The 46,511-nt window shown below is 56.4% G+C and carries 34 protein-coding genes and 2 tRNA genes; 22 read left to right on the top strand and 14 right to left on the bottom strand.

The genetic code is table 11. From position 1 onward, the window contains the following. Positions 1 to 178 precede the first annotated feature (178 nt). From RBB62_RS18610 to RBB62_RS18600, 3 genes are all read right to left on the bottom strand, one after another. Positions 179 to 1,411: a site-specific integrase gene (locus RBB62_RS18610; protein WP_309400756.1), complete on the bottom strand. Its 1,233-nt coding sequence runs from the start codon at positions 1,409 to 1,411 to the stop codon at positions 179 to 181. Positions 1,412 to 1,497: 86 nt separating this feature from the next. Next, positions 1,498 to 1,587, bottom strand: a tRNA-Ser gene (locus RBB62_RS18605). A gap of 44 nt (positions 1,588 to 1,631) precedes the next feature. Then, a complete protein-coding gene (locus tag RBB62_RS18600) occupies positions 1,632 to 2,126 on the bottom strand; it encodes a hypothetical protein (protein ID WP_309400755.1) in 495 nt (164 codons plus the stop codon). A gap of 123 nt (positions 2,127 to 2,249) precedes the next feature. Between RBB62_RS18600 and RBB62_RS18595 the strand changes: the two genes are divergently transcribed. Together RBB62_RS18595 and rpmG are read left to right on the top strand one after the other, a co-directional pair. After that, positions 2,250 to 2,594 carry a DUF3127 domain-containing protein gene (locus RBB62_RS18595; protein WP_309400754.1) on the top strand — a complete coding sequence of 115 codons (345 nt, stop codon included), beginning with the start codon at positions 2,250 to 2,252 and terminating at the stop codon, positions 2,592 to 2,594. 88 nt (positions 2,595 to 2,682) lie between these two features. After that, positions 2,683 to 2,853, top strand: coding sequence for a 50S ribosomal protein L33 (gene rpmG, locus RBB62_RS18590; RefSeq protein WP_309383960.1), 171 nt, complete (start codon positions 2,683 to 2,685; stop codon positions 2,851 to 2,853). A 48-nt stretch (positions 2,854 to 2,901) separates the two neighbouring features. Here the strand turns inward: rpmG and RBB62_RS18585 are convergent, their stop codons facing one another. The 3 genes from RBB62_RS18585 to RBB62_RS18575 all read right to left on the bottom strand — a co-directional run bounded on the left by RBB62_RS18585 (position 2,902) and on the right by RBB62_RS18575 (position 6,590). Next, positions 2,902 to 3,201 (bottom strand): hypothetical protein, encoded by a 300-nt coding sequence (locus RBB62_RS18585; RefSeq protein WP_309400753.1) that lies wholly within the window; start codon positions 3,199 to 3,201, stop codon positions 2,902 to 2,904. Positions 3,202 to 3,336: 135 nt separating this feature from the next. After that, on the bottom strand, positions 3,337 to 4,422 hold the full coding sequence (locus RBB62_RS18580) for an Mrp/NBP35 family ATP-binding protein (protein WP_309400752.1): 1,086 nt from the start codon (positions 4,420 to 4,422) through the stop codon (positions 3,337 to 3,339). A 191-nt stretch (positions 4,423 to 4,613) separates the two neighbouring features. After that, on the bottom strand, positions 4,614 to 6,590 hold the full coding sequence (locus tag RBB62_RS18575; protein WP_309400751.1) for a glycosyl hydrolase family 28-related protein: 1,977 nt from the start codon (positions 6,588 to 6,590) through the stop codon (positions 4,614 to 4,616). Between the two features lie 399 nt (positions 6,591 to 6,989). Here RBB62_RS18575 and RBB62_RS18570 point away from each other — a divergent pair, with 399 nt between their 5' ends. Further along, positions 6,990 to 8,027: a LacI family DNA-binding transcriptional regulator gene (locus RBB62_RS18570; RefSeq protein WP_309400750.1), complete on the top strand. Its 1,038-nt coding sequence runs from the start codon at positions 6,990 to 6,992 to the stop codon at positions 8,025 to 8,027. A 230-nt stretch (positions 8,028 to 8,257) separates the two neighbouring features. Here the strand turns inward: RBB62_RS18570 and RBB62_RS18565 are convergent, their stop codons facing one another. Further along, complete coding sequence (locus RBB62_RS18565; RefSeq protein WP_309400749.1) at positions 8,258 to 9,247, bottom strand: adenosine deaminase family protein; 990 nt, start codon at positions 9,245 to 9,247, stop codon at positions 8,258 to 8,260. Between the two features lie 78 nt (positions 9,248 to 9,325). After that, positions 9,326 to 12,373, bottom strand: coding sequence for an ATP-binding protein (locus RBB62_RS18560; protein WP_309400748.1), 3,048 nt, complete (start codon positions 12,371 to 12,373; stop codon positions 9,326 to 9,328). 153 nt (positions 12,374 to 12,526) lie between these two features. Here RBB62_RS18560 and RBB62_RS18555 point away from each other — a divergent pair, with 153 nt between their 5' ends. The 4 genes from RBB62_RS18555 (at position 12,527) to lgt (ending at position 17,415) form a co-directional block, all read left to right on the top strand. Then, the gene (locus RBB62_RS18555; protein ID WP_309400747.1) at positions 12,527 to 12,838 is read left to right on the top strand and encodes an FmdB family zinc ribbon protein; all 312 of its coding nucleotides are present in this window, start codon (positions 12,527 to 12,529) and stop codon (positions 12,836 to 12,838) included. Between the two features lie 33 nt (positions 12,839 to 12,871). Further along, on the top strand, positions 12,872 to 16,021 hold the full coding sequence (locus RBB62_RS18550) for an SUMF1/EgtB/PvdO family nonheme iron enzyme (RefSeq protein ID WP_309400746.1): 3,150 nt from the start codon (positions 12,872 to 12,874) through the stop codon (positions 16,019 to 16,021). Positions 16,022 to 16,131: 110 nt separating this feature from the next. Next, positions 16,132 to 16,368, top strand: coding sequence for a FitA-like ribbon-helix-helix domain-containing protein (locus tag RBB62_RS18545; protein ID WP_309400745.1), 237 nt, complete (start codon positions 16,132 to 16,134; stop codon positions 16,366 to 16,368). Between the two features lie 168 nt (positions 16,369 to 16,536). Then, positions 16,537 to 17,415, top strand: coding sequence for a prolipoprotein diacylglyceryl transferase (lgt, locus tag RBB62_RS18540; RefSeq protein WP_309400744.1), 879 nt, complete (start codon positions 16,537 to 16,539; stop codon positions 17,413 to 17,415). Between the two features lie 30 nt (positions 17,416 to 17,445). Here lgt and surE read toward each other — a convergent pair whose 3' ends face one another. Together surE and RBB62_RS18530 are read right to left on the bottom strand one after the other, a co-directional pair. Next, on the bottom strand, positions 17,446 to 18,228 hold the full coding sequence (surE, locus tag RBB62_RS18535; RefSeq protein ID WP_309400743.1) for a 5'/3'-nucleotidase SurE: 783 nt from the start codon (positions 18,226 to 18,228) through the stop codon (positions 17,446 to 17,448). A gap of 81 nt (positions 18,229 to 18,309) precedes the next feature. Then, on the bottom strand, positions 18,310 to 19,179 hold the full coding sequence (locus tag RBB62_RS18530) for an SMP-30/gluconolactonase/LRE family protein (protein WP_309400742.1): 870 nt from the start codon (positions 19,177 to 19,179) through the stop codon (positions 18,310 to 18,312). A 63-nt stretch (positions 19,180 to 19,242) separates the two neighbouring features. Here RBB62_RS18530 and RBB62_RS18525 point away from each other — a divergent pair, with 63 nt between their 5' ends. Then, a complete protein-coding gene (locus tag RBB62_RS18525) occupies positions 19,243 to 19,716 on the top strand; it encodes a hypothetical protein (protein ID WP_309400741.1) in 474 nt (157 codons plus the stop codon). Between the two features lie 135 nt (positions 19,717 to 19,851). On the opposite strand, the gene RBB62_RS18520 is transcribed toward RBB62_RS18525, so the two are convergent. Together RBB62_RS18520 and RBB62_RS18515 are read right to left on the bottom strand one after the other, a co-directional pair. Continuing rightward, on the bottom strand, positions 19,852 to 20,103 hold the full coding sequence (locus tag RBB62_RS18520) for a hypothetical protein (RefSeq protein ID WP_309400740.1): 252 nt from the start codon (positions 20,101 to 20,103) through the stop codon (positions 19,852 to 19,854). A 142-nt stretch (positions 20,104 to 20,245) separates the two neighbouring features. Continuing rightward, a complete protein-coding gene (locus RBB62_RS18515; RefSeq protein ID WP_309400739.1) occupies positions 20,246 to 22,216 on the bottom strand; it encodes a phospho-sugar mutase in 1,971 nt (656 codons plus the stop codon). A 123-nt stretch (positions 22,217 to 22,339) separates the two neighbouring features. On the opposite strand from RBB62_RS18515, the gene RBB62_RS18510 reads away from it, so the two are divergent. From RBB62_RS18510 to RBB62_RS18500, 3 genes are all read left to right on the top strand, one after another. Further along, positions 22,340 to 25,507, top strand: coding sequence for a PAS domain-containing hybrid sensor histidine kinase/response regulator (locus RBB62_RS18510; protein ID WP_309400738.1), 3,168 nt, complete (start codon positions 22,340 to 22,342; stop codon positions 25,505 to 25,507). Between the two features lie 284 nt (positions 25,508 to 25,791). Further along, the gene (locus tag RBB62_RS18505; RefSeq protein ID WP_309400737.1) at positions 25,792 to 28,923 is read left to right on the top strand and encodes a sulfatase; all 3,132 of its coding nucleotides are present in this window, start codon (positions 25,792 to 25,794) and stop codon (positions 28,921 to 28,923) included. Positions 28,924 to 29,123: 200 nt separating this feature from the next. Next, the gene (locus tag RBB62_RS18500) at positions 29,124 to 31,244 is read left to right on the top strand and encodes a S8 family serine peptidase (RefSeq protein ID WP_309400736.1); all 2,121 of its coding nucleotides are present in this window, start codon (positions 29,124 to 29,126) and stop codon (positions 31,242 to 31,244) included. 150 nt (positions 31,245 to 31,394) lie between these two features. On the opposite strand, the gene RBB62_RS18495 is transcribed toward RBB62_RS18500, so the two are convergent. Both RBB62_RS18495 and fbaA read right to left on the bottom strand, forming a co-directional pair. Then, complete coding sequence (locus RBB62_RS18495; RefSeq protein WP_309400735.1) at positions 31,395 to 31,901, bottom strand: hypothetical protein; 507 nt, start codon at positions 31,899 to 31,901, stop codon at positions 31,395 to 31,397. 250 nt (positions 31,902 to 32,151) lie between these two features. Beyond that, complete coding sequence (fbaA, locus tag RBB62_RS18490; RefSeq protein ID WP_309400734.1) at positions 32,152 to 33,183, bottom strand: class II fructose-bisphosphate aldolase; 1,032 nt, start codon at positions 33,181 to 33,183, stop codon at positions 32,152 to 32,154. Between the two features lie 261 nt (positions 33,184 to 33,444). Between fbaA and RBB62_RS18485 the strand changes: the two genes are divergently transcribed. From RBB62_RS18485 to RBB62_RS18435, 11 genes are all read left to right on the top strand, one after another. Further along, a complete protein-coding gene (locus RBB62_RS18485) occupies positions 33,445 to 34,512 on the top strand; it encodes a class I fructose-bisphosphate aldolase (protein ID WP_309400733.1) in 1,068 nt (355 codons plus the stop codon). A 1,279-nt stretch (positions 34,513 to 35,791) separates the two neighbouring features. Beyond that, positions 35,792 to 36,388 carry a PEP-CTERM sorting domain-containing protein gene (locus tag RBB62_RS18480; protein WP_309400732.1) on the top strand — a complete coding sequence of 199 codons (597 nt, stop codon included), beginning with the start codon at positions 35,792 to 35,794 and terminating at the stop codon, positions 36,386 to 36,388. A 593-nt stretch (positions 36,389 to 36,981) separates the two neighbouring features. After that, entirely contained in the window at positions 36,982 to 38,361 is a 1,380-nt protein-coding gene (locus RBB62_RS18475) for a vWA domain-containing protein (RefSeq protein ID WP_309400731.1), read from the top strand. 233 nt (positions 38,362 to 38,594) lie between these two features. Further along, positions 38,595 to 39,650, top strand: a complete 1,056-nt coding sequence (locus RBB62_RS18470; protein WP_309400730.1) for a potassium channel family protein — start codon at positions 38,595 to 38,597, stop codon at positions 39,648 to 39,650. Positions 39,651 to 39,671: 21 nt separating this feature from the next. Beyond that, positions 39,672 to 41,930: a sensor histidine kinase gene (locus RBB62_RS18465; protein ID WP_309400729.1), complete on the top strand. Its 2,259-nt coding sequence runs from the start codon at positions 39,672 to 39,674 to the stop codon at positions 41,928 to 41,930. Next, positions 41,923 to 42,633, top strand: a complete 711-nt coding sequence (locus RBB62_RS18460) for a response regulator transcription factor (RefSeq protein ID WP_309400728.1) — start codon at positions 41,923 to 41,925, stop codon at positions 42,631 to 42,633. Before RBB62_RS18465 ends, RBB62_RS18460 begins: the two co-directional genes overlap by 8 nt. A gap of 72 nt (positions 42,634 to 42,705) precedes the next feature. Further along, entirely contained in the window at positions 42,706 to 43,338 is a 633-nt protein-coding gene (locus RBB62_RS18455; protein WP_309400727.1) for a Maf family protein, read from the top strand. After that, positions 43,335 to 44,606: a hypothetical protein gene (locus RBB62_RS18450; RefSeq protein ID WP_309400726.1), complete on the top strand. Its 1,272-nt coding sequence runs from the start codon at positions 43,335 to 43,337 to the stop codon at positions 44,604 to 44,606. The genes RBB62_RS18455 and RBB62_RS18450 overlap by 4 nt, the downstream gene beginning before the upstream one ends. Continuing rightward, positions 44,603 to 45,508: an RluA family pseudouridine synthase gene (locus tag RBB62_RS18445; RefSeq protein WP_309400725.1), complete on the top strand. Its 906-nt coding sequence runs from the start codon at positions 44,603 to 44,605 to the stop codon at positions 45,506 to 45,508. Before RBB62_RS18450 ends, RBB62_RS18445 begins: the two co-directional genes overlap by 4 nt. A gap of 3 nt (positions 45,509 to 45,511) precedes the next feature. Next, positions 45,512 to 46,114 carry a riboflavin synthase gene (locus tag RBB62_RS18440; RefSeq protein ID WP_309400724.1) on the top strand — a complete coding sequence of 201 codons (603 nt, stop codon included), beginning with the start codon at positions 45,512 to 45,514 and terminating at the stop codon, positions 46,112 to 46,114. A gap of 78 nt (positions 46,115 to 46,192) precedes the next feature. After that, a tRNA-Ser gene (locus RBB62_RS18435) sits at positions 46,193 to 46,282 on the top strand. The last annotated feature ends 229 nt before the right edge of the window (positions 46,283 to 46,511 follow it).

Genomic DNA, 46,511 nt, shown 5'->3' with positions numbered 1-46,511 from the left:
AACTACAAACCCTTACCAATGAGAAACGACAATGCTTACCATTGGTAGTCAAGTGGGATGGAGCTCGGACGCTTACACACTAAACGTAAATCTGCGGATTCTAGTAGCCTAAAATTGCATACCGAAAGATGCTCAATTATCATTACATTTTTCAGGATATAGGCTAATAAATATAGCGTCAAGAATGCTCCGTCGGAAATATGCCAAAGTAAGCCTCTCCATCCTTCTTACGCGCCAAAGAGCGGTAGCTGTCAAATAACACCTGATCGTTGGCGCGATGGCCGAGGGCGGCGGAAGTCAGGGCTGAATTCTGGTGTAAAGCGTAATGATATGTTCCGAAGCTGTGGCGCATGGCGTTGGATTTGTCTTTCCGCCAATTTTCGAAGCCAGCCAGCTTGACCAGTTCCGCCATTTTGAGTTCCGCGTGATGGATGGCGATTTTGCCCTCCTTGACGGGACAGGCTTTTAGCCACGAAAGCGCATTGGGCGTTAGCTCTATGACCCGCAGCCGCCGTTTCTTGGCTATGGTGGCGTCAATTGTGACAAGCCCTTCTTCCAGATCGATATTGTCCCAAGACAATTGATAAAGTTCGTTGGTGCGAATGCCTGCGAACAAGCCAAGGACGACCAAAGGCAGTAAGGCCCCCTCTCGGAAGTCCTGCGCTGTCTTGAGAAGGCGCTTTGTTTCCTCGATTGTCAGGATTGGCGGCACCACCCAATCAATTTTCGGTGGCGTAATGCCCTCAACCGGATTATCACCCTTAGACCTATAGCCCTTGCTGATGGTGAAATTGAAGAAGGTTTTCAGCGTCACGATGTAGTTTTTCAGGGAGCGGGCAGAAAAACCGTCAACACTCTCGGCGGACAGGCCTTTGAGTTCATCCAGCCAGTGCTGTATCTGGTGAGGCTTAACCGTATGGACAGGCTCGTCTCCGAAACTTTCCACGAAAGGCCGTAGGCGGTTCCGCAAATCCCGAATAGAACGTGGACGCAGATTTTCCGCTGCTTTCTCAACCAGCAGTTTTTCTACAGCAGCCTCAACCGTGATCGCCTTATCCGCAGGCTTGTAATGGTCTTTGGTGAAATTCGCAGCCTCTAGGAGCGAAAGGCCCGTTTCTCGCAAGACGGCCAGCGCCTTTATCGCTTCGTCGTATTCGGTAGAGGTGAGTTCAAAGTGCGCCTGCCCATTGGCGACAAAGCCGTCATATTGCTCTTTGGCCCACTCTTCGGCGGCTCCCGTGTCCGCAAATTGCTTGAGGACACGCTTGCCTGCATATTTGTCCGGAATCGACACGCGATAGGATACGCCAAAGTCTTTTCCCTGATAACGGTTGATGACTTCGCGGATGCGGATTGCGCTTCCTGCCGGATATTCCCACCCCTTAAGTGGACTCTGGTCTTTGTTTGCCAACGCTTTCCGACTCTTGCCGTGTGCCGCGCGAACGCGAGCCCGTTTTGATAGGAATTTGGTAGGAATTCCGTAAGTCGTTGATATAGTGGCGGAGAGGGCGGGATTCGAACCCGCGGAAGGTTTTACCCTTCGCATCTTTAGCAAAGATGTGCTTTCGGCCACTCAGCCACCTCTCCATTACCAAAGAAGAATTGAAAAACATATAGAGCTGCTGGGGCTGTCAATGCTTTTCAGAAGAAGAATCTGCAGGTAGTTGCGGAGGCTGAGAACGCCGCGCCAAGCGGTTGATTTTAAAGCACAAACGTACCTGCCCCAAGAAGATCGCCTCGCCCCCGATTAAAGTTCCCCACTTGAGAATTGCCTGCGAGCGAGCAACCGCGTCGTCCCAAATATAATCCGGCACTGGACCTTGAATTTTCTCTAGAATCTCTCGCGCCTGCTCCCAGTATTCCGGCTTCACCAGGTAAACGCCCGCATAGGCGAAGGAGACGCCGATCAGCAAACCCAGCAAAAACTGCGTGTAGATGATACGACGCCAGCCGCGAGGCGCGTCTCGCTCGACGATGCGCAAGTTCCGCAAATCTACCACGCCAATCGCAATCAGCGCCACGTTGATCAGCAGGCCAACCCAATCCAGCTTAACCAGCGAATAGACTACACCCGGGGCAGCAAAGAAAATCAACACCCAGGCGCAACTGCGAATCCAAAGGACCATTGCTCATATTCTGGGCGCCCACCCCACTCGCGCAAGGCATTGTTCCTTGAACGGACACGAAATCTTAAGCTGTCGGGGAAATAGCTTTGCCCTTCGCGCGGCGATCCTCTTACATCGCGCGCTATGTATGAACTATCTGGCAAAGTGAAGCTCGTGATGGACGAGCAAACCTTCGGTAGCGGCTTCAACAAGCGCGAATTCGTCGTGACTACGGCGGAGGAAAAATACCCGCAGGACATCAAGTTTGAGACCGTCAAGGACAAGACTTCCCTCCTCGACGGCCTCAAGGAAGGCGACGACGTCACCGTGAGCTTCGACGTCCGCGGCCGCGAATGGAAGGGCAACTACTACGTGAACCTCAACGCTTGGAAGATCGTATCCGGCGCGCCGGCTGCCGGTGGCGAAGAACCGCCCCTGGATTACTACGATAACAACGCCGAAGCCGAGGAGGAAGACGTCCCATTTTAAGGGGCACTGACCACCGAAAATAAAAGGTTGCCAAGGCTCGCGAAACCGCCCATTTTGAGCGGCTTTTCAACTTTAGACCTATACTATCATGGCACGAGAAACCGTAATTTTGGAATGCACTGAAGCGCGCAAGGAAGGCAAGCCCGTCTCCCGCTACATGACCACGCGCAACAAGAAGCTGCAAGCTGACCGCGTCGAGAAGAAGAAATACAATCGCTTCCTCAAGCGCCACACGGTCCACCGCGAAATCAAGAACTAAGCGCGGATCAACGCTTTAACAAACAAGCCAGTCTCCTCGGAGGCTGGCTTATTTTTTGCGTCTAATACTGGGTGGACGGATGTTGGCGCGCTTGCGGGTTTTGCCCTGTGACGGGAATTGAATCGGCTCTTCCGGCGCATCTCGACGGGCAGAGCGCCACTTGTCTCGATGATTACGGATCCAGTCGAGTAAGGCACGCTCGAAGCCGATATCATAGCCGAGCTTCTCGGACTCGATCCATTTATGACGCAGGATCTCCTCCCGCTCTGCCAAGAATTCTTGATAAAGGCTAGAGCGCTGCACCAAATCCTCCCCGGTGGGGGCGAATTTACGTTCGGGAGCTTTCATGTTGGGTGACGTTGTGGATTTGGGTCTTCCACGCCGTGCCGCAAATAGGCGTTGGTTTTCAGTTAGGTTAATCGGATTAAAAAGCCATCACTGAACCTTGTAAAGCCCGTTAGTGGAGAATTCCGCCTAATTTATTCACACATCCGCTACCGAAAAGTCACGTTTCAAGCGCTCCGCAATAGAGATAAACACCTGGCTGGCAGGCAGTTGAGGATCGCTAACCACCACTGGAATGCCTTGATCGGCACCTTCCCGGAGTAAAGGCTCTAGGGGCACTTCGCCCAGGAAATCCGTCTCTAGTGCCTCAGCGGTGCGCTTACCACCACCCTGGCCAAAGATGTATTGCTTGGATCCATCGGAGGATTCCAGATAACTCATGTTCTCGGCCACACCAATGATCGGCACATTAACCTTGCCGAACATCATGGCGCCGCGGCGGGCAACATTAACGGCCGCGGCCTGAGGCGTAGTCACCACGATCGCACCACGGAGCGGAATCGTCTGCACGAGCGAGAGCTGGGCGTCGCCAGTGCCGGGGGGGAGGTCCACCACGAGGAAATCCAGATCGCCCCACTCGACATTGGCGGCAAACTGTTGGATCGTCTTCATAATCATCGGGCCACGCCAGACAACCGGCGTTTCGTCGTCGATCAGGAGCCCCATGGACATCACGCGGACGTTAAAGTTTTCCACGGGGATGAGCATTTCGCCCTGAATTTCCGGCTGGCCACTGATGCCCATCATGAGAGGAGCAGACGGACCATAAATGTCGCAGTCCATCAGGCCGACGCGGCGCTTACGACCACCCTCAGTCAGCACGCGATCCAATGCGCAAGCCAAGTTGACCGCAAATGTGCTCTTGCCGACGCCGCCTTTGCCACTAGCCACGGCGATGATGTGCTTTACGCCTGGAAGGGCTTGCTGCGCGGGGCCGGTGACTTCGCGACCACCGTGATTCGGGGCTGGAGGCGGTGTATTCGGCTTTGAAACAGCCACGGTAACTTCGCTTGAAGCAACGCCGTCCAGCGTCGCCAAAACATTTTCCACATCGGTTTTCACCTGAGTAGGCACGCGGGGGTCGCCGGTGGTCAGCGCAAGGTGCACCTTGGCCACGCCGTCGGCGAGCTCGATATTTTTAATCAACCCGAAGGATACGATGTCTCGGCTAAAACCGGGGTACTTCACGGCCTTCAAGGCGTCTTCAATTTGGGATGCGTCCATGGCAGTCGTTTCAAAGTTATTCGCGCAAAGCGGGCAATATGAGCAAGGCTCTCCCCATGATCAAGGGGGAAGGCGATAAAGTGCGTAAATTAAAACGCAGCACCAGAGATTTGCTCTGCCAAATGGCCACAACACCCCTCCATCAAATAACTAATGGACGAACACGTCCCGCGACTGGCCAAGCTCAATGCCTATTTACTGCTCTCTTCAACCTCCAACGCCGGGCTCGCATACAGTGGAATGATGAACTGCGAACCACGGGAGTCCTCAAGTCCACGATTGGGAAATTCACATGCGAACGCTATCATCTCCTTACCCTCCCGCACATTGCGAATCGCCGTGCGAATGCTATTATGCGTGCTCCATCCGTTGCTGGTCGTCGTGATTCGCATTGAGGAGTTTTCTGACAGAAATGAAGGAAAACGATGTCCGCCACAGTTGAGCACGCCGCCGAGCACTTCCGTGCGCCCGCCGTTGATCGTGTGCACTGCCGTAGCGTCGTCCTCCGTTTTGTAGCCGAGTATCCACAGGTCACCGCCGTCATTAAGCATCATCGGCTCACCGCGCTCGGGATTGACTTGCCGCGCCCAGACTTGCTGGCCAGTAAACTGCAAGCACACGCGGTCGTGCGCTTTCGAGCCGGGAATAACCCCCGCTGTGCACGCCACGTTGTCCATGAACACGTTGCCGCCGGAAACACTGTTGCGGTAGAGCGCAAGCGTCTGCGTGTGCACGTCGCTGACGACGAGTGTGCGCTTGCTGGCGTGGTCGATCGTGTAGTGCTCACCGCTCCATTGCTCCCAGGCAAAAAGATCTTCAAACACCAGCGGCGTTGCGGAATCGCCTTGAACAATGAACGCGCCCTGATCGCGTTGCCGACGCAAGGTCGGCCCAGCCACGAGGTCCACAAAATGGAACGCCAAGCGGTTAACTCCCGCAGGAATGGTCAGCGGGGAATCGATCAAATACTTACCGGGCTCAAAGTGCACTTCCTCGCTGCCGGAATCGAGCGCCGCTTGTATGGCCGCAGCGTCATCCGTCAAGCCATCGCCCTTGGCCCCAAAGTCGTTGACGAGGCAGCGACTGTCGCTGGGGAGGACTACCGGCGTTTCTTCAACCGGTAGGCGGGGCATCACGCCTTTTGGCATGGGTTGCTCGGGTAGCAGCAGCTCACCGATTTCCCGGTCGCCATCAAAGCCGCTGACCTTGATACTCGATGCGTAAATAAAGCCTTCGACGAGCTCAATGGCCTTGCCTCCACGTGCTCCTTCAAGCTCGGAATCCACCAGCGCGAGTAAACCGCCAGCGCCATCGGTCACCACGCCCGATTGGCAATCGGACACCCGAATGTTCCGCAAACTCGCTGAAGGGCGGCCCGTGAAGACGCCCAGCTGGCAATTGCGGATCTCTATATCTTCGCCCGTCATGAACATCGTCGCGGTGCCGGACTCGATGTGCAGCCCGGTGCTAAAGCCTTCGATCTCAATGTGCTTCAGCAGAATGCCAGAGTAATTCTGGTGGCCCAACATGAGGCCATAGCAAGCGCCGCCGTCACCAGAGCGAATCGCCACATTGCGCACGCAGCCGGAGTTGTTTGCATAATAATCGAGCCCTACGGCGGCAGGGTTGCCCGAGCCAACATCAATCGTCAAATCCTCCACGTAGTTCGACATCGCCACATTGGTGCGCTCGCCGCGCATGACGGACACGACCGGCTTTGGTTTCTCGCCCTGGAATGCCGGAGCATTGTCGGCCAGGCGGATCACTGTTTTATCCAAGCCATCTCCACGCAGGCGGATTTGCATATTCAGCTCCGAATTGCCAGAATTCGTTAAATTCAACTGCGTATAGAGCACCGTGTCACTGACTTTATATATGCCCGAAGGCAGGTAAATAGTTGGCACGTAGGGCAATTGGGCGGGAAAAATACCCACAATACGCCCATTCTCCTTGCGATTTTCGAAGCCATCCGGGTGGTAACCACTCTGAAATGGCAAGGCAGCGATCTCGGCTATGGTCTTGCCAAAAGCACCCATAGTGAGCGCAGTGACTTCATTCATGGCCAACACCAAAGCCGCTGTAGAGTCTGTCTCGCCGGTGGGGTCTGCAAAAAATGGAGCTTGGGTCACATCCCAAACCCAAGCAACGGGAAGCTTCGAGGAAATCATCGTTAAATCAATTGGATGATTTTCAGTCAGCCACGCTATGCCTGCAAGCTAATTAATCCATTGATTTGACCTTTAGCTAAATATAATGCCGTCATTAGCCGAAATGAATCAGCGGCGTCAAAGTGGACATATTTATAATCTGCTGTGCGAGTCATCCGGCCGTTCACCGTCCCTGGTGCACCTTACCTGTCACTGACGCAGCCCAGCTCACCGCTGACCTGTCATGATAACACAGAGATCTGGACGGGGCAATGGCGGTTGATTCGTCGTTAAATCAACGTGAATGTACAAAGCTTGGGTTACAATCACATTGTTGATTTTTGTTGATTAAATCCAGTTTTTCGGGAAAACGAAGTTTTTACCCCCACCGAAAACAAACTCCATCGCTCTACTCTCAAGATGCATAAAACGCGAAAAACCGTAAAGATCAAGGACATCGCCGCCGAGCTAGGCGTATCCAATTCGCTAGTTTCCAAGGTAATCAGCGGAAACTTGGGCACCACCAAGGTCCGTCCTGAATTACAGGAGAAAATTCTCAAACGCGCCAAGGAGCTGGATTTCCGCCCCAACCCCCTCTCATCCGCCTTAAAGCGCGGGCGCTTCGGCGCGATTGGCCTGCTCATCCACCCCATCGGCGTGCCAGGCAGCGAGCTGTTTGACAACCTGCTCAAGGGCATCACTAAGGAGCTCAATAACCACGGTCTGCGCCTGTGGCTGCAATTCTTCGAAGACGACCAGGGCTTTTTCGACTTCTGCAACCAGGAAATCCACCGCTCGGTCGATGGCTTGATCGTCGCTGGTGTCCCCCACCCCACCATCCACTCGCTCATAGAAAGCCTGAACAAGGATGGCCTGCCAATCATCACCAGCATGCGGCGGCACACCGTCCCCAACATTGCGAACATCACCTATAACGACTACTTGCAGGGCAAGGTTGCAACCCAGCACCTGATCGAGAAAGGCTGCCAGCGACCCGCGTTTTTCACCGTTTTCGAAGCAGAAGACGAGCGAAAACAAGGCTACCTGGATGCACTCTCAGAAGCTGAAATTCCGTTTGACGAAAGCCTCATTATTGCACCGACGAAAAATCACTACTCGCACAATTTCAGCTTCATGGCTGGTCGCCAGATGACCGAAGCCCTCATCAATTGTAACGTTCACTTCGACGGCATCGTGGGGCAGTCTGATATGCAGGCCATCGGCGCAATGAACACCCTGCGAGAGCGCGGTATCGATGTGCCCAGCCAAGTCCGTGTGATCGGGGTAGACGACTCGCCCTTCTGCACGGCTTCAACGCTTCCCTTAAGCTCCGTCACCGCAGAAATGACCACCATTGGTCACGAGCTAATCAAGCGCCTTGTCGCATACATCGATGGCGACAAACCCGAAAGCCTCGCAGTGCCGCCTCAAGTAATCGAACGCGAGTCCACTCGCTAGCAAAACACAAATATCAAGAATCTTAGAGGGCGTCTAAAAACTCAAGTGGTCTTCCCCGGAGAGCATCTTCAGGGTCAAAATATCATTTCTTCATCTCGACGAAACTGGTTTCGCCTCGATTCAGAAGCCGAAATTTTGCCTCCCGAATACATCTCGCCGACTCGATCAGACTTTTTAGACGCCCTCTTAGCACTGACCACCAAATCAAGGCGGGTTCTTGATGCTGAAAATCAGTTTTCGTGCTCAGCCAACTCCGCTAGCCAAACGTTGCGCAGCTCGTCTTCCACCAACGCAACGTCCAGGCCGTTGCGCACTAATTGCACCAGTTCGTCGCGGCTGAAGTCGCGGTAATGATGCAGCGCTTCGTAGTCGTCAAGCAGGTTGTTACCGAAGCTGATGGGATCATCCGTGCTCACCGTGACCTTCACGCCCGCATCGTATAATTCGCGGATCGGATGATTCTCCAGAGTAACGCCCGGAGAGAGCTTATGATTGCTAATTGGGCAGACATCCAACGCGATCCCCTGAGTCACGAGCTGCTCTATTAAAGACGCATCTTCAGCCGCACGAATGCCATGCTGGATTCGTTGAACTCCGACCTCATCCAAGACGCGACGAACGAAGTCAGGCCCTAAAAACTCACCCGCATGCGCCTTCGTGAACTTACCCGCCAAGCGAGCAGCGGCCCAGATCTCGGCAGTCCAAGGCTCCAATGGCAGATCTTCCGGACCATGCAAATCGATGCCCGCAAAGCCCTCCCAAGTCAGCGAATCCTCGATAACTGGACGCATTTCCGGGCCACAGCCCGTGTGATGAATGCCCATAAAAATACGCACTTCAAGCTCGTTGGGAATCGCCTCTTTCACCGCCAGGAAAATTTCCCGCGCGTTCAGACCGCCAAACTCCGCCACACCACTGGCAAAGCTACACTCCACGTAACGCACACCAAGGTCCAGATGCCGCTCAAACTGCATTTTCGCCGAGCGGTGGTATTGCTCCGGAGAAGTGTGCCAGGCAAAGCCCCAATCCAACAGCTCCTGCTCGAAGTGCGCGAAGTCACGGTATTTAAAATCATGGGCCCAAGACGCCGGCTCCGGCATGCTCGGTCGTACTTCCCTGAGCAGCTCCAGCGGCAACCCGCCTTCGATGTGCAAGTGCGTTTCTGTCTTGGGCAATTTGCGCAGAAATTCGCGCAATTCAGGATCGGTCTTCAATGGCATGCTAGGGAGTGTTTTCAAATTTTAACGGCGAGGTAGCTAAAGCTGCGCCAACATCGAAGTCAAACTGAGTGCACGATGCTACACCGTGCGCTTCTGCGATGCCAATATGAGCGAGTCAGTCAACTCTGTCAAAATCAGCGGCTTGGACAAGTAGTCGTTGGCGCCAGCGTCAAGGCACTTTTTTCGATCACCCGGCAAGGCGTCAGCCGTAATCGCGATGATGTGAATATCGATGTAGTCGTCGCCATGCTTGCCCTCCCGAATGTCCCGCGTGATGTCGAGGCCACTTTTTCCTGGCAACTGAATATCCATGAGAATGCAGTTAAATTTTTTCGTCGGCAGCAAGGCAACGGCCTCGACTTCGTTGGCGGCGATCTCGAAGGTGTAGCCCATCCCGTTGAGGATGTCACGGGTAAGCTGCTGGTTCACCGGTTCGTCCTCAACCACCAAGATGGTCAACGGTGCCAGGATAGCAAGCGGTGTGTGCTTCTGTGAGGCTGGCACCAGTGGCTTTTGTTGAGTCGAAGCACGGTTTAAGAACACGTAAAATTTGAAGGTCGAGCCCTCGCCATCGACGCTTTCCACGATGATGTCTCCACCCATTTTCTCGACCAGACGCTTGCAAATGACAAGCCCCAGGCCTGTGCCCCCAAAACGGCGCGTGGTTGAGGAATCAGCCTGTGAAAATGGCTTAAATAAATTGCTGAGCTTGTCTTGCGGGATGCCGACGCCAGTGTCCTTTACCTCAACGTCTACCCGGCAACGTCCCTGATCTTTCGTGTCCGTAAGCTGCACACGGACGTCCACGCTTCCCTCCTCTGTAAACTTCACCGCATTATTGACTAGATTGAGCAAAATCTGGCGCAGACGGTGTGCATCGCCCAGAAACTGCGCCACATCGCCCTGTGGAAAGTCATAATTGATTTTCACTCCCTTCTGATTGGCCTTCACCAAGATCAACTCCAACGCCTCCATCACACACTGCTCGAGGCCAAACTCCTCATATTCCAGCTCCACACCACGAGACTCGATTTTGGAGTAGTCTAAAATATTGTTGATCAACTCCAGCAAGGCTTTGCCACTGCGATTAACGATACTCAGCCATTCCCGCTGCTGATCGTCCACCTGGGTCTGCGCGAGGAGATCCGTGTAGCCCAACACCGCGTTCATTGGCGTTCGAATTTCGTGGCTCATCATTGCGAGGAATTCACCCTTTGCCATATTAGCGCGGTCGGCAGCTTCCTTAGCCTTGCGCAGTTGCTCTTCGCCGCGACGGCTTTGGATAAAGCTCCCCAGGCTGCCAGCAGCAACGCTGAGCGAGGCAATCTCCGAGTCGTTCCAGGCACGGGGGCAATCATCACACAACTCAAAGGCACCCCAAAACTCACCTTCCACAAATACCGGGGCCAAGAGCACCGAAATAATATTCCTCTCCAACATTAGCTCACGAAGATTACCCGCATTCTCTACTGAGTGTTGAACAACCTCACCGGCCTCCAAACGAGACGTCCAGGACTCAGGCAACTCGCCCCAGTTGAGCGATTTATCATTCCTGTGGGTCATCTGGGCAAATGGAGCGTTCGTCCAGCGCCAAGGAGTGGCTTCCGCAGAACGGCGCTGCTCGCGATCCGGATTACTGGCTACCAAGCGAATCGAGTCCACCTGAGCATAACGGCCAATACAGTCCAGCGCTCGGCCAACCCCCTCATTGACATCCTTACTGGCAAGCAGGGCATTGGTCGCTTCGGACACGCCTTGCAGTACGCGGTCACGAAGCTCCAAATCTTCTTGGGCCCGCTTCCGGGCAGTAATTTCGTAAGCAACCCAGATAACACAATCCATCGATTCAGATTCCAACTGCTCACGCATCGGAGCGAGACGTCCTTCAAACCAAAACTCTTCGTCGTTGTGACGCAGTGGATACTCGATGCTCTCAGCCGTTCCCGTGCTGAGCACTTTGCGAATAGCGTTGTTAAATTCCGACACAAGCTCCGCGTTCCAGAACTCAGTAATATTCTTCCCCTGCCAGCTTTTAACATTCTGGTAGGCACCGCTACGCTGTGTAGCAAAAACTTCGCGAAACTCTCCGGAAGCTGACACAATAAAAGCCGCATCAGGCAATGCGTCGATAAAGGCCTGCAAATGCTGCTCATTCGAAGCAGCTTTTTCCTCACTCCGCAGCACCTCAGTAATAATCGCCGCTAGGAAAAATGTCGTAGCGCTGAGGATACCGACGAAGACCCAGATAAACTCCGGTGGCGTGGAAATATATTTCTGCGTGGGCCCAAGGACCTGGAGTATTTCCCAGATCGCCATAATTGCAATGATGACCACACCAGCCGTCGCTCCACGCTGCCCAAAACGAATACCACCCCAGAATACAATTGGGAACATCGCCAGCTCCAATGGATACTTGAGCGTATCCGTGGGTGCCCAGCTATCAAAGACTGCAAAGGCCAGCCCCAAAAGTACGACCAACCAGATAAAAACCTCGAATATCTGACGGTTGCGCCAATTGATTTTTGTGCGCCCAGTCCACACCATCGAAAACGGCGCTAGGACTAAGATGCCTACCGCTTCAGCCAGCCACCAGGGAGTGAGGAGGCGAGAAAATTCAAACCACGGAATTTCATCCACATGCAGGCACAACAGACCTGAGGTCAACGCCGCCAACAGCAAACCACACAGAAGCGGCCCCAATGCAAGGAAGACAAACACATCGCGTATCGCCTCCAGCGCATAATCCTTGAGAAAACGCCGTAAGAGCATCGCGGTCAGCCCAACAGAAAACACAATTGAGAGCGCCCGCTCCACCGCAAATAGCCAGCCAAACGGCAACATCATCCCGTGCCATATGAACGCCGTCACAGCGAAGACACCGAGGTAGGAGTATCCCCCACGCACGACAATCGCCAAAGCAAACCCCGTCGCAGGCCACAGCAAAAAAACGCTGCTTTCGTTAATCGAATGCCCAATCGGCATCCAAGCACCGATCTCCATGAAGAGTAAGTAGCCCAGAATGGAAGCGATGTAGCGCAGCAGCAGCATCCACCAGCTAACTTTTCGAGTCTCACCAGGGGCTGTAGGTTGCTCGGCGTGATTTACCGCTGATACCGCAATGTCCATTGGCTAAGTCTCTCTTTAACAACAAAAATTACAAGACCAGTGGCGATGACCTATGCATTTTTTTGAAGCAGAGCGCTCAGACTTGCAGTCCAGAACACTTCCGGCGCTATTCCTGCTTGCCCCAAGCCCCAGAATTAGCGAAATAAATGATTCATGCCAATTTACGTTTACCAGGTAATTAACCCGGATGGCAGCGAAGGCGAGAGCTTTGAAGTCGAGCAATCGATGAATGATGCCCCATTGAACCAACATCCGCGAACCGGCGAGCCAGTCCGCCGTGTATTCTTGCCGCCCAATCTCGCCACCAAATACACCCCCGTCGCCACCAAAAACAAGTTGGAGACGAAAAATGTCGAAAAGGCGGGCTTCACGAAATACGAGCGGGACAAACTGACCGGACACTACCATCGCACTGCAGGTAAAGATAAACGCGCCCCCGATGTCATTAACCCCAACCAACTGTAAACGACTCCTGCTAATTTTCCTTTTCCTGCTGTAATGAGTGACGAATCCGCTTCCTTGCCAAGCGCGCCTCCCGGACGCGCCTACGAAGTCCTGACCCCCGGTGAAAAATTTGGTGACTACCAAGTTTTACGCTGCGTCTCCTATGACCTATTGGGCAGCCTCTACCGAGTCCGCCGCCCCCGCGCGAAAGAGGAGAAAACTGTCTTCGTCATGCCTCCTATCATTGAGGCCTCAAACGACTTTAAGAAGCAGTTCGCCCAGCTCGCCCCCAAACTGTGCAAGCTCAAGCACGACAACATCTTTTCATTTGAGGAAGCATCCGAGGTCAAAGACCGCTTCACCTTCACCGGTGACGCCTTCGAAGGAGAAAACCTCGCCGACTACCTGCAGAGCTACGTCAATAAACAGGTAAAAGAGCGGAAGGCTGAGCAGGACGAACCACGCGAGCTCGTCTCCGACCTGCCTATGGGCCTACCCGTTGACGAAGTCTCCAGCATCCTCTCTCAGACACTTGAAGGCCTGTCTTTTTTGGCCGATAAGAAAATACAGCATTACAACCTCAACCCCACCAACATTCTCCGCGACAAGGATGGCACAGTTAAAGTCGCAGGTTTTGGCCTGATGAGTCTCATCGGGCAGGAGCGTTTTGAGCAAATAGTCTCGGCCGGCATTCCCCCCATCGCCCTAGGTGGCCGTGCTATCCGCATTAACACCGTGGACATTCTGTCACCTGAGACTCGCCAAGGTAAGCCCTCGGACGCGCGTTCCGACGTATACGCCCTCGGCATCACCGCCTACTGGCTCCTCACCGGACGCAAGCCAACCGCAGACTACACCCCACCCAGCGAAATTGTCCACGGCCTGAGTGAAAAGTGGGATGTCTTCATCGCTAACTGTCTCGACCGCGAACCTGAAAAACGCTACCAGAGCATCGCAAAAGCCAAGGCCGACTTTGAGAATTTTGAGCGCATCCGCCCTCTGCGTAACAACGCTCAAAAATCGGCCATCGGCACGACCGACACCAAAACCATTATTCGGCACCTCGATTTCATTCCAGTGCCGAAAAAGATTAAGGAAAAAGGCGGCAAAACGGCCGGAGCCTTCCGGCTCGGCGTTGTTGGATTAGTCATTCTAGTTGCGGCATCGTTGATCTTCTCGGTGATTAATTTAATGTTCGAGGACAACTTTCCCGATGGCGCGGTGGCCATCAAAACACCCGCCGGACAGGAGCCACGACTAACCTTCACCACCGTTCCAAGCAACGTCAGCATTAAAATTACAGGCACCAACCACAACTTCATCATTCGCAACGGCAAGCTGAACCTCAACATTCTTCCCGGTTCATACCGTTTCGCCATCGATGCTCCGGGCTACAAAGCAGAATCAAGGCTCATCTCTGTTGAAAGCGATCCACAGACGTTTAACATAAAGCTAAAGCCTGCTCTGACCGACGCGCTCTTCACCAGTGAGCCTGGCGTGAAACTCACCGCCGTGAGTGCTGATGGCCAGCAAACAGAACTCGGTGAAACCGGAGTTGATGGGCAACTCTTAGCGGAAAAAATCATTGCGGCTGGAGACTACACCATCATTGCCGACAAATCAGGCTATTCACCAACGACATCGGGCCCCTACACGCTCTCCGCCCGTGAGGAAAATGCATTCCAGATCCCAATCGAAGCCATATTGGGCGTACTCCGTGTAAAATCCGATCCGCAAGGCGCCGAAATTTTCTTTGAGGACCGACCACTGGGCAAAACCAACGTCACACTGCAAGACCTGCCAGTGAATCAGGAATTCTTCCTCAGCGTTAAGCTGGATGGCTACCGTGATAAAAAGCTTGCCGTGACGATTCGCCCACAAACGAAGGCTATTCTGGACTTTGGCGCACTCACTCCGCTGTCTGGTGAAATCGCACCAGTCGTCAATTTTGGCGGCAAAGCGGCAACTCCTGAGCAGCTCCAAGCCGTAAGCATCTCTGGGCAAAGCGCCACCAAACTCAACGGCGACCAGAACTTCACCGCCAACATCAGCAGCTTCAGCAACGGTGCATTCCGCATTCAAGGCATCGACGCTGGAGAGATCACCATGACCGTCTCACACCCCGATTATAAAGACATTACCAAGAAGTTTAACCTTAGCGACAACCAACGTGTAAAGGTCATCTACGATCTCCAACCATTGCCAGCCATTGTCACCTTGAAACCAGAACCAGCCAACATAGAGTGGACCATTAAGCTTAATGGCACACCAGTGAAACTGGAGGAGATGATGGTGCCGCTCAAGCCTGGCGTTGAGCAAACCATCTCCATCGGCAACGACAATTACTTCGAAGTCAGCAAAACATTCACGCCCAAACCCAACGAACAAATAACCTGGGCACCGAAGCTTGAGCCCATTCCCGGGCCAGAAAAAGGCCAGAACTACGAAGTGCCCTTCCTTGGTATGAAACTCGTCTGGGCACCTCCAGGCAGCTTCTCTATGGGCAGTCCGCCCACCGAGCCATCTCGCCTGCCAGAAGAAGGGCCAACCACAAAGGTGACTCTCAGTAAGGGTTACTGGATCGGCGTCCACGAAGTCACCCAGCAGCAATACGCTGACCTCATTGGCTTCAACCCCTCACGCCTACAGGGCAAACTACGCCCCGTTGAATACGTGAGCTGGAAGGAAGCAATGGCCTATTGCCGCAAGCTCACCGAACGCGAGCAGAAAGCAGACCGCCTACCTCTAGGCTATGAGTACCGGCTACCCACCGAAGCTGAGTGGGAATATGCTGCGCGCGCAGGCTCCACCGGACCATTCCATTGGGGCGATATGGCCACCTCTCAAAATGCAAATTTTCAGGGCGCATATCCGCGCGACTTCGAGTCAGGTGCCGTCATCACCGAAGACCACTACGGTGCGAAAGAAGTAGGCACCTACGAGCCAAACGCCTGGGGTCTCTTTGACGTTCACGGAAACGTCCGCGAATGGTGCGTGGACGGCTACAACTCGCGTCTACCTGGCGATACTGCAACCGATTGGGTCCGCAAGGAACAAACCACACGCCGTCCCGTCCGCGGTGGCGGCTGGGAAGATTTCGCCATCCGCTCCCGCGCCGCCTCTCGCAGCGAAGGTGCCACTGAGACCTTCCGCAACGGCAGCACTGGTTTCCGCTTAGTCCTTGGCCCCGTTATCCCTGAGTAAAGGAAATTGGCAACTTCGGTAATTCGAAATGGGTCAAATACACTAAGTTTCCGCCGCGAAACCGGGCGTATCTGCTTGCACTTTCATGATAACTGCCATACGGTTTGCTTATGCCTACCCCCACTGGCATAGACATACCCCCAGATCTTCTGCGGCGGCTCAGATTTCGCGCTAAGCGCGAACACCGTTCGCTGGAAGACGAAATCCTGCATTGCCTTGGTGCTGGACTCATCCAGCAGGACACACCAGAGCGATTTCTCGACCGCGCGCGCAGACTGCGTCAGTTGGCGCACGGTGTATTGCGCGTTAACGAGCTAGAGTCGCTCATCGAGCACGGTCGCTCATAACGTCTACCTCTACAGGAAATTCGCTGTCTGGGCCCTCTCACCAACAAGGTGACTGAAGGCCCAGACGGTCATGGACATATCATACAAAGATATCGCCACCGAAAATGCTTTCACGAATCCACACAGCCTTGGGTTGACTGGATCGCCTCCTAGTGGCTCCATGACCACGTGATAGCGATCGCACAGTTACCGCCCAAGCCCGACACTGGCCACTGGGTCCACGATCTGGACCCATTCCTCATCCGTTTTCCCGACGGCTGGATGATCGACGGCTTACGCTGGTATGGCCTCGCCTATGTCGCGGGGTTCGCCGTCGCCTTCTTCCTGCTACACCTTTACTACAAGCGCAGCCGCTCCCCCTTCAATGCAGATCAACAGTCCGACCTGCTGTTCGCGATTATCGTCGGCACTCTAGTCGGTGGACGAATTGGGTACTTCCTGCTCTATCGTTTTGGCGATCTCTTACAGGACCCTATGCTCCTGCTCCGTGTCTGGGAGGGGGGCATGGCAAGCCACGGCGGGATGATCGGCATCCTGCTCGGCATGCTCTGGTTTGCCCGGAAAGCCAAAACCTCGTTCTGGCAGGTGTCAGACATCGTCTGCACCCTCGGACCACCCGGAGTCTTTTTCGGCCGGATCGCCAATTTCATCAACGGCGAGCTCTATGGCCGACCAACCGACTCAGCCATCGGCATGCATTTTCTGGACTACCGTGTCGACCCCGCGACCGGCTATGGCGAGTGGTTTTACACCGTGCCCGTCCACCCATCGCAACTATACCAGGCAGGCATGGAAGGCCTGCTCCTGTGTATTTACTTGCAACTCCGCTTCTGGCTAAGCACTCCCAATAAACGACCATTGGGCCAACTAACCGGCGAATTCCTGATCGGCTATGCCCTGCTCCGCATAGCGGGAGAAATCTTCAGAGAGCCAGACGCGGCGCTGATCCTTGGCCTGTCGCGAGGCACGTTTTACTCCCTCTTTATGATCATCGCTGGCGTGGCGATTATTACTTTGCGATGCAAAGCAACGTCTCAGAATTCCTAATACAAATCATGCCAACTTTGCGGTGCAAAGCTAGCTTCCGGGAGCCTCTGACACACGGCTAAAGTCCACGCGCGTGTAGCTGATGTTGCCCCGCAAGATGCAGGCCCAGTCATAGGGGCCATCACTCGGCGGCTCGCCGTCAGCATATTTAAAATCAAACGACGCTGGGCCCGAGCGCTTGAAGAGGCACTTGATTTTGAACGGCGACAATGCCGTTTCCTCGATGCCCACATCCGCGGTGGTCTCTGCGGGAAAATTATAATTATGCACGACCAGCCCGGGCTGACCTTCGCCTAACCTTTGCATCGCAAAGCGAGAGGCCCATTTACCCGCCGCGCGAAGACTCGTTTCCAAGGCACCTTCTGCTTTGCCATGAGTTTGCCGCAGCTGTTCGTAAACATTGTCCGGCACCTGATGAGAAAACGCCAGCGCCGGCAAACCCCACGCCGCACCTTCCAAGGCGCCTGCTACAGTCCCCGACGAGAAGATCAGCGGCGCCATGCAATTAAAGCCTAGATTGATCCCCGAGCAAACAGCGTCCGGCATATCATCGGTCAGCAGATGGCCGAGTGAGATGTTCACGCAATCGCTCGGCGTACCATCCAACGCAAACGCGCGACAAGGGAAATTGTCATACTCAGCGAGGTGGACTTGCCCCTGGCGACTCATCGCGCGGCCGATCCAGCTTTTTTCGCCCATCGGCGCAGCCACCGTCACCCGGAAATCTTCGACCAACGCATCCACCAAGACGCGAAGGAAAAACGAATCAATGCCGTCATCGTTGGTGACGAGGAGGTGCTTTTTCTCAGACATGTCCCAAGGCTAGCCAAGACCGCGCCAACGTAAACGCCTAATCGCAGCGCGCACCAATTCGTTACGCGGCGCGAAGCAAAATTAGCCCCAGGCCTGCGTTGGCAAACCGGTCGCTTTGACGTCGGCGACGAACACTTTACCGGCGTGCGGTTGCTTCTCAAAATCTTCCTTTTTCAGCCCGTTGATCGACGTCGTGATGTAAAGCTGCTCGAAATTCGCTCCGCCAAAGCAGCAGCTTGTGCAATTGGCCGCCGGCATGTCGACCTTACCCAGCTTAGCGCCAGTGCGCGGATCGTAATGCGCAATCTGCCAACCGGCCCAATGGCCAATCCACAAGTTGTCATCCGCATCAATGCACATGCCGTCGGGCTTGCCGTCTTCCGGAGGGATGTCGATCACGACTTCCTTGTTGCTGATCGCGCCGGTTTCCAAGCAGTAGTCAAATTTCCAAATCTGCCGAGAAGGCGTGTTGATGTAGTAAAACGTCGTGCGGTCCTTCGTCCACGCGAGGCCGTTGGAGTTGCACACCTCGCCAAGGATTTTTTCGCAGCTCGCGCCATCAGCCGACAGCGAGTAAAGCGCCGCGCCCACTGGATTGCGCGAAAAAGAAATCGTGCCCGCAACAAAGCGGCCCGTCGGATCACACTTGCCGTCGTTGAAACGCACGTCGGCGTTGTCGGGATCGGGGTCCGCGAGCTTGGTCAGCGCGCCGTCGGGCGAGAGGTGGAAAATGCCCGTCTCCATACCACAAACAAAGCCACCCTTTTTCGCGGGCACGACCACGCCCACCATCTCAGGGAACTCATGCACGAGCACTGATTCGCTGCCTTCCAGGCGGCGGAGCTGGTTACGCTCGATGTCCACATAATGAAGCTTGCCTTCGTGCCAGAACGGGCCTTCGCCAAGTTGGGCAACGTGATCAGTAGCAGGACGCGGTGTGTAGATTTCCATCCAGCCATCACAGCCTACGCGCTTAGACTTGGCAAGGCCAAGACGAGGCTTTAGGCAATCCTCATGCTAGAAAAATCCCAGGTCATCGCAGCGCTCATTGAAAAGCTGGAATCCGAGCTGATCGCCGCCGACAACGCTTCGCGAGACGCCGCCGCCTACGCCACGAGTGAGGAATCTCGCGCCGAAAGCAAATGGGACACCCAAGGCCTCGAAGCCTCTTACCTCGCCGCCGGTCAGGCTGGCCAAGCCAAGCAGCTGGCCAACGCCCTCGGAACGCTCAAAGGACAAGCTTCGGAGCTCGCGGCGCCTCGCACATCGATCCAGCGCGGCGCACTTTTCAACTGCAAACTCGGCCGCATGACCGAGTGGTTTTTCTTTGCGCCCAGCGGCGGCGGCGAAACCCTATCCGTCGACGAAACCGAGGTGACCGTCATCACGGCGGACTCCCCCCTCGCCCACCGATTGCTAGGCCTCAGCGCGGGCAGCGACTTCACTTTACCCAACGGCGCACCCGGCTCGGTGCTAACCGTGATGTGAGAATGAAACAATCCGAGCCGATCAGATGAAACTACGTATCGGGGACGATCCGCGCCACCTCATTCAGTTGGATAGATCATTTGCGCAATGCGCAAATCCGGATGCAACGCATCCACCGGTGCAGCGGGACGCTGCTTAGTAGCGGTCAGTTAAGCCGGTGCGACCTGGCTCCTCACGATCATAGGGAGATTCGTAAGCCTGCTCCTGCTGACGAGCCTTGTTGCCTTCTTCGACTTTTTTCAGGTAGCCTTCGGCCGTTTCCGTTTCCCCCGTGAGGACCGAGCCAACCGGAGTTGCTTCAATGTCCTTTTCGGGTTCATCGCCGCAAGCAGTGAAAAAGAGCGCCCCGACAGTCAGGCAGGTAGAGATGATAAGTGGCATTCGCATAGCACAGTTAATCATTGCTGAAAGCTAAAGGTGGTCAAGCGTGTATGTGCTTTTGCAATGCGGCTTCTTCGCATAAAAAAGAGCCGACGTTAATCGACTCTTTTGTATCGAATATTTGGAGAAATTCCGCGCTGCGAAAATCTTAGGGTGCAACGGCACGTTGCCGAGCTGCTGCGTCGATAGCTGCTTCCATGGCCTTGAGCTTGGCCTTGGTTTCCTCCTGCACCTTGGGCAAATCTTCCGCCGAGGCGACGTCTTCCTTGCCGAAGCAGTAGAACTTGATCTTCGGCTCGGTGCCGGAACCACGAGCCGCGAACTTATAGCCGTTTTCGAGCGTGAAGAAATAGAAATTTTCCTTCGGGATCTTCTTGCCGTCGGCGTCTTTCAGGTCGTCTTTGCCAAAATCAATCATCTCCTTGACGCCGATACCGCCGATTTCCTTCGGGGGATCGTTGCGGAAGCTGGCAATGATGTTCTGGATTGCCTGCGCACCAGATGCGCCTTCGAAGTAAATGTTGATCAGCGACTCCAGGTGGTAGCCATACTTCAGGTGGATCGCGTCGAGGTATTCCTGGAACGTAAGGCCGCTCTTCTTCAGGTAGGCCGCGAGTTCGCAGATCATCAGGCAGGCGGCGTTGGCGTCCTTGTCGCGAACGCGGTCGCTGGCGAGGTAGCCGTAGGATTCCTCACCGCCAAACACGTAGAACGTGCTGTATTCCAGCAAGAGCTGGGCGCGGGTGGAGAGATCCGTCTGTTCGTAGTCGAGCGCGATACCCTCTTCCTCAAACATCTTTTCCTCAAGCTCGCTCTGGTAGATGCCGAGCTTTTCGCCGATCCACTTAAAGCCGGTCAGCGTATTGATGCACTTCAGGCCGTTGGCCTTGGCGATCTCTTCCTGCAGCGGCGTGGTGACGAAGGTCTTGATCAGCGCGGCGTGCTCGGTGCCCTCGGTCGGCAAAATGCCAATTTCCTGCAGGGTCTTCACGCGGTATTCCGCGAGCATGGAGCCGGTCATGTTGCCGGTAAAAAGGGTCCATTCGCCATTCTTGTCGGGAGCAGCGAGGGCCATGCGGTCGCAGTCCGGGTCAGTGGCGAGCACGAGGTCCGCGCCGACGTCCTTAGCCTTGGCAACGGCCATCGACAGCGCCTCGGAGTTTTCCGGATTGGGCGACTTAACCGACGGGAAACGCGAGTCCATCACCCACTGCTCGGCCACGTCGATCACTTCAATGCCGAACTCCTTGAGCAGCGGCACAGAAGCCACGCCGCCGGTACCGTGAATCGGCGTAAAGACGGCCTTCGGGTGGATTTCTTCCAGAATGTCGGGATCGAGCACGTTGTCTTCGAGCACGTCGAGGTAGGCTTCGTCGGCAGTCTCCGTCAGCGTGACGACCTTGCTGATGTCCACATCGAGGAACTCCGGCAGCTCGCTCCACTCCACCGAGCGAACTTCGTCGATAATGCCTTCGGCGTGCGGGGAGACGACTTGCGCGCCGTCGTTGAAATATGCCTTGAAACCGTTGTCGTGCGACGGGTTGTGGCTGGCAGTGATGACCACGCCAGCGGTCGCACCGAGGTCGCGCACGGCAAAGGACAGAGCCGGCGTCGAGCGTGGGCCTTCAAAGATCATGGCGAGGCCGCCGAGCTTGGTCCAGGTGCTCGCGGCGAGCTCACAGAAGTGGCGCGAGAAGTAACGCACATCGTGCGCGATGACGAGCTTCGGCACGTCGTAGATTTCTTCTTCCTTCAGGTATTCGGCGCAGTAGCGGTAGAGGCCGATCACGGCGCGAGCGACGTTGAAGTCGTTCAGCACATTCGTGCCAACTGCGGCGTGCTCCGGACTGTCCTGATGGCCAGGCGTGCCGGTTTCGGACTTTGCAGAGACACGACCGATGGTGCGCCCGCGCATGCCGCCAGTGCCAAACTTCATCTGCTGAAAGAAGCGGTCATTCAACTCTTCCCACTCACCGGCGTCTACCAATTCCACAATGGAAGCAGAAGCCCAATCGGGCAGGAAGCCGCCGGAGACGAAGGCTTCAAGATTTTCCACAGAAGAGGCCAGCAGTTTACCATCTGCTTCGGCCTGCTTAATTTTTTCCAAGACAGTAGCCATATCTCAGGAGACTAGGCAGGATTGGCGCGTCGGATAAACAAAAAACTGCGCAATCCGCCCGTTACAAGTTTGTTGATTTGAGAGTGGTAATTCTGAGGCAATTTTAGTTGAATGTAATCCCCTATGGACGACAGCCCATCGTCTGCCGCCCCTGAGGCAGCTATGTCTTCTGATCCAAACGCTGAAATTAAACGTTTGCGGGAGGCTCTGCGCGCCAAGGACGCACGCATTGCCGAACTAGAGCGTCTGCAAGTTTCTCACGCCAATGCCCAGTTACTGGGCAAAATGGGCAGTTGGGAAATTGACGCCAGAGCCGACGAATTGATCATCTCACCCGAGCTGCGCCAGCTCTTCAACATGGAGGAGGAGCCCAAAATCACCCTCCACGAAATATTTTCCATTATCGCCCCGGAGCATATCAATGCGGCAAAATCCATTTTTTATGATCCTCTGGCCGAAGGGGAAACCCGCACTGTGCGTATTCGCATCAATCCCATCGATGATGAACCACACGAATTGCGGCTAACTGCGACGATGGGACGCCCAGACGGTGGAGAACTCCGCCGATATGGCATCACCCAGGACATTAAAGAGCTCGTCGCCGCCGAACGAGTCATCGAAGATAAAGAAGAGCGCTGGCAGCTTGCCATCGAAGGCAGTGACGACGGCGTGTGGGACTGGGATCTCGCGACAGATGTCATCCACTTCTCAGACCGTTGGAAGAGCATGCTTGGCTATAAGCCAGATGAGGTCGTCAACCATTTTGATAGCTGGAAACGCTTGGTACACCCCGACGATAAACCCGGCTCGATGGAGCTAATCGAAGAATACATGCGGGGTGAAACCAAGCAATTGGAGCTGGAATTTCGCCTCAAGGCCAAAAATGGGGATTGGGTCTGGATTCTTTCACGCGGTAAAGCCGTTTTCGACGCCGACGGCAAACCAGTTCGCATGCTCGGCACCCACACCGATATCACCGAACGAAAAAAACAGGAAGAAGCCTTTAAACGTCTCTCCCTCGTGGCCAGCAAGACGACAACCGGCGTCGTCATTACCGACGCCCAAGGGCAACTCAGCTGGGTCAACAAAGCGTTCGAAAAAGTGACCGGGTATCACATGCACGAAGTCACAGGGAAAAGCCCCGGCTCGATACTTCAAGGCCCCGCCACAGATAAAGCTATCGTCGATCACATGCGCAAATGCGTGCGCAATGGCAAGGGCTTCCACGTGGAGATTCTAAACTATCGCAAATCAGGTGTGCCCTTCTGGGCGGAAGTCGAAGCCACGCCGATTCACGACATCAAGGGCAATTTAGTTAACTTCATTGCGATCACCAATGATATCACCACCCGGCGGCTGGACCGCGAACGCATCGAGGAAAGTGAACGCCGCTTCCGCGACATCAGCAACGCCGCCAATGAATTCATCTGGGAGCACGATATTGATGGAGTCTTTACTTACGCCACCGACCGCGTGCAGGACATACTTGGCTACACCGCAGGGGAATTCGTCGGCCTGCATCCAATGGATATCATCCAACCAGGCTATGAGAAAGTGCTTGAGGACGAGATGCTCCTGCACATTCAGAACACCGAAATATTTAGCAACTTCGAGCTGCCCAACGTCTGCAAAGATGGCAGCATTGTGTGGCTGACCATCAGTGGCGTGCCGATGTTTGACAACTCCGGGCAACTGATCGGCTACCGCGGAGCCGCGATGGACATCACCTCACGCAAAAAAGCCGAAAAAGAACTTTCCCACCTGTATCAACGCTTCCAGCTCGCCACCAGCTCTGCCCGCATCGGTATTTGGGAATATGATTTTGAGCTGCAATCCCTCGTTTGGGACAGCATCATGCACGAAATCTATCGCTTGCCTCCCAAACGCTTAAGCCACTCCCTCAGTTGCTGGTCCCGCGTTATTATCCCCGAGGATTACCCCATGTTTAAAAGCACTCTTGAAACCGCAATGGAACGCGGCGGTAACTATCGGCTAAATTATCGCATAGCCTGGCCTGGCGGCGATATCCGCTACATCACGGGCAACGCCCTGGTCCAGCTCAATGACAATGGCCAACCCGCGCGTATCATCGGTTCCAGTTGGGACGTCACCGAACAAAAGCGTGCAGAACAGGACGCTATCGCAGCCAAAAATACCGCCGAAGACGCCAATCGCGCCAAGAGCGCATTCCTGGCCATGATGAGCCACGAAATCCGCACCCCTATGAACGGCGTACTCGGGATGATTCAAGCGCTCAAAGAATCCACCCTGAACACTGAACAACAAGACTTTGTCGACACCATTGAGACCAGTAGCGGCTCACTAATGACTATCATTGATGATATCCTCGACTACTCAAAAGTCGAGGCCGGTCGCTTGGCTCTCGACCCACGACCACTCAACGTCGCCTCGATCATTAAGGGTGCGCTCACCCTCTACTCCACCCACGCCGATGAGAAAAAGCTCGAGCTCATCCACCGCATTGAGGACGATGTGCCCCCAGCAGTCCTGGGGGACGAAATGCGCATTCGCCAAGTTCTCGTCAACCTAATCAGTAATGCCATCAAGTTCACAGACCGAGGCCGCGTGACCGTTAAGCTCTCGGCCAAGCGCCTCGCAGATGACAGCGTGGAACTGCATTTTTCCGTGTCTGACACCGGAATCGGCTTCAGCAAAGAACAGGCAAACACCATCTTCGAGCCCTTCGTGCAAGCAGACGCCTCCATCACACGACGTCATGGTGGCACCGGACTTGGACTGGCCATCAGCCGACGCTTAGTGGAGCTCATGGGCGGTAAAATCTGGTGCGAAAGCTCTCGGCTGCTGGGCACAATCTTCCACTTTACAATCGCCTCCAGAATCATCGACCCCAACAGCCTCAAAGTAAAAAATGACGCCGAACTGGATGAACTCGACTACCAAGGACGTATCCTCTTGGCCGAGGATAACCCCGTGAACCGCAAGGTCGTTCAATTTATCCTCACACGCCTGGGCTGCACCGCGGACAGCGCTACCGATGGCAAGGAAGCGCTCGACCTCCACCGTAAACAGCCCTACGACCTGGTTCTCATGGACGTCCAAATGCCAAACGTAGATGGCTTAGCCGCCACCCGTGAAATGCGGCGCATGAGCGGCGAAGGCGAACGCCCCTGGATCATCGGTCTATCAGCCGCCGCCATGAAGGAAGATAAGGATGCCGCCATCGAAGCCGGTATGAACGACTTCCTCCACAAACCCCTCAAGCCCCAAGAGCTCGAAGCGGCCCTACGCCACGCGCCCACGTTGAAGTAGTTCGGAGGTCGGGGACGGATGTCGGGGGCCAGATATCTGAGTTCGGAGATCAGTTATCGGAATGCAAAGTGATTTTGTAATTCACCGCAGTTAGGCTATATTTTACCTGGACGTTGTTTTATCGTCCCCAAACCCCACCCCCCGTCCTCGCCCTCCGGCATCCGACTTCTAATCTCCGACCTCAGACATCCGCCTCCAATGTATAATGTTTCAACGGGCCGACATTGTCTTCGCCCATCGCCAGTAACAGGCTTTAGGCAACTTAATCCGCGATTGTTTTCCCTATGAAAATCCCAAGTTCCTTTCTAAAAGTGGCGCTCGTTGGTGCCGCATTTTGCTGCGCGTTGACCGCCAGCGCCGCTGATCGTCCCAACGTGCTGTTTTTGTCGGTAGATGACCTCAAGCCGACCATCGGCGCTTACGGCGATTCCATGGCCATCACGCCCAACATCGACCGCCTGGCCGACAGCGGCTCCCTGATGGTCAACAACCATTGCCAACAGGCCGTCTGCGCGCCATCGCGCATGAGCATGTTTACCGGCCTCCGCCCGGACTCCACCAAGGTGTGGGACCTCCGCACGCAAATCCAGGACTCCAACCCAAGCGCCGTCACCATGCAACAGCTCTTCAAGGAAAACGGCTACACGACCGCCGGTTCCGGTAAGGTCATGCACGGCGCCCGCAATGAGCACCCGGAATCCTGGTCCGTGCCGTTCACTTCCAAGAAAGACCTTCCCTATGCCGAAGGCTTCAAGGTTCCCGCCCACGACAACGCATTCTATCAAGGCGAGCACGAGCAGGACGTTTACGCCGAAATGCAGGCTGAGAACATCCGCGACTGGCGCAAGCGTATGAAATACATGGCCGAGCACAACGCGATGCCCTCCATGGAAGGTCTCGATATCCCGGACGACGCGTACGCCGACGGTGCCCTCGCCAACTGGGCCATCAATCAGCTCGAAGACTACGCCAAGACCAAGGAACCTTTCTTCCTTACCGTTGGCTTCATGAAGCCGCACCTCCCCTTTGTCGCGCCCAAGAAATATTGGGACCTGTATGACCAGGAAAACATCCCGCTGGCCGAGTTCCGCGAACACGCCGAGAACACCCCGGACTGGGTTTACCACAAATATGGCGAGCTCCGCTCCTATTCCGACATTACCCGCGACTGGAACACGTCGATCGACGACGACACCGCCCGCGCCCTCATCAATGGCTACTACGCCTGCGTTTCCTACGTCGACGCCCAGATTGGCCGCGTTCTCGACAAGCTCGACGAACTTGGCCTCTCCGACAACACCATCGTCGTTCTCTGGGGCGACCACGGCTGGCACCTCGGCGACCACGACATGTGGTGCAAGCACAGTAATTTCGAACAGGCCACCCGCGCGCCGCTCATCATCCACGCCCCCGGCTACCAGCCTGGCGTCGTCAACAGCATGACGGAGTTTGTCGACATCTTCCCGACTCTCGTTGAGCTCGCTGGTTTGGAAGAGCCCTACGAGCTCGAAGGTGCCAGCCTCGTGCCCGTCCTCAAGGACTCCAAGGCCAAGGTGAAGGACTACTCCATCAGCCAGTATAACCGCCGCGGCAACACCATGGGCTATGCCCTCCGCACCGAGCGCTACCGCTACGTCATGTGGATGGGCAAGGACTGGCGCACCACGATGCCCTTCGATCCGAGCCTCGTTGAATTCGTCGAACTATACGACTACGATTCCGACCCGCTGGAAACCGTCAACCAGGCCGAAAACATTGCCTATGCCGACGTCGCTTCCGAGCTCCGCGGCCAAATGTTGGAATACTTCAAGACCTACGAGGAAGCGCCCGCATCCATGGCCTCGGCCCCTGCTGGCAGCAGCACGAGTGTCGATCTCTCGGCCATCAACCTCGGCGCCACCACCAACCGCTTTGCCCAGCCTTCCCGCGACGGCGACGGCATCATCATTGATTTCGAACTCAGCAAGAAATGGCCGAGCGTGGACTTCTACGCTCCCGGCGGCGCCTGGAATCTCTCCGCCAATGGCGGCGTCGAAGTCTCCATCACCAACCTAGGCTCCGAAACTTACCGCGCCACCGCCTACATGGCCAACGATGGCGACGTCAACGCCAACAAAATGCGTGCTGGCAACGGCGACTACATCACCGGTGGTGAAACCAAGACGATCAAGATCAACTTCGCCGACGCCCAGGGCAACTTCAACCCGGGCAACATCAACTACATGCGCGTCTTTGCCGACAAGCTCACCGCTCCGGCAAAGCTCCGCATCAACAGCGTCAAGGCAGTCGGCACCCCGGTTGCCGGAACACCGCAAGCTTCTGCCCGCACGGCGCCACGCCCGGCCTCCGCCGCAGCGCCCGCCCAGCTCGCTGGCACCAGCGTAGAGCTCATCGATCCGGCCACGGTCAACACCGCCGCCCTTGATTACCGCTTTGCCAAGGGAACGCACGCGGGCAACGACCTGATCCTTGATTTCGAAAACAACCCCAAGTGGCCCAGTGTGGACTTCTTTGCTCCCGGCAGTTGGGACCTCTCCGCCGCCAGCGGCCTCGACATCTCTCTGACCAATATCGCCAGCACCCAGTTCCGCGCCCAAGCCTACGTCGCCAATCCGGACGACACCAATGCCGACCGCAAGCGCGCCAACGCCAACGTGATGCTCGCGCCTGGCGACACCAAGGTCATCCATATTAAGTTTAGCGATAGCCCGAAGTTCCGTCCAAACGATGTCAGCTACCTCCGCATCTTTGTGGACAAGCTCAACGGCCCGGCCGCGCTCCGCGTGAACAGCATCACCACCGCTGGTGGCGGCGCCTCAATTGGCGGCGCTCCACAAGCGTCTGCGACCTCGTCCTCCTCCGCCAATGGCGTGCAAACCGGCAGCACCGGCCTCGGTCAGATTAAATACATTCGCCAAAACACATCCGCGCCGGCCGCTTCCAGCGCAGCATCCAGCGCCCCGGCCTCCGCGCCCACGGGCAGCCAACTGCTCGACCTGAGCAAGGTCAGCGCCAGCAACACCGAGCTGCGTTTCACGAAGTTTTCCCAGGCCCCCAATGGCCTCGTGCTCGACTACGAACTCTCGCCCAAATGGCCGAGCATTCAGTTCTTCCGCCAGGAAGGTGGTCTCTGGGACCTCAGCGGCTACCAGTATGTGGACGTCACGCTAACCAATGAAAGCGCCGCTCCGGTCAAGACCTTCGCCTTCATCGCGAACCCCGGTCACACGCATCAAAACAAAAAGGCAGTCAGCGAAAAGACCACCATCGCTCCCGGAGCCACTGAAACGATCAGCATTAAGATCGATCCCAGCGTGCCCAACTTCAACCCGGCTCAAATCGAAGAGCTCCGCGTCTTCATTGGCATGCATAAGGCCCCGGTTAGGCTCCTCCTCACCAACATCATCCTCCGGTAACGAACGATAACGTCGCTCATGGGACATAAAGTGTGGGGCTACAATTCAAAGTGAAGCCTCCAATCGCTTGTATGCGAAAACTAAAGATGACGCCTTTTTCATGTTATCTCTAGTAGCCGAAGCCTCGCGGAGCATCACTGGAGCTATCACTCCAGGGGTGCGTGCAACTTCGGTCCCGCGCACGGGTTAGAAGGCGTGTCATGAAGAGAGAACGCCGGGACCAACCTTGCCACCTTCAGCCCCTCACGAAGTGGTTTTCCTACACTGCCTGCGCCCTGCAACTGATGACTGCCCACAGCTTTGCCGACGATGGCGTCATCGTCACTTTCAAGGAAGGCGTCAGTGAAGCGGAGATGGCGGCATTTTTCAACGAGCGCTCCCTGGAGATGGAAGACTCCGGGCGCTTCGAGGCCAGGAATGATCAGCCTTGGGGGCACACGCAGCCCACCGACGCCAGCCAAACACAGGAGGCATTTATCGCGGAGCTGGCGGCGGATTCGCGCATCTTCAGCGTAGATCCAAATTACGAGCGCCACGTCTTGAGCACGCCCACGGACACGCAGTTTGCCCAGCAATGGGCGCTCCAAAACACCGGCCAATCCGTCAATGGCGAAACGGGCTCCAGCGGTGCTGACATCGGCTTCATCGAGGCCCGCCGGCTCAGCAACTCGTCCGATGACGAAATTGTCATCGCAATCATCGATACTGGACTCGATATCGAGCACGACGACCTCATCGACAACCTGTGGACGAATCCCGGCGAAATCGCGGATAACGGCGTCGACGACGATGGTAATGGCTACATTGACGACATTCATGGCTACGACTTTGCCATGCAGACGGCCGCCCTAACCGACTCCGGCGACCACGGCACCCACGTCGCAGGCATCATTGGCACCGTGGGCGACAACGCGCTGGGCACCATTGGCGTGTGCCCGGAAGTGAAGATCATCGCGCTTAAGGTTTCGCAAGACGGCGAAACGATGCTGTCCGCGAGCATCATCAAGGCCATGTCCTACGCCGTCGCGCTGAAAGAAAGCGGTGTGAACATTGTGGCGATCAATGCCTCCTATGGCGGCTCCTCCAGCTCAACCGCCGAGCAGCTGGCCATCGAAGAGCTGAACGCCGCGGGCATCGTGCTCTGCGCAGCCGCGGGCAATGACGGCGAAGACAACGACGCAAGTGCGCTTTACCCGGCGAACTACGAAGTCGCGAACGTCATCTCCGTGGCGGCAACCGGCCCCAAGCACGCCCTCGCCTTATTCTCCAACTACGGCACCAGCACGGTCGACATCGCTGCGCCCGGCAAAAACATTTTATCCGCCGCGCCGCTGGACACTGTCGACCTGCAATCGAGCCTCGAAATCGATGGCGCTACCTACGACATCGCCGAGCTTTACTACAGCGGCGTCACCGACTCGAACGGAGTCAGCGGCAACTTGATCGACTGCGGCCTGGGCTACGAAGATGATTTCCCGGAGGACGTCGACGGCCAGATAGCGTTGATTCAGCGCGGCACGATTACCTTTCAGCAAAAGGTGACCAACGCCATGAGCGCCGGGGCGACCGCGGCGATAATTTATGACAATACCGACGACGCCCTAAACGCCTCCAGTTGGACGCTCAACGTGGACGACGACGACTGGATTCCAGCGCTAAAACTGACCAAGGCTGACGGCGAATCCCTGCTGGAGCTTACCCCGGTCGCGGCGACGGTTTATCACTACCGCGACGTCGAGGATGCCTACCAATACATGTCGGGCACTTCGATGGCCGCGCCCATGGTGACCGGCGCCGTGGCCTTTGCCGCGCTGAACTTTCCCGACGAAACCATGGATGAGCGCATCGCCCGCATCCTCGACAACGTGACGCCAGTCAACTCGCTCTCTGGCTATGTGCAAACCGCCGGCGTGCTGAATCTGCGCCGCATCGTGGACACAGACCTGGACTCCCTGCCCGACTGGTGGGAAACCGCGAACCTCGGCAGCCTGGAATACAGCGGCGACGCCGACCCCGACGAAGATGGGTACACCAACGATCTCGAATACCTCACCGGCACCTCGCCGAGCCAAGCCAGCAGTCACTTTGCATTGCAAAGCTACGACTACGCCGCCAGCGAAGCCAACGGCATGTCCCTCACCTTCGCCACCGCCGAAGGCTGCACCTACTACGTGCAGTGCAACGAAACGCTGGACTCAGACGGCTGGGAAAACGTGAGTGACGCCATCGTGGGCGACGGCTCCGCCGTCACCTTTGTCAGCGACAGTCTTTCCGAAGGCGCATCCTGCTTTTACCGCGTAACGCTCTCGGCGACTGAGTAGCCTCGGACAGTTGCCAAAATTGGCGATCAACAGCGGTGGCTGAGTCCCCCCTTTTTGGGCACCTCTTATAAGAAGGTTCCAGTCGGGTAGTTGTTTACTGGGTTGGTTGGGTTGTTGAGGTTTTGGCGTAGAGAGGCCGTAGGCCGAACGTCAAGAGATAGCGCGGCGAATGCCGTTGCCACTCTCGCCTGATTCGCATTCGTCTGGGTGATAGGGTGAGATAGAGTCTTCGATATAAAGACCTCGATCCAAAATGCTTTCTTTCGTCTCTGCCCGGACTTCAGAAACACCTACAAACATGTAGTAGTCCCATCCAATGTGGATGAAGGCTTCTTCAGATTCGAGACGGCACCAGTATTCTTCTCGGAGTAGGGATCGAAGAACTTCCTCGATTTCTCTTCCTTCTATTTTTGAGCCTTCAGTGAGATTCGAGCTTCGGTTGTGATCTTCGAGTCCCAGAACTGTGAGTTCTTTTATCTGTTGGTCTGAAACCAGATCTATCGCCGCTTCAATGTAGTTCAATTCAACCGCATGGTATTCTTTTTCTGATAGCTTTGTTCCGACTTCGGTGAAAGAGGTCCATTCATCATGGTCAAGATATGCTCCAGACGCATCTCGTTTGTCGGGGTTGTATTTGGTAATGCGGAATTCCTTCATCTCTTTCTGCGAACGTGGAGGGTATGCGCGAAAATGCGCCCGCATTTTTCGTCACATATCCCGATTTGTTAGCTATTGTGTTGTTCCATTGCACGCAAAAAAGAGGTTCATCGTCATTTACCAGGGAACCATATTTAATCGCCCACACACTGCAAAGCGCAACAAACCGGGATAACAGTCCCAAGGCGACACAAAAAAAGCCGGCCCCCACAAAGGGCCCGGCTTGGAAAAAGTTGGTTTTGCGAACCGCTTAGACGGTGCCGAAGATGGACTTGCCGGTGGAGCAGAGGTCGTCGCAGCACTGTTGCATACGTTCGGCCATGCTCTTCTCAGCCTTCTTCAGGTAGCTGCGTGGGTCGTAGGTCTTCTTGTTGCCGACTTCGCCGTCGATCTTGAGCACACCCTCGATGTTGGTGCAGACGTGATTGACGATCGGGCGGGTGAACGCGTATTGCGTGTCGGTGTCGATGTTCATCTTGACCACGCCGTATTCGAGCGTTTCGCGGATGTCGCTGAGCTCGGAGCCGGAACCACCGTGGAACACGAGGTCCATCTTGGACTCTGCGCCATACTTGTCGGTAACCGCCTTTTGGCCGTCGCGGAGAATGGTCGGCTTCAGCTTAACCGCGCCCGGCTTGTAGGCGCCGTGGACGTTGCCGAAGGTCGCGGCGAAGAGGAAGCGGCCAATCGGGCTGAGGGCTTCGTAAACTTCCACCATGTCTTCGGGGGTGGTGTAGAGCTTTTCAGCCGGGAGGCCGGAGGTGTCGTGGCCATCTTCTTCACCACCTACGCAGCCAGCTTCGACTTCGAGGATGATGTCCAACTCGGCGCACTCCTTGAGGAGACCCTTGGAAATTTCCAGGTTTTCAGCCAACGGCACGACGGAGCCGTCGAACATGTGGGACTGGAAGAGCGGGCCCTTACCTTCAGCCTTGCGCTTGCGGGAGGCTTCGAGAAGTGGCTTGAGGAAGCCTTCTACCTTCTCCGGGTGGCAGTGGTCGGTGTGCAGTGCGACGAGCACGTCGTACTTCTCGGCCAGGATATGAGTGGCTTCAGCGAGAACGATGGCGCCAAAAGCTGCGTCCGCAACGCTGAGGCCGGAAGCGAACTGACCGCCGCCGGTGGAGACTTGGATGATACCGTCGGACTTGGCGTCGGCGAAGGCCTTGAGCGCCGCGTTGATGGTGGTGATCGAAGTGATGTTGACGGCCGGATAGGCATAGTTGCCCTTTTGGGCGGCGTCGATCATCGCTTCGTACTGCTTCGGTGTTGCAACTGGCATGATTGCTTAATCTTTGGTTGTTGAGCTTGTGAAAACAGGGCAGCTTATGCTGCGTCGAGCTAAAATCAATATTAATTAAGACCCCGAGCGGCGTTTTCTACCTGCACGCGCACTATCGTTTCTATCCTTGAATCCGGCAACAAAATAGTCAGCGGAATCACGCCCGGCGCCCAGATACGCCCAATTTCAAGGTTGCGCAGCTGTTGATTCTTATTACGATTGGCTAAAACCCCTTATTAAACCCGCCAACCCCTCACTACGATGATCGACCAGATCCAAGCTTATCTCGGCGACGAAGCCGACTCGCTGCTCAACCACCAGTGCACCACTATTTCCCAGGAGCGCCTCCACCTCCCAGGCGGCGACTTCGTTGACCGCATTTCCGCCAGCACCGACCGCAACCAGCGCGTCCTCAACAACCTCCACCGCATCTTCCACACCGGTCGCCTCGCAGGCACCGGCTACGTGAGCATCCTGCCCGTCGACCAGGGCATCGAGCACTCCGGCGGCGCCTCCTTCGCCAAAAACCCCGACTACTTCGACAGCGCCAACATCATCAACCTCGCGCTCGAAGGCGGCTGCAACGCAGTGGCGTCGACTTTTGGCGTGCTCGGGTCCGTGGCGCGCAAATACGCCCACAAGATTCCGTTTATTGTCAAAATCAACCACAGCCAGCTCCTCACCTACCCCAACCACCCCGACCAGATCATGTTCGGCTCGGTCGACCAGGCATTCGACCTCGGCGCCGCCGCCGTCGGCGCGACGATTTATTTTGGCGCGGAGGAATCCAACCGCCAGATCATCGAAGTCGCCGAGGCCTTCCACCGCGCGCACGAGCTCGGCATGGCCACCATCCTCTGGTGCTACCTGCGCAACCCGGCCTTTAAGAAAGATGGCGTGGACTACCATGTGTCCGCCGACCTCACCGGCCAGGCTAACCACCTCGGCGTCACGCTGGAGGCAGACATCATCAAGCAGAAGCTCCCCGAAAACAATGGTGGCTATAAGGCGCTTAACATGGGCGAGTCACATTACGGCAAAATCGATGACCGAGTCTACACGGAGCTCACCAGCGACCACCCGATCGACCTTACCCGCTATCAGGTGGCCAACTGCTACATGGGCCGCGCAGGGCTGATCAACTCAGGCGGCGCTTCGGGCTCTAATGACTTCGGCGCCGCCGTGAAAACCGCCGTCATCAACAAACGCGCTGGCGGCATGGGCCTCATTTCCGGGCGTAAAGCTTTTCAGCGCCCCATGACCGAGGGAGCCAAGCTGCTCAATGCAATTCAAGACGTCTATCTCTGCCCAGAAGTGACCATCGCATAAGCGCCTGAATGGGCATCATGAATAATGCCAACGACAAATAGCCGACGGCTTTATTTTATCCACAAAACATATATACAATCAAATATATAGACATTCGGTTTGTTTCCATTAAAAACAAACCACGATGACCCAACTACTGCCAACCCTGTGCATGGCGCTGCTGCCCCCCATATCTGTACATGCACTCCTCCTAATCGAAGATCGAAGCCAGGACTCCATGCAGATCCCGGGCGCAATTCCAACCAGTAAGCCCCCCCAGAAAAGCATCACACCTGACTCTCAGCCTCTCAGCGAAATCATCCTTACCCCTCCCGGCTCAGCGCTGGCGTTCAATACAACCACTGCGAGCATTCCGATAATATTTTCAGCCAGCGCCGATAGCCAGTCGCCGCTTGCATTGCAGAACCCCAGCGAAAAAGCACGCCCCGCCGCTCCGTCAATCGAGTCTCTTACCACACCCAATTCATCAGTCGAGTTCCACGCTGACCAGTTTTTTTCCTCTCCCTCAAAGACCGTTTCTCAATCGATCGAACCAGCTCATCAGCCGCTCACTGATCCCCTTGGGCATCGTTCATGGATGAGGGCGCTAACATCAGCGATAAACGCCTACTCACTACTGACCACTATGCTGCTGATCGGGCTGTTGATCTGGCACCGTAAACACCACCCAAGAAAAGCTCACTCAAGGGCGCTACGACAAAGCTCTCATGTTACGAGATTGCGCAACCATTGAACGATAGGCAAGGCGCTCAGTTCGATGGCTGGGCTAGCAGCCGTGCCTCAAACAGAGCAACACCGCATGCCCTCAATGAGGCGTAATTCCTTTGAGGTGAAGCGCTTTTTTATCCTGAGCGGCGTTGCTCAACATAAAAGCGCTTTCGCCTCGCTCGTGAAAGCAAACCCAGGTGCCCTAAAGTGACTGATTTGCAATCACTTACGAAAAATTAACATTAGAGATAACAATAGCTCCGACGTCAGTTAAAACGATTTAAGCTAAATCATAATCTACCACTAGCATACATCATAAAATCCCATCGCCTAAAGCCATTTCCTTTTGCTAATGTAACGAGATCACTCAGCGCTTTGACGCTTATAAATACAGGAAAGAAAAGCATTCAACGGAAAACAAAGACTGGACGAACAAGCCCAACAATCCATAAGTCACTGATGATATATAACTTAAACATCACATCAGCGCTCCATCTTAGCTAACTCAATCATGGCGTATAGATAAATTTGATAATTGACTTATAATCGTAGGCGATAGAGCCTAATTCACATGAAGATACTTACTACTGCAATAGCCCTGGCATTGACGCCTCTGGTTTCAGACGCGATGGTGCTGATTCAAGTCACTGAACAAAGTGGAGATGTCATCTTCAACGTAAATGGAACGTTGGATCTGACTGGCGCAGTTGGCCCAAACAGCACGTTGACTGTGGGCACACCGTCCATCAGCCCCAGCAATGGCAATCTGCAATCGGTAGCAAGTCCTTCAGGCGACAACGATCGTTACGGGTTAATCTCAGCACCCAGTGACTTCGGCACCGGCGGCTTAGGTGTCCCAGACAGCGTGAATGTCACCACGAATTGGATCTCCCTGCGAAATGGACGTCTCTTCGTGCCTGCTGGCTACACCAGCCTTTCGCCGATCAACTTCACCATGACTTTCAACGACACCACTATTTCAGCACTCGGCATCGGCAACGCCACCGAATACCAGTGGACCCTCGCTTCCGGTGACACGATCACCCTGAGCGCGATCCCTGAGCCTTCCACCTATATTGCTGGCCTCGGTTTCTTGGCAATGGGCTTTCTTGTCTGGCGTCGTCGCAAACAGAAGAAGCTCACCACTGCGCCCCCTGCTGCCGCATAAATATCGAGCAAACCACTTTTCTGAAAACGCCCGGACATCTGGGCGTTTTTTTGCGCCCAGCAAAAAGCCGCGCCCAAATTGACGCGGCTGCTTAAATAATACCTTTTCTTGGCTAAATTGAGATATTTAGCACGTTATTTGCTTCAGTGTGTTTGTGAGGAAGCGACATTTAGGCACCCGAACATTCCCGAGTGAGTCCACACGATCATGCTGCCACCGTATAGCCCAGACTCAATCCGATCGAGAAACTCTGAGATCTCATCCAAGATCACACCGCCAACAAACTGTGGCCAAGCATCGAACCCCTAGACCAAGTCGCCGCAGTACACCTAAAAGACTGGTGGGCAGACAAGAGGCGGGTCATCAAGCTCGTTGGTAACGGATGGACACGCGCTTCATGGAATTTCACAACTCTCAATTTTAGCGAGAATGGGTATAAGGTAGCGCTTGAGGCGCTGCGTGAGCCCGAGCCGAAAGGCTGATTCCCGGAAAACTCTGGGTGCAGCGGCACGCTGCCTGCCCTGACATAATCCTGACAAACTCCTTACGTGGGGGTGACGACTTGGCGGGCTGGTTTTGCTAAACTGGTCGGCATGAACCCACTTAAAACCAAACTCATCCTGCTGGCCGCGCTGACGGCTGGCTTGGCCGGAAACGCCTTTGCCAACCGCACGATTGCTGCGGTTTCTCCGAAGCCGCCTATTGCGGAAATCATCAACGTCGACGCCGCACTCGACCGCCCGGTGGTCCGCGCCGATCAGAACGAAAGCGTCGTCGTGCAGATTAAGATTCGCCCGGACGAAATCATTTCAGAGCACGAGCGCCCGCCGGTTAACCTCTGCCTCGTGCTGGACAACTCCGGCTCGATGGGCGGCGAGAAAATCCGCCAGGCGATTCAAGCTGCGCAAGAAGCCGTTGGCCGCCTCGGGCCACGCGACCTCGTTTCGGTGATCACTTATAACAGCAGCGCGAGCACCTTAGCCGAGGCGCAATATGCCTCCAGCGCGAACCGCGACAAGATCCGCAGCGCTCTGCGCGAAGTGCGGTCCGGCGGCGGCACCGCGATGTATGCCGGCCTCAATCGCGGCGCGAGCGAGCTCCGCAAGAAGCGCGACGAAGGCTACATTAACCGCATTGTTTTGCTCTCGGACGGGCAGGCCAACGAAGGCCCGAGCACGATCCCGGACTTCCGTGCGCTGGCGAGCGTCTTTGCCGGCGAGGACATTGTCGTGAGCACCGTGGACCTCGGCAGCGGCTTCAATGAAGACGTGATGACCACGCTCGCTGAAGCCGGTCAGGGCAACACCTACTTCGTCGAAAACGCCAGCGACCTCCCGCGCATCTTCGGCGCTGAGCTGGGCGACACGCTGAGCATCGCGGCGACCGATATTGAGATCATCATCAAGACGAAGGACGGCGTGCGCATTAAAAAGAGCCTCGGCCGCGAAGCCGAGATCGAGGGCGACATGGCGCGCTTCCGTCTGCCGCAGGTTTACGGCGGCCATGACAAGCTGGCCTTACTGGAACTCGACGCCCCAGTCGGCGCCGACGGCGAAACCCGCGACTTGGTCGACGTGCAGGTGCGCTACGTGCCGGTCAACAGCGACAAGGTGCGCGAACAATCCATCTCCGTGCCGATCACCTACGCAGCGATGGAAGAAAAGGTCCACGAAGCCGCCCGCGAAGACGTTGTCCAGAACGTAATCGACAACAAAATCGTCGACGCGACGATCGAAGGCATCGCCTTGTCCGACGCCAATGATAATAAGGCCGCCGCCGGAAATTTCCGTCAGGTGCAAGGCGAGATCAATTCATCTTACTACTTCGTGGCCCCTTCGGTCCTGGCCCCCGCCAATGAAAAGTTGGAAGAGGAAGCCGACTACCTGGACAAGGATGTTTACTCAAAGAAGGACCGCGCCGAGCGCCGTGCCTTCGAATACCAAACCAAGAACCAGCAAAGCGCCACCAAGTAAGCCGCACACTTTGGTCGATAAGAGAGATTGGCATCGCCAATCAGGCAAAAGGGGGGCGACGGTCTTTGGGTCGCCCCCCTGTTTGCAGGGTAGGGACGGTTGCCCCCAACCGTCCGGTGACAGCCCAAGAGTCGAGTCAACACTGCGGACGGTTGAGGGCAACCGTCCCTACCAATTGAAAGAAATGAGCATTGCTGATCAGCCCGGCGCGCGTTTTGCTGTGAAACCAACGCATGAACACGCCATCTCCTACCCGTCAGCTGCGCAATGGCCTCCTATTAATGGTCGCCGTGGTGGCCGTTGGATTCGAAGGCTACCAGATCGCGGGCTGGCCGGTGCTGGACTCGATTTACATGGTCATCATCACGATTTTCGGAGTGGGCTATGGCGAGACCAACGAGATGACGCCCGAGCTGCGGATCTTCACGATCGGCTTCATCATCGCCGGTTGCACGATCCTGATTTACACGGTCGGCGCGTTCATCAACTGGCTGACGGAAGGGCAGCTGCAACGCCTCATGGGGGAACGTAAAATGGAAAAAGACATCGAAGAACTGAACGGGCACATCGTCATCTGCGGCTTCGGTCGCATCGGCCGCTTGCTCGCTGAGCAGCTGAAAAGCGCGGAGAAGCCGTTCCTGATCCTCGACACCGACCCGAAGCAGATTGAGCTCATCCGTGAGGCGGGCTTCCTCTACATCGAGGGCGATGCCACGGAAGAAGACGTGTTGCACAAAGCCCACATCGAAAAGGCCTCGGTCATGGCCTCCGTTTTGCCGAACGACGCCGCCAATGTGTTCATCGTGCTCAGCTGTCGGCAGCTCAATCCGAACCTGCAAATCATCGCGCGCGCGAACCAAATTTCCTCCGAGCAAAAGCTGATGCAGGCTGGTGCGCATCGCGTGGTCATCCCGGCGGCGATTGGCGCGGACCGCATTGCGCATCTCATTTTAAAACCCAACGCGCGCGAGGTCATCGAAAAGGATTTGCACGACAACGTCTTCATGGAAGGCCTGTCCGAGATCGGTTTGGAGATGGACGAAATTGCCATTTCCGTAGATTCAGACTTGGTCGGCAGCACGCTGGAAGACCTCGAAACGCGCGGCAAACACGCGTTCATTGTGGTTGCCGTGCGTTGCAAGGACGGCAATACGACGATCAAGCCCAAGCTCGACACCACGCTCAAGCCCGGCGATACGCTCATCGTCATGAGCCACATCGGCGTGGCGCCCGACTTCGTGCGTCGCATGAGCAAGCGCGAGTTGCGTTACCGCGGCGCCGCGCATTAAATTGCCCCGAAATACTCCCTTATGAAATTCCGCCCCATATTGCTGGCTTGGCTGCTATTGCTGGGTGCCACGCTCCTCATGGGTGCCGGTGCCTGGTGGCTGCTCGACCGCGAGGCCGACCGCGTGGACGCGCTGGCCAATGTCTCGCTGGCCAACGGCGCGGCCTCGGTGGCGGAAAACGTCGACTTGCTGATGGACGAGATCCGCAAGGGAGTGACCGAGGGCTTGTTCGTGGCCCGGCAGTCCCCGTTGCCGCGCAATGCGCTGAGCGAGTTTGTGGCGAACAATCCCTACGTGGCGGCTGGCTTTTACTTTCGCGGTTCGGACGGTGTGACTAGCTGGTACGGCGCGCGCGGCAATGCGCCAAGTCCGGCGAGCCTGCGCGCCAGCGCCGATGGCCTATACCCCTGGACGATGGAGGTCGATGAGGTTAAAGACTTTGAGTCGGAGGCCGAGGACCTCAACGCCTTGCTAAAGGATAAATACAATGTGCAGGAAGAGCAGCAGGTGACACCCTCGTCGAAGCCGATGATTCAGGCGCCGACGGATTTTATTTTGGACAACAGCATGGGGCTCAAGGAAAGCGCCAAGAAGCAGGATGCCGCCCCAGCGCCAACCGAGAACGACTACGCCACGAATTACAGCAAGTCGGCCGAGTTACGCCGCCAGCGTGAAACGGTTCGCCAAGTGAACATCGCAACGAACACTACGGTGAGCCAATCACAGGCGCCGCCGGTGGTTGCTGAACCGGAAGCCAAAGCCGAGTCGCAGAACTTTTTCTCCGGTCTGTTTAGTTCCCGCAGCGAACGAGCCAGCGAGGCGCCCGCCGCGGCGCCCGCAGAAGCCTTTGCCGACGCTGATCATGTAGCCGCTGAGTCTGGAGTGTCGCCATCGCCGCCCGCTGCCCTCAACGAAGCCTATGCCGCAACGGGAAACTTGGCGCCGCAAGCGCGTGGGGATGCGCAGCAGTCATCGCCCAGTTTCGGCTATGCCCGTGACGAGCTCAGTGAGGAGCAGGATTTTGTGGGCGGAGACGCGTTCTTCGTCGGCAATGGCCAAGCGGATCAGGCGTTTCGATTTGAAGCGCTCAAGGAGTCACCGGAGTTCGTTGGCTTCCTTGCTCAAATGAACGACGCAGCGCGCTTGGCTACGCGCAGTGGCTGGGTCATGCGCGACTTCGATGACGCCGAGCAATGGCTCGCGTGGGTGGATTTAGCGAATCAGGAAAACATCCTCGGCGCGTGGCTGAACCGCGAAACCGTCCTCGCCGAAATGGCCAAAACGCTCAGCATCAGCCAGCAGCAGGACGTGCAATTTGCGCTCGTGGACGATCAGGGGCGCCGCGTCACCGGGGCGGGCGGTGAGCGCTATTCCAGCTCGGAGCGCGTGGGGCCAGCCTTGTCGTTGGATGTCGGCGCGTCCTTGCCGGGCTGGAAAATCGAGGCCTACCCGTCGGTGTCGGGCAATCCGTTTGGCAGCGGCTTTCGTTTGCTCGGCGGGCTGACGGTGGCGGGCTTGTGTGTCGCGATTCTGTTGGGCGGCAGTTTGCTGATGTGGCAGTCGCAGCGGGACGCGCTCGAAGCCCAGCGGAAGACGACTTTTGTGGCCAATGTTTCGCACGAGCTGAAGACGCCGCTCACGAGCATTCGCCTGTTTGCTGAAATGCTGCACGATGGACGCGCGGGCGACGAAGCCAAGCGCCAGCGCTACCTGCAAACGATGCTCAACGAAACGCAGCGCCTCACGCGGCTCGTCAATAACGTGCTGGATTTCAGCCGGCTGGAGCGCGGGCGCCGTGACTTTAATTACGCGCAGGAAGACGTGGGCGTGGTCATTGGCGAGATCGTCGAGACGCAGGGCCCGCGTCTGAGCGGGGAGGGGCTCGACGTGGAGTATACGCCGCCGGAAACGCCGATCCGCGCGAAGCTTGACCGCGATGCGCTGGAGCAGATTTTACTCAACCTGCTGGACAACGCCGCGAAATACGCGGCCGACGGCAAGCGGGCTGTGGTGTCCGCGAAGGCCGAGCCCGGTGGCTGGAGCTTGAGCGTTTGCGACTTCGGGCTGGGCATTCCGGCGCGGGAACGGCAGCAGGTGTTTGCCGCGTTCCACCGGATCGACGACCGGCTGACCGCGGAGCGCCCGGGCTGCGGCCTCGGCCTGAGCATTGCCGCGCGCCTGGCCGAGGGCTTGGGTGGGCGGCTGGATCTGCGCCCCAATGAGCCGACCGGCTGTTGTTTTCAATTAATCGTTAGCGAAAAGGATTCTGCCCATGGCTGAGAAAACCATTTTAGTCGCCGAGGACGATGCCAGCATCCGACTCGGTCTCGTCGACACGCTGGAGAGCGAGGGCTATGCCGTCGTGGAGGCGGCCAACGGCGAGGAGGCCGTGGCCCTTTTTAAGGACGAGCAGCCGGACCTCGTGCTGCTCGACATCATGATGCCGCGCCTGAGCGGCTATGATGTTTGCCGCGAAATCCGCAAGACGAACGCCGCCGTGCCCGTGCTGATGCTCAGCGCCAAGAGCGAGGAGATCGACAAAGTGCTCGGGCTGGAGCTTGGCGCGGATGACTACATTACGAAGCCGTTTGGCATGCGCGAGTTGCTGGCCCGCGTGTCGGCCGCGCTGCGTCGCAGCCTCTTGAATGGCGGTACGGGGGAGGCGGAAGCGCCGTCGAAATTTACCTTTGGCCTGGCCGAGGTCGACACCGCACTGCGTCAGCTGTGGCGCGATGGCCAGGAGGCTTCGCTGACGCAGCTCGAATACAAGCTGCTGATGGCTTTTCACGAGCACCCCGACCGCGCCCTAAGCCGCGACTTTTTGCTCAACGCGGCTTGGGGCATAGATTACCTGGGCACCACGCGGACACTCGACCAGCACGTTTCCCAACTTCGCCGCAAGGTGGAGCAGGATTCCGCCAAACCGCAGTTTTTGCTGACCGTCCACGGCTACGGCTACCGCTACAAACCGCCCGCAAAGTAAAGGCGTGTTCGTGCTTGGATTTTATACAAGCTAGGGTAATGTGGCTCGTTAATTGCCGCTTTTCGACGATTTTTGAACGCTTCCACCACAGATTCCACTGCTACAGGCGCTAAGTTTGACCACTTGGTGCTGGCTTCGGCGTCGCCGCGACGCAGCTATTTGCTGGAGCAGTTGGGGCTGCGTTTTGAGGTCTGCCCGGCTGACGTCGAGGAGCACGAGGAGCCCACGAGCTGCCCGCGCGAAACCGTGCTGCACAACGCCCGGATCAAGGCCGAGCACGTCGCCGCGCAACGCCCGGATGAGCTCATCCTTGGCAGCGACACTACGGTCGCGCTGGAAGACGAAGTGTTGCACAAACCGCCGACGATGGAGGACGCCTACGCGATGCTGGCCAAGCTTTCCGGCCGCACGCACACGGTCTATACCGGCGTCTGCCTGCGGTCCGTCAATGGCGGCGTCGACGAGGCGCATTTCGTGACGAGTGAAGTGACTTTTCATCCACTACGTCGCGACGACATGGCACGCTATTTTGAGATTGTGAACCCGCTCGACAAGGCGGGCGCCTACGGCATCCAAGAAGGGCGTGAACTGATCATTGCCGGCCTCAATGGCTCGCTGAACAACGTCATGGGCCTGCCCACTGAGTTCCTTCGCGAGCGTCTGGAGCAACTTGGCCTGTGGTCGCAATTGGAGGCCGCCCAATGAGCACTTTGCAGGAGCCTCCCAAGAAGCCGCAAGGTAACGAATGGCCGCGGTGGACCGAAGATACCGCCGGCAACGAGCTGCGCAAGAAGACCGTGCCGATTGGCCTTGCGGTCACGATTCTGCTGCACTTGCTGGCCGTCTGGATCTTTCCGTGGAACGAGATTGGCATCATCGAGAAGGAACGCCCGGCCAATCCGCCGCTGGAGGTCGAGTTCCTGCCACCGCCTCCGCCCATGCCCGAGTTCGTGGAAACAAACCCGATGGCGCCGGAGGAGAAGGTGGAGACCGACAAGATTGCCGCTGCCGACACCGCTGCCGCCCAGGAAGTCCCCGACCCGACCCAGGACAACGACTCGCCCGCGGTCGATGGCGAGATGCTGGATTCTCAGAAAATTGTCACCGGCGACCTGACTGCGGAGCAAGCGCCACCGTCGCCGGATATGTCTGAGCCCGCGCCGGAAATGCAGCCCGCGGAACCGACCGAGCAACAGGAGCAACCGCAGGAAATGGCCGAGCAGCCCCCCACGGAGCAACAGCCAACCGAACAGCAGGAGCCGGTGGAGGAACCGAAGGAGCAGACCGTCGAAGCCGAGCAGCCCGAATATTTAGACCAACCCATCGCCGATACCGACCCCGGCATGGAAGACCAGAAGGCGCTCGAAGTGCCCGAGGAGCCGGAAGCCGAGGAAGGCATTCTGGCCGCCGTCGAAACCGGTGAAGCCGAGCAAAAGACCGAAGAAACTGTCGAGGAAACGGCTCAGCCGGAACAGGCGGAAAACGACCGCTTGCAGGTTTACATGGAGGAGGTCATGACACCGGAAGCCTCGCAGCAGGCTTCGCCGTCCAGCGAGCCTCGCCCGCAAGCCCGCCCCCGTTTGAATTTTGTCCAAGCCTCGTCCGGTCCGTTGAAGATGGAGCGGCGCGCCACCAACCGCGCTGGCGCAATCTCGGTCGACGCGAAGTTTGATAAATTTGGTGCCTACCTACAGCGGATGATCGAGGCTATCGATATGCAGTGGCAGCTGATGGTGCGCTCGCAGTCGACGATTATGGCCGAGCTTGGCTCGCGCGTGGTCGTTAAATACACGATCAACCAACAGGGCGAAATTATCGGCATGGAAGTGCTGTTTTCCAGCGCCAGCCGTGCGGCCACGGCTATCTGTATTGAGGCGATCCAGTCCCGCTCTCCCTTCGGCGTGTGGACGAAGGAGATGGTGCAAACGCTCGGTGAGCAGCAAAGCATCACCATTACGTATTACTTCCGATGAGCGGCGCAGCAGGCAACGACTGGCTTCCCTGGGGCAAGGGCGTTCGCCTGCTCGGTAGCCATCCATGTGGTCTGCTCGCAGTCGAAAAAGCGGTCGGCGTGCTCTCGCATCCGAACGAAGAAAAACCGGAGGAAGACCGTTCGCGTTCGCTGTTTAAAGCCGACTACGACCACGAGCGCGAGTGCTACCACGGCTTTGGCAACGAGGGTTCGCCGGATGCGGTTTACCTGTTGCACCGCTTGGACTCTGCGACTTCAGGCGTGCTTTTGCTGGCCATCAATGAAGAGGTTGCCGAGGCGATCAAGCTGCGTTTCCAGTCCCACGACGTGGAGAAAACTTACTACGCGCTCGTCAAGGGTAACGGCCGTCCAGGCATGCATGGGCATTGGTCGGACTTGCTGGAGAAGGGGCGCCGCAGTCACCACGGGCCGGTATTTGCCTCGGCGGGCGGCGCGACACAAGCGCGGACCAATTACAAGTGGGAGCGCGGCGACAACTATCGCTTTGGCCTGTCGCTGATGCAGCTTTTGCCAGTGACCGGGCGCACGCATCAACTGCGTTTTCAGTGCGCGAAGCATGGTTTCCCCATCGTGGGTGATCGCGGCTACGGCGATTTTCGTTTCAACCGTAAGATCAAAAGCGCTACGCATCAGCGTCGGCTTTTTCTGCATGCCAGTAAGGTTGAGGTGCGCTTTACGCTGCGGGGTGATATCATCAAGTTCACAGCCGAGTCTCCGTTGCCTCCTGAGTTCGACGGGCTACTCGGCGCGAACCATGATTGGGTCAAAGAACTGACCCGCAAACCGACACCCGGCGAGCTGGCCGAGCGTCAACGCGCCCGCATCCGGGATTCCCTGCGCGGGCCGACGGCGCGTAAGCATGGCCGCCGTCACCATCATTGATTTATGTTTACCGGAATTGTTGAAGAAACGGGCGAAGTCGTCTCCTTCGTGGAGGGCGCTGAAAGCTGGCGTCTGACTATTCGCGCCAAGTTGGTCGTGTCCGATATGGGCATCGGCGATAGCCTCGCTTGCAACGGCTGCTGCCTCACCGTGGTGGCGATCGATGGCGATACGCTGAGCTTTGACCTGCTCGACGAAACCGTGCGCCTGACATCCTTTGCCGGCGTGAAGGCGGGTTCGCTGATTAACCTGGAGCGCAGCTTGGCGGCCAATGGACGCTTCGGCGGGCACGTGGTTTCCGGCCATGTTGACACCACTGGCGATGTGTTGGAGTTCGAGCCTCGCGGTAAGAATCACTACCTGCGCGTTTCGGCTCCGGCTGAGTTCCGCCAGTATCTGGTTTACAAGGGCAGCATCGCGATCGACGGCATGTCATTGACCGTAGCCGAGGTGCACGAAGACAGCCTAGCTGTATGGCTGATCCCGCACACCCTTGAGGTGACGAATCTCCAGCAGACCAAGGCCGGCGACAAGGTGAATCTGGAGTTCGATTTGCTGGCGAAGTATGTGGAGCGTCAGATGGCGGCACGCTTAGAGCAGGAATAAATTTTACCACCGGTTTCCAGCCGACTTTGCTATTGCAATTCTCGGCAGGAAGCATGTGTTAGATGGTTTTCTTGGATTGGAGAAGTGCCAGAGTGGCCGAATGGGACTGACTCGAAATCAGTTGACGCGGCAACGTGTCCGGGGGTTCGAATCCCTCCTTCTCCGCCACCCCCAATGGCTTATGGAATTCGCAAATGGTGCATGGTCAGGGCAGTACCAAGATAAGTGCCAGATGTTAACCGTGCTTGCTGGCTTATTCAATAGCCGCTCCTAGCAGTCTGTCGGCTTTAGGCGTTTCCTAAAAAAGCATTGTCTGTCGAGAGTTGGTCGCTGCGTGGTCTATTGGTGATTTCTGATATGAGCCGGTGGTTTTTCGGGGGTATTGGAGTTTTGTGGC

The sequence above is a fragment of the Cerasicoccus maritimus genome (assembly GCA_031296935.1).
GTDB classification, from domain to species: domain Bacteria; phylum Verrucomicrobiota; class Verrucomicrobiia; order Opitutales; family Cerasicoccaceae; genus Cerasicoccus; species Cerasicoccus maritimus.
The sequence above is the reverse complement of the archived record's forward strand: the minus strand, read 5'-3'. Positions and strand labels throughout refer to the sequence as shown.

Bases quoted from the DNA above. Each gene is read 5' to 3' on its own strand.
- RBB62_RS18545 (WP_309400745.1), top strand. From the start codon at position 16,132: ATGCCTACCCCCACTGGCATAGACATACCCCCAGATCTTCTGCGGCGG.
- RBB62_RS18485 (WP_309400733.1), top strand. From the start codon at position 33,445: ATGATCGACCAGATCCAAGCTTATCTCGGCGACGAAGCCGACTCGCTG.
- RBB62_RS18550 (WP_309400746.1), top strand. From the start codon at position 12,872: ATGAGTGACGAATCCGCTTCCTTGCCAAGCGCGCCTCCCGGACGCGCC.
- RBB62_RS18500 (WP_309400736.1), top strand. From the start codon at position 29,124: ATGAAGAGAGAACGCCGGGACCAACCTTGCCACCTTCAGCCCCTCACG.
- RBB62_RS18555 (WP_309400747.1), top strand. From the start codon at position 12,527: ATGCCAATTTACGTTTACCAGGTAATTAACCCGGATGGCAGCGAAGGC.
- RBB62_RS18510 (WP_309400738.1), top strand. From the start codon at position 22,340: ATGGACGACAGCCCATCGTCTGCCGCCCCTGAGGCAGCTATGTCTTCT.
- fbaA (WP_309400734.1), bottom strand. From the start codon at position 33,183: ATGCCAGTTGCAACACCGAAGCAGTACGAAGCGATGATCGACGCCGCC.
- RBB62_RS18565 (WP_309400749.1), bottom strand. From the start codon at position 9,247: ATGCCATTGAAGACCGATCCTGAATTGCGCGAATTTCTGCGCAAATTG.
- RBB62_RS18580 (WP_309400752.1), bottom strand. From the start codon at position 4,422: ATGGACGCATCCCAAATTGAAGACGCCTTGAAGGCCGTGAAGTACCCC.
- RBB62_RS18595 (WP_309400754.1), top strand. From the start codon at position 2,250: ATGTATGAACTATCTGGCAAAGTGAAGCTCGTGATGGACGAGCAAACC.
- RBB62_RS18525 (WP_309400741.1), top strand. From the start codon at position 19,243: ATGCTAGAAAAATCCCAGGTCATCGCAGCGCTCATTGAAAAGCTGGAA.
- RBB62_RS18495 (WP_309400735.1), bottom strand. From the start codon at position 31,901: ATGAAGGAATTCCGCATTACCAAATACAACCCCGACAAACGAGATGCG.
- RBB62_RS18465 (WP_309400729.1), top strand. From the start codon at position 39,672: ATGAAATTCCGCCCCATATTGCTGGCTTGGCTGCTATTGCTGGGTGCC.
- RBB62_RS18450 (WP_309400726.1), top strand. From the start codon at position 43,335: ATGAGCACTTTGCAGGAGCCTCCCAAGAAGCCGCAAGGTAACGAATGG.
- RBB62_RS18600 (WP_309400755.1), bottom strand. From the start codon at position 2,126: ATGGTCCTTTGGATTCGCAGTTGCGCCTGGGTGTTGATTTTCTTTGCT.
- RBB62_RS18445 (WP_309400725.1), top strand. From the start codon at position 44,603: ATGAGCGGCGCAGCAGGCAACGACTGGCTTCCCTGGGGCAAGGGCGTT.
- surE (WP_309400743.1), bottom strand. From the start codon at position 18,228: ATGTCTGAGAAAAAGCACCTCCTCGTCACCAACGATGACGGCATTGAT.
- RBB62_RS18480 (WP_309400732.1), top strand. From the start codon at position 35,792: ATGAAGATACTTACTACTGCAATAGCCCTGGCATTGACGCCTCTGGTT.
- RBB62_RS18570 (WP_309400750.1), top strand. From the start codon at position 6,990: ATGCATAAAACGCGAAAAACCGTAAAGATCAAGGACATCGCCGCCGAG.
- RBB62_RS18440 (WP_309400724.1), top strand. From the start codon at position 45,512: ATGTTTACCGGAATTGTTGAAGAAACGGGCGAAGTCGTCTCCTTCGTG.
- RBB62_RS18460 (WP_309400728.1), top strand. From the start codon at position 41,923: ATGGCTGAGAAAACCATTTTAGTCGCCGAGGACGATGCCAGCATCCGA.
- RBB62_RS18505 (WP_309400737.1), top strand. From the start codon at position 25,792: ATGAAAATCCCAAGTTCCTTTCTAAAAGTGGCGCTCGTTGGTGCCGCA.
- RBB62_RS18515 (WP_309400739.1), bottom strand. From the start codon at position 22,216: ATGGCTACTGTCTTGGAAAAAATTAAGCAGGCCGAAGCAGATGGTAAA.
- RBB62_RS18585 (WP_309400753.1), bottom strand. From the start codon at position 3,201: ATGAAAGCTCCCGAACGTAAATTCGCCCCCACCGGGGAGGATTTGGTG.
- RBB62_RS18470 (WP_309400730.1), top strand. From the start codon at position 38,595: ATGAACACGCCATCTCCTACCCGTCAGCTGCGCAATGGCCTCCTATTA.
- RBB62_RS18575 (WP_309400751.1), bottom strand. From the start codon at position 6,590: ATGATTTCCTCGAAGCTTCCCGTTGCTTGGGTTTGGGATGTGACCCAA.
- RBB62_RS18520 (WP_309400740.1), bottom strand. From the start codon at position 20,103: ATGCGAATGCCACTTATCATCTCTACCTGCCTGACTGTCGGGGCGCTC.
- RBB62_RS18560 (WP_309400748.1), bottom strand. From the start codon at position 12,373: ATGGACATTGCGGTATCAGCGGTAAATCACGCCGAGCAACCTACAGCC.
- RBB62_RS18530 (WP_309400742.1), bottom strand. From the start codon at position 19,179: ATGGAAATCTACACACCGCGTCCTGCTACTGATCACGTTGCCCAACTT.
- RBB62_RS18475 (WP_309400731.1), top strand. From the start codon at position 36,982: ATGAACCCACTTAAAACCAAACTCATCCTGCTGGCCGCGCTGACGGCT.
- rpmG (WP_309383960.1), top strand. From the start codon at position 2,683: ATGGCACGAGAAACCGTAATTTTGGAATGCACTGAAGCGCGCAAGGAA.